The 57,671-nt window shown below is 71.5% G+C and carries 44 protein-coding genes and 1 tRNA gene (1 of these 45 running past the window's edge); 25 read left to right on the forward strand and 20 right to left on the reverse strand.

Annotated elements, in window-relative coordinates; translation table 11 throughout:
- The 6 genes from ABZS69_RS36640 to ABZS69_RS36665 all read left to right on the forward strand — a co-directional run.
- Positions 1-27 carry the 3' end of an acyltransferase gene (locus ABZS69_RS36640; RefSeq protein WP_355380130.1) on the forward strand. It extends 1,059 nt beyond the left edge of the window, so 27 of the gene's 1,086 nt are visible here — the last part of the coding sequence; its start codon lies beyond the left edge, outside the window; it ends in the stop codon at positions 25-27.
- A gap of 70 nt (positions 28-97) precedes the next feature.
- The gene (locus ABZS69_RS36645; protein WP_355380132.1) at positions 98-913 is read left to right on the forward strand and encodes an SAM-dependent methyltransferase; all 816 of its coding nucleotides are present in this window, start codon (positions 98-100) and stop codon (positions 911-913) included.
- Between the two features lie 264 nt (positions 914-1,177).
- Positions 1,178-2,041 carry an EamA family transporter gene (locus ABZS69_RS36650; protein ID WP_355380134.1) on the forward strand — a complete coding sequence of 288 codons (864 nt, stop codon included), beginning with the start codon at positions 1,178-1,180 and terminating at the stop codon, positions 2,039-2,041.
- 187 nt (positions 2,042-2,228) lie between these two features.
- Positions 2,229-4,379, forward strand: a complete 2,151-nt coding sequence (secA2, locus tag ABZS69_RS36655; protein WP_355380136.1) for an accessory Sec system translocase SecA2 — start codon at positions 2,229-2,231, stop codon at positions 4,377-4,379.
- A gap of 59 nt (positions 4,380-4,438) precedes the next feature.
- Positions 4,439-4,813: a VOC family protein gene (locus ABZS69_RS36660; RefSeq protein ID WP_355380138.1), complete on the forward strand. Its 375-nt coding sequence runs from the start codon at positions 4,439-4,441 to the stop codon at positions 4,811-4,813.
- Positions 4,814-5,716: 903 nt separating this feature from the next.
- Positions 5,717-6,601, forward strand: a complete 885-nt coding sequence (locus ABZS69_RS36665; protein ID WP_355380140.1) for a DMT family transporter — start codon at positions 5,717-5,719, stop codon at positions 6,599-6,601.
- 273 nt (positions 6,602-6,874) lie between these two features.
- Here the strand turns inward: ABZS69_RS36665 and ABZS69_RS36670 are convergent, their stop codons facing one another.
- Positions 6,875-8,221 carry an FAD-dependent monooxygenase gene (locus tag ABZS69_RS36670; protein WP_355380142.1) on the reverse strand — a complete coding sequence of 449 codons (1,347 nt, stop codon included), beginning with the start codon at positions 8,219-8,221 and terminating at the stop codon, positions 6,875-6,877.
- Positions 8,222-8,309: 88 nt separating this feature from the next.
- Here ABZS69_RS36670 and ABZS69_RS36675 point away from each other — a divergent pair, with 88 nt between their 5' ends.
- Positions 8,310-8,864 carry a TetR family transcriptional regulator C-terminal domain-containing protein gene (locus tag ABZS69_RS36675; protein ID WP_355380144.1) on the forward strand — a complete coding sequence of 185 codons (555 nt, stop codon included), beginning with the start codon at positions 8,310-8,312 and terminating at the stop codon, positions 8,862-8,864.
- A 476-nt stretch (positions 8,865-9,340) separates the two neighbouring features.
- Here the strand turns inward: ABZS69_RS36675 and ABZS69_RS36680 are convergent, their stop codons facing one another.
- Together ABZS69_RS36680 and ABZS69_RS36685 are read right to left on the reverse strand one after the other, a co-directional pair.
- On the reverse strand, positions 9,341-12,190 hold the full coding sequence (locus tag ABZS69_RS36680; RefSeq protein WP_355380145.1) for a hypothetical protein: 2,850 nt from the start codon (positions 12,188-12,190) through the stop codon (positions 9,341-9,343).
- A gap of 7 nt (positions 12,191-12,197) precedes the next feature.
- On the reverse strand, positions 12,198-12,773 hold the full coding sequence (locus tag ABZS69_RS36685; protein ID WP_355380147.1) for a GNAT family protein: 576 nt from the start codon (positions 12,771-12,773) through the stop codon (positions 12,198-12,200).
- 109 nt (positions 12,774-12,882) lie between these two features.
- Between ABZS69_RS36685 and ABZS69_RS36690 the strand changes: the two genes are divergently transcribed.
- Genes ABZS69_RS36690 through ABZS69_RS36700 form a run of 3 tightly spaced genes read left to right on the forward strand, consistent with a single transcriptional unit; the run spans position 12,883 to position 16,306 of the window.
- A complete protein-coding gene (locus ABZS69_RS36690) occupies positions 12,883-14,085 on the forward strand; it encodes an acyl-CoA dehydrogenase family protein (protein WP_355380149.1) in 1,203 nt (400 codons plus the stop codon).
- Positions 14,082-15,245 carry an acyl-CoA dehydrogenase family protein gene (locus ABZS69_RS36695; protein ID WP_355380151.1) on the forward strand — a complete coding sequence of 388 codons (1,164 nt, stop codon included), beginning with the start codon at positions 14,082-14,084 and terminating at the stop codon, positions 15,243-15,245. Before ABZS69_RS36690 ends, ABZS69_RS36695 begins: the two co-directional genes overlap by 4 nt.
- Positions 15,242-16,306, forward strand: a complete 1,065-nt coding sequence (locus ABZS69_RS36700; protein WP_355380153.1) for an acyl-CoA dehydrogenase family protein — start codon at positions 15,242-15,244, stop codon at positions 16,304-16,306. Before ABZS69_RS36695 ends, ABZS69_RS36700 begins: the two co-directional genes overlap by 4 nt.
- On the opposite strand, the gene ABZS69_RS36705 is transcribed toward ABZS69_RS36700, so the two are convergent.
- Positions 16,277-16,867, reverse strand: a complete 591-nt coding sequence (locus tag ABZS69_RS36705) for a TetR/AcrR family transcriptional regulator (RefSeq protein ID WP_355380155.1) — start codon at positions 16,865-16,867, stop codon at positions 16,277-16,279. The genes ABZS69_RS36700 and ABZS69_RS36705 overlap by 30 nt on opposite strands.
- A 183-nt stretch (positions 16,868-17,050) precedes the next feature.
- Between ABZS69_RS36705 and ABZS69_RS36710 the strand changes: the two genes are divergently transcribed.
- Entirely contained in the window at positions 17,051-17,818 is a 768-nt protein-coding gene (locus tag ABZS69_RS36710; protein ID WP_355380157.1) for a nuclease-related domain-containing protein, read from the forward strand.
- Positions 17,819-17,822: 4 nt separating this feature from the next.
- Here ABZS69_RS36710 and ABZS69_RS36715 read toward each other — a convergent pair whose 3' ends face one another.
- Positions 17,823-19,178, reverse strand: coding sequence for a VWA domain-containing protein (locus tag ABZS69_RS36715; RefSeq protein WP_355380159.1), 1,356 nt, complete (start codon positions 19,176-19,178; stop codon positions 17,823-17,825).
- Positions 19,162-20,010 carry a MoxR family ATPase gene (locus tag ABZS69_RS36720; RefSeq protein WP_355380161.1) on the reverse strand — a complete coding sequence of 283 codons (849 nt, stop codon included), beginning with the start codon at positions 20,008-20,010 and terminating at the stop codon, positions 19,162-19,164. Before ABZS69_RS36720 ends, ABZS69_RS36715 begins: the two co-directional genes overlap by 17 nt.
- 117 nt (positions 20,011-20,127) lie before the next feature.
- Between ABZS69_RS36720 and ABZS69_RS36725 the strand changes: the two genes are divergently transcribed.
- Positions 20,128-20,201: transfer RNA gene (locus ABZS69_RS36725), tRNA-Lys, on the forward strand.
- A 46-nt stretch (positions 20,202-20,247) separates the two neighbouring features.
- On the opposite strand, the gene ABZS69_RS36730 is transcribed toward ABZS69_RS36725, so the two are convergent.
- Genes ABZS69_RS36730 through ABZS69_RS36750 form a run of 5 tightly spaced genes read right to left on the reverse strand, consistent with a single transcriptional unit; the run spans position 20,248 to position 27,038 of the window.
- Positions 20,248-21,384 (reverse strand): ROK family protein, encoded by a 1,137-nt coding sequence (locus ABZS69_RS36730; protein ID WP_355380164.1) that lies wholly within the window; start codon positions 21,382-21,384, stop codon positions 20,248-20,250.
- Positions 21,385-21,418: 34 nt separating this feature from the next.
- The gene (locus ABZS69_RS36735) at positions 21,419-23,866 is read right to left on the reverse strand and encodes a glycoside hydrolase family 3 C-terminal domain-containing protein (RefSeq protein ID WP_355380166.1); all 2,448 of its coding nucleotides are present in this window, start codon (positions 23,864-23,866) and stop codon (positions 21,419-21,421) included.
- Positions 23,867-23,896: 30 nt separating this feature from the next.
- Positions 23,897-24,799: a carbohydrate ABC transporter permease gene (locus tag ABZS69_RS36740; protein WP_355380168.1), complete on the reverse strand. Its 903-nt coding sequence runs from the start codon at positions 24,797-24,799 to the stop codon at positions 23,897-23,899.
- 5 nt (positions 24,800-24,804) lie between these two features.
- Positions 24,805-25,725, reverse strand: a complete 921-nt coding sequence (locus ABZS69_RS36745; protein ID WP_355380170.1) for a sugar ABC transporter permease — start codon at positions 25,723-25,725, stop codon at positions 24,805-24,807.
- A 23-nt stretch (positions 25,726-25,748) separates the two neighbouring features.
- The gene (locus ABZS69_RS36750) at positions 25,749-27,038 is read right to left on the reverse strand and encodes an extracellular solute-binding protein (protein WP_355380172.1); all 1,290 of its coding nucleotides are present in this window, start codon (positions 27,036-27,038) and stop codon (positions 25,749-25,751) included.
- A gap of 191 nt (positions 27,039-27,229) precedes the next feature.
- Between ABZS69_RS36750 and ABZS69_RS36755 the strand changes: the two genes are divergently transcribed.
- From ABZS69_RS36755 to ABZS69_RS36815, 13 genes are all read left to right on the forward strand, one after another.
- On the forward strand, positions 27,230-27,847 hold the full coding sequence (locus ABZS69_RS36755; protein ID WP_355380174.1) for a cupin domain-containing protein: 618 nt from the start codon (positions 27,230-27,232) through the stop codon (positions 27,845-27,847).
- 65 nt (positions 27,848-27,912) lie between these two features.
- Positions 27,913-28,722 carry a cupin domain-containing protein gene (locus ABZS69_RS36760; RefSeq protein WP_355380176.1) on the forward strand — a complete coding sequence of 270 codons (810 nt, stop codon included), beginning with the start codon at positions 27,913-27,915 and terminating at the stop codon, positions 28,720-28,722.
- Entirely contained in the window at positions 28,719-29,582 is an 864-nt protein-coding gene (locus ABZS69_RS36765) for a nitrilase-related carbon-nitrogen hydrolase (protein WP_355380178.1), read from the forward strand. Before ABZS69_RS36760 ends, ABZS69_RS36765 begins: the two co-directional genes overlap by 4 nt.
- Positions 29,579-30,448, forward strand: coding sequence for a xanthine dehydrogenase family protein subunit M (locus tag ABZS69_RS36770; protein WP_355380180.1), 870 nt, complete (start codon positions 29,579-29,581; stop codon positions 30,446-30,448). The genes ABZS69_RS36765 and ABZS69_RS36770 overlap by 4 nt, the downstream gene beginning before the upstream one ends.
- The gene (locus ABZS69_RS36775) at positions 30,445-32,850 is read left to right on the forward strand and encodes a xanthine dehydrogenase family protein molybdopterin-binding subunit (RefSeq protein ID WP_355380182.1); all 2,406 of its coding nucleotides are present in this window, start codon (positions 30,445-30,447) and stop codon (positions 32,848-32,850) included. The genes ABZS69_RS36770 and ABZS69_RS36775 overlap by 4 nt, the downstream gene beginning before the upstream one ends.
- Positions 32,847-33,338: a (2Fe-2S)-binding protein gene (locus ABZS69_RS36780; protein WP_355380184.1), complete on the forward strand. Its 492-nt coding sequence runs from the start codon at positions 32,847-32,849 to the stop codon at positions 33,336-33,338. The genes ABZS69_RS36775 and ABZS69_RS36780 overlap by 4 nt, the downstream gene beginning before the upstream one ends.
- Positions 33,335-35,668, forward strand: coding sequence for a xanthine dehydrogenase family protein molybdopterin-binding subunit (locus tag ABZS69_RS36785; protein WP_355380186.1), 2,334 nt, complete (start codon positions 33,335-33,337; stop codon positions 35,666-35,668). Before ABZS69_RS36780 ends, ABZS69_RS36785 begins: the two co-directional genes overlap by 4 nt.
- Positions 35,669-35,733: 65 nt before the next feature.
- Entirely contained in the window at positions 35,734-36,567 is an 834-nt protein-coding gene (locus ABZS69_RS36790; RefSeq protein ID WP_355380188.1) for a cyclase family protein, read from the forward strand.
- A gap of 73 nt (positions 36,568-36,640) precedes the next feature.
- Positions 36,641-37,333, forward strand: coding sequence for an SRPBCC family protein (locus ABZS69_RS36795; RefSeq protein ID WP_355380190.1), 693 nt, complete (start codon positions 36,641-36,643; stop codon positions 37,331-37,333).
- Complete coding sequence (locus tag ABZS69_RS36800) at positions 37,330-37,911, forward strand: carboxymuconolactone decarboxylase family protein (protein WP_355380192.1); 582 nt, start codon at positions 37,330-37,332, stop codon at positions 37,909-37,911. The genes ABZS69_RS36795 and ABZS69_RS36800 overlap by 4 nt, the downstream gene beginning before the upstream one ends.
- Positions 37,912-37,950: 39 nt before the next feature.
- Complete coding sequence (locus ABZS69_RS36805) at positions 37,951-38,550, forward strand: cupin domain-containing protein (RefSeq protein ID WP_355380194.1); 600 nt, start codon at positions 37,951-37,953, stop codon at positions 38,548-38,550.
- Between the two features lie 206 nt (positions 38,551-38,756).
- The gene (locus ABZS69_RS36810; protein WP_355380197.1) at positions 38,757-40,136 is read left to right on the forward strand and encodes a solute carrier family 23 protein; all 1,380 of its coding nucleotides are present in this window, start codon (positions 38,757-38,759) and stop codon (positions 40,134-40,136) included.
- 9 nt (positions 40,137-40,145) lie between these two features.
- A complete protein-coding gene (locus tag ABZS69_RS36815) occupies positions 40,146-40,874 on the forward strand; it encodes an isochorismatase family cysteine hydrolase (protein ID WP_355380199.1) in 729 nt (242 codons plus the stop codon).
- A gap of 38 nt (positions 40,875-40,912) precedes the next feature.
- On the opposite strand, the gene ABZS69_RS36820 is transcribed toward ABZS69_RS36815, so the two are convergent.
- From ABZS69_RS36820 to ABZS69_RS36860, 9 genes are all read right to left on the reverse strand, one after another.
- Positions 40,913-41,497 (reverse strand): phospholipase, encoded by a 585-nt coding sequence (locus ABZS69_RS36820; RefSeq protein ID WP_355380201.1) that lies wholly within the window; start codon positions 41,495-41,497, stop codon positions 40,913-40,915.
- A 175-nt stretch (positions 41,498-41,672) separates the two neighbouring features.
- Entirely contained in the window at positions 41,673-43,991 is a 2,319-nt protein-coding gene (locus tag ABZS69_RS36825; RefSeq protein WP_355380203.1) for a right-handed parallel beta-helix repeat-containing protein, read from the reverse strand.
- Between the two features lie 134 nt (positions 43,992-44,125).
- On the reverse strand, positions 44,126-44,662 hold the full coding sequence (locus ABZS69_RS36830) for a hypothetical protein (protein WP_355380205.1): 537 nt from the start codon (positions 44,660-44,662) through the stop codon (positions 44,126-44,128).
- Positions 44,655-45,179 carry a hypothetical protein gene (locus tag ABZS69_RS36835; protein ID WP_355380207.1) on the reverse strand — a complete coding sequence of 175 codons (525 nt, stop codon included), beginning with the start codon at positions 45,177-45,179 and terminating at the stop codon, positions 44,655-44,657. The genes ABZS69_RS36830 and ABZS69_RS36835 overlap by 8 nt, the downstream gene beginning before the upstream one ends.
- Before the next feature lie 49 nt (positions 45,180-45,228).
- Complete coding sequence (locus ABZS69_RS36840) at positions 45,229-55,518, reverse strand: hypothetical protein (protein WP_355380209.1); 10,290 nt, start codon at positions 55,516-55,518, stop codon at positions 45,229-45,231.
- Between the two features lie 10 nt (positions 55,519-55,528).
- On the reverse strand, positions 55,529-55,873 hold the full coding sequence (locus tag ABZS69_RS36845) for a hypothetical protein (protein ID WP_355380211.1): 345 nt from the start codon (positions 55,871-55,873) through the stop codon (positions 55,529-55,531).
- Positions 55,870-56,274, reverse strand: a complete 405-nt coding sequence (locus tag ABZS69_RS36850) for a YbaB/EbfC family nucleoid-associated protein (RefSeq protein WP_355380213.1) — start codon at positions 56,272-56,274, stop codon at positions 55,870-55,872. The genes ABZS69_RS36845 and ABZS69_RS36850 overlap by 4 nt, the downstream gene beginning before the upstream one ends.
- A gap of 102 nt (positions 56,275-56,376) precedes the next feature.
- Entirely contained in the window at positions 56,377-56,781 is a 405-nt protein-coding gene (locus ABZS69_RS36855; protein ID WP_355380216.1) for a hypothetical protein, read from the reverse strand.
- Positions 56,778-57,671, reverse strand: a complete 894-nt coding sequence (locus ABZS69_RS36860; protein ID WP_355380218.1) for an SseB family protein — start codon at positions 57,669-57,671, stop codon at positions 56,778-56,780. Before ABZS69_RS36860 ends, ABZS69_RS36855 begins: the two co-directional genes overlap by 4 nt.

Genomic DNA, 57,671 nt, shown 5'->3' on the forward strand with positions numbered 1-57,671 from the left:
ATCGTCGCGGGGCGTCCGGTAATCTGACGCGTTCTTCCCGTTAAGCCGCCAACTGCGACTACGATCCGGGTCAAAGCAGGCAAAGGGGGCGGCAGGTTTGGGTCACAGCGGAGAGTACGAGTGGGCTCCTCCCGGAGTCGACCCGTCACAGCCCAGCGTGGCCCGTGTGCACGACGCGCTGCTCGGCGGCATGGAGAACTTCGCCGCCGACCGCTCGGTGGCCCGCAAGCTGAGGGACACCGTGCCCGAGGTGGTGGACCTCGTCTGGTGCAACCGCGCCTTCATCGGCAGGGTCGTGGACTACCTGATCCGCGAGGCCGGGATCAGGCAGATCATCGACCTGGGCGCCGGACTGCCCACGGTGGAGAACACGCACGAGGTGGCCCACTTCGCCGACCCCAGGACCAGGGTGGTGTACGTCGACAACGACCCCATGGTCGAGCCGCACGCCCGCGCCATCCTGAACGGCAACCCGTACGCCGACGCCATCACCGCCGACGTCCGCGACGTGGACGGCGTGCTCGGCCACCCGTCGGTGCGCCGCCTGATCGACCCGGCCCAGCCCACGGCGATCCTGATCATCGGCGTCCTGCACCTGCTGCCGGACCAGGACGACCCGCACGAGCTGGTCCGGCGGTACATGTCGGCGATGCCGAGCGGCAGCCACCTCGCCGCCTCCAACATGATGTCCTCGACCAACCCCCAGGCCCAGGCCCTGGAGGCCATGCTCCACGTCACCATGGGCACCGGGTACTTCCGCGACCGGGACGTGATCGCGGCGTACTTCGACGGGCTCGTGCTGGTGGAGCCCGGGGTGGTGCACTTCCCCGAATGGCACCCGGACGAGCGCCTCCCCGGCCCGCTGGCCACCTGGGAACAACTCCTGCTGGGTGGCGTAGCCCGCAAACCCTAGCCCCGCCTGTCCCACCCCACCCCTTTAACGGCTGCCCCCTCAACGACCGCCCCCTCAACGACCGCGCCTTCAAAGGACAGCGGCCGAAGTGCGGCGGGTCACCTGCGCGCTAAAGTGACCGGGTGCATCGACGTTTGATCTGCTCCCCGCCCCCCGCCCTCTAGCGGGCGGCATTCCCTGAGATTCCGGGTCTGACCGATCCGGGGGTGGTTGCTGCCCGCACACCGGGCCCATTCCAACCACTCCATCCGGAGCACTCCTGTCATGACCCATGTCTCCGCCCGGCGGGGCGCCTTCTACGTGTCCGTGGCCGCGACCGCCTGGGGCACGGGCGGCGCCGCCGGTTCGCTGCTCTTCGAGTCCGGCGGCCTCGGCCCCGTCGGCGTCTCCCTGTGGCGCTACCTCCTCGGTGCCGCCTTCCTCCTCGTCCTCACCCGCAGGCCCGCCGTGCTCAACGGGCGGGTCCTGCTGATCGGCGCCGGAATGGCCGTCTACCAGGCCGCGTACTTCGGCGCGATCGCCCACTCCGGCGTGGCGATCGCGACCGTGGTGACCATGGGCGCCACCCCCGTCTTCACCGCCCTGGGCAGCCGTTTCCTGCTCCGTGAGCCACTCGGTCGCGTCGCGCTCGCTGCCCTCGTCACCTCCCTGGCCGGGCTCGTCCTGCTCACCGGCGAGACCGCGCTGCGGTCCCAGACGTCCTCCATCGCGGGCATCGGCCTCGCCCTGCTCTCGGCCGCCGGATACGCCGGGGTCACGATCCTCTCCCGGCGGAACGGGGACGACGACGCGCAGGGCGTGGCGATCGGCGGGTTCGTGGTCGGGGCGATGTGCCTGGCGCCGTTCGCGCTGGTGGAAGGGGTGGTGCCGAACGTGAGCCTGTCATCCGTCGCGCTGCTGCTCTATCTGGGCGCGGTGCCGACCGCGCTCGCGTACGGCCTGTTCTTCCGCGCCCTGACCGCGCTGCGCGCCACCACGGTGTCGATCATCTCGCTCGCCGAGGCGGTGGGTGCGGCGCTGCTCGGTGTGGCGCTGTTCGGGGAGCAGCTCACACCTCTCGCCTGGTCGGGGTGCGCGTTGCTGCTGGCCGCCGTCACAGTCCTCGCCGTACGGGCTGAATCCGGGTGACTCGGGCAGAAGAGATGTGGCGGGAGAGCGCCCCGGATGAGCTAATGTCCGGTACGGCGGCGCTAGCCGTAACGTCGCTCCGCTCCCCTCCCTTGTAAGAGGGAACGGTGTCGGCGAAGCGTGCGTTGGAGGAACTGTGGCCTCAATAAAGGGAATTCTCAGGAACCTCCTGGATCGTCCAGGCGGGGTGCCCCTGAGCCCTTATCAGAAGATTGTCAAGGCAGCGGAAGACCGCGCCGAGCGGCTGGGGAAGCTCGACGAGCTGCCCGAGCCGAAGATGGACGATCTGGCCGAGTTCTGTGCCGTCGCGCGCGAGGCCGCCGACAGGACGCTGGGCCTGCGCCCGTACGACGTGCAGTTGCTCGGCACGCTTGCCCTCCTCGACGGGAAGGTCGCCGAGATGGCCACCGGCGAGGGCAAGACGTTGTCCGGCGCCATGGCGGCGGCGGGTTACGCGTTGCAGGGCAAGCATGTTCACGTGATCTCGGTCAACGACTATCTGGCCAGGCGTGACGCCGAGTGGATGGGGCCGTTCTACGAGGCGCTCGGCGTCACCGTGGGCTGGATCGGCCAGAACTCCACGCCGGAGGAGCGGCGCGAGGCGTACGCGAAGGACGTCACGTACGGGCCCGTCAGCGAGATCGGGTTCGACGTGCTGCGCGACCGGCTCCGCACGGAGGCCGGCGAGATCATCGTGCCCGCGCCCGAGGTCGCCCTGATCGACGAGGCCGACTCCGTGCTGGTCGACGAGGCCCGCGTGCCGCTCGTGATGGCCGGGTCCACCGACCCCGGCAACGCGGTGCCGGAGATGGCGGCGCTGGTCCGGCAGCTCGTACGCGGCTACCACTACGAGATGGACGAGCAGGCTCGCAACGTCTACCTCACCCCCAAGGGCGCCGACAGCGTCGAGAACCTTCTCGGCGTCGAGCTCTACGACGAGCACGAGCCCGGCACGCTCATCGAGCTCAACCTGGCCCTGCACGCCCACGTGCTGCTCGCCCGCGACGTCGACTACATCGTGCGCGACGGCAAGGTTCAGCTGATCAACCCCTCGCGCGGCCGGGTGGCGCTGCTCCAGCGCTGGCCCGACGGCCTGCAGGCGGCCGTCGAGGCCAAGGAGGCGCTGCCGCCGAGCGAGAAGGGCGAGATCCTCGACTCGATCACCGTTCAGGGCCTGATCCGCCGCTACCCGGAGATCTGCGGCATGACGGGCACGGCGGTGGCGGTCAGCGAGCAGCTCGGCGAGTTCTACGGCCTCAAGGTCGCGGTCATCCCGCCCAACCGCCCCTGCGTGCGCGAGGACGAACCCGACCGCATCTACCCGACCGTCCCCGACAAGGACGCCGCCCTGGTGGAGGAGATCCAGGAGATCCACGCCACGGGCCGGCCGATCCTCATCGGCACGCTTGACGTCGCCGAGTCGGAGAACCTCGCCAAGCTCCTCCAGCGCCGCGACATGGAGCCGGTCGTGCTCAACGCCAAGAACGACGCGGAAGAGGCCGCGATCATCGCCAAGGCGGGGGAGCGCGACGCCATCACCGTCTCCACCCAGATGGCCGGGCGCGGCACCGACATCCGCCTCGGGGAGGGCGTCGCCGAGCTGGGCGGCCTGTACGTGATCGGCTCGGGCCGTCACGCCAGCAGCCGCCTCGACGACCAGCTCCGGGGGCGCGCCGGCCGCCAGGGCGACCCGGGCGGCTCGGTCTTCTTCGTCAGCACGCAGGACGACCTGATCACGCAGTTCGTCTCGGACGAGCGACCGCCCGCCGCCGACGCCGACGGCATCGTCCGTCACCGGCGCGGCGCGTACCTCGTCGGCCACGCCCAGCGCGTCGCCGAGGGCGTCAACCTGGAGATCCACCGCAACACGTGGCGCTACACCCGCCTCCTGGAGCACCAGCGCGAGCTCATCCTGGAGTGGCGCGACAAGGTCCTGCACGGCGACTCCGCCTCCAAGGCCCTGTCCACGGCCGACCCCGAACGCTGGGAGGCCCTGCCCGAGGACACCAGGGACGAGACCGCCCGCCAGATCGTCCTGCACGCCATCGACCGCTGCTGGACCGAGCACCTGGCGTTCCTGACGGACCTCCGCGAGGGCATCCACCTGCGGGCGCTGGGCCGGATGAGCCCCATCGACGAGTTCCACCGGGAGGCGGTGGCGGAGTACAAGTCGCTGCTGGCGGAGGTGGAACGGCGCTCGCTGGAGTCCTTCGAGGCCCCCGAGCCGGACCTGAAGCGGCCGACGGCCACGTGGACGTACCTGGTGCAGGACAACCCGTTCGGCACGGAGTGGGACCGCATCCTCAAGCGCGTCACGGCCGCCACCCGGCGCGGCTAGTTTGCTTCCGCTCGCCGTACCTGACAGAAGGTGACAGGTACGGCTGGAACGCTGGATTCATGACGATGAAGGCGAAGCTCCTGGCGGTCACCCTCGACTGCGCGGAGCCCAAGAAGCTTGCCGAGTTCTACCACGAGATCACCGGATGGGAGATCCAGTACGCGGAGGACGAGTACGCGGCCGTGGGGAACGGCACCACCAGCATCTACTTCGGCCGGATCCCCGACCGCAAGCCGGTGACGTGGCCGAGCTCGGACAAGCAGTTCCACCTGGACTTCCGGGTGCCGGACGTGGAGAAGGCGGCGGAGGAGTATGTCGCGCTGGGAGCCACCAAGCCGGAGTTCCAGCCGGGGGTCACGGAGGACGGCGTCCGCTGGCTCGTCCTCCAGGACCCAGCCGGCCACCTGTTCTGCGTCTGCCCCGACCGCTCCTGACCCCGACCGCTCCTGACCCCGACCGCTCCTGACCCCGACCGCTCCTGACCTCGGCCGTTCGTGGCCTCGGTCCGCTCCCGACCACCGCAGCCGCTTCCCGACCGCTCCGACTGCTCCCGACCACCCTGACCATTCCTGACCTTCCCGACCGCACATGGGCACCCCGACCGCTCATGGGCACCCTGGTCGCGCGACGGCACTCTGCCGCCGCGCGACCCAAGCACCCCGGAGACGACCTGCCCGGCCATGACGGCGCGTTCTGAGCATGGCGGCCTGCCAGGCGTAACGACCCTCTCGCCATGACGCCCCCTCACCCCGACGTCCGGCGAAGCTCGCCGTTCGTCCTGCCCGGCCGCCACCACCCTGCCCGGCCGCCACCACCCTGCCCGGCACGGCCACTGCCCGGCACGGCCAGCACTTGGCACGGCCCTGCTCGCCCCTCTTGCGCCACTTCGAGCCCGCCGCCTTGATCCCGCCACCGTGCGCCATCACCACCTTCCTGGACGGGAACGTGCCGCCTGAAGGCCACCTTGTGATGCCACCGCCCGTAGGGAGGCATGGCCGCGAGGCGGCACTAGCACCAGCACCGCCACGGACACGGGCACCCACCACCTTGGGATGCCACCACCTTGGGATGCCACCACCTCGGGATGCCACCACCTCGGGATGCCGCGACCACGGGCGTCAATGCATCCCACCCGGAAGCCAACCCACCAACGGGGCGGCGAGGCCGACCGCCCGGCCCGCGAGGCGCCACAAACGTGCAACCTCAGGTCACATATATGTCCAGGCCAGGACAATCTCTGCCCGAACGATCCACCAAAAGTATGATTCGCTAGCTTTGGTTCCCTCATAAGCTAGAGCAATGCTCTTGGAAGGATCCATGCCCCTGCGCAGGCGCCGATGACCTGGCTCGGCCTGATAATCGCCCTGGCAGGAGCGCTTGGATATGCGCTCGGCGCGGCCCTGCAACAGTACGAGGCAGTGGCCGAGGGTGCCTCGCTCAGGCTGGTCAGGCGTCCTCGCTGGTGGATCGGCGGCGTCATCGGCTTCACAGGCGCCTGCTTGCACGCCGTGGCGCTGAGCTTCGCCCCGTTGATCGCCGTCCAGCCGATCAGCGTCGCCACGCTGGTGTTCGCCGTGCCCTTGGCCGCGTTCATGTACGGGCGCAAGCCGTACCGAGCGGAGATCTTCGGTTCGATCGCGGTGGCCGTGGGCCTGCTCTGGCTCATGCTCCTGGTGCCATCGCACAACGTGACGCCCAGACTGAGCGACGTCGCCGCGCTCGTGTTCCTGGCCGTGGTCGGCGTGATCGTCCTGGTGACACAGCTGATCGCGACGCGCGTGCACGGGCCGAGCAGGGCGTTGCTGCTGTCCGTGGGCGCGGGTGTGGTGACGGCGAGCGTGTCGACGTTCGTCCGGGTCGTCGGGGGCGGCATGCAGGGGGACTGGGGCCGGCTGGTGCACTGGTTCACTCTCGCTGTGCCGGTGCTGCTGGTCTGCGCGGTGGTGCTGTTGCAGCGCTCGTACGCGGTCGGCTACTTCGGCATCGCGTACGCCGGCGTACAGGTCATCGACCCCATCACCTCGGTCCTCGCCGGCGTGATCCTCCTCGGCGAACCCCTGCCGGCCAGCCCCTCCACCGCCATCCCCGCCATCCTGGCCAGCGCGCTCACCATCGGCGGCACGATCACCCTGGGCCGCCTCGCCCCCGACCACTCCCGCCCCACCTCAACGCAGCCGAACCCGTCCCCGCAGCCCGTCTCCGCAACCTCCAAGGCCAACTGACCTCCCCGGCCACAACACCCCCCAGGCCGCCCAACTCGCTCCCGCCTTTCAGCTACGGCGATCTCCGGGTCAGCCAGGTTGCGCCTCGCCCTCAGTCACGGTGGTTACGGGCCAGGTAGTTCGCTCCCGCCCTCCAGCTATGGCGGCCTCCGGGTTGGCCAGGTTGCGCCTCGCCTCCACGGGATGGTCGCCAGGCCAGGCAGTTCGTCCCTGCCCTCAGCTGCGGCGATCTCCGGGCCGACCAGTTCGTCCCCGCCTTCCAAAGGCCGGGCGTTACGCGTGAGGGGTTGGGCCGTGCTCACCGCTCCCAGATGCCGTCGGAGGTTGCCAGCCAAGGAGATCGTCCATGGACCGCAGCATCAGGTCCGGACTCAGCCTGGCCGCCAGTGACATCCCGAAGTCCCGCGCCCACACCGCCACCGGATTGCGGAGCTGGGTCACCTTGCAGATGGACATCGACCGACGAACTACCTCCGTCGTGCGCTCCAGGCGGGCGGCGGTGTAGGCGGCGAGGTCGATCCCGCTGCCGCTGCGGGTACCGTTGCCGCCGTCGGTGCTGTTGCCGCCGCGGCCGCCCTTGCTGCCATCGGTGCCTGTGCCGGTGCCGTGCCCAGCGCCGTTGCCACCGCCACCGCCACCGCCGCCACCGCCGCCGCCACCGCCACCGCCACCGCCACCGCCACCGCCGCCGCCGCGGCTGGTGTCGGTGACGTGGGCGAGGGTGACTGCGTCCTCGATTGCCTGGCAGGCCCCCTGGCCGAGGTTCGGGGTCATCGCGTGTGCGGCGTCGCCCACCAGCGCCACCTTCCCCCTGTGGTACGCGGGCAGCGGGGTGCGGAGGTGGTGGATGTCGTTTCGGATGATCTTCGCGGGATCGGCCGCCCGCAGCAGGGTGGGAATCGGCTCGTGCCAGTCCCCGAACCTCCGCCTCAGCTCCTCCAACTCGTCCCCGAGCACGGTCCCCGCAGGTAGCACGTCGGTCGCGTACACGTACACGATGTCGTCGGCTACCGGGGTGATGCCGAACACGAGCCCCCTGCCCCAGGTCTCCGAGCCCGAGATCGTGAGATTCCCCCGTGGGATGAGGCCGCGCCAGGCCGTCACCCCTGCGTACGTCGGACCGGGGTGCTCAGGGAAGAGCGCCTGCCGGGTCTTCGAGTGGATGCCGTCGGCGGCCACGATCAGGTCGGCCGCAAGATCGCCGTCATCCGTACGCACCACGCCGCCCTCGGCGTCCACCCCGGTGACCGTGGTGCCCAGCCGCAACCGGTCGGCCCCCAGCGCATCCACGAGCACGTCCATCAACGTCGCCCGCAGCATGACCACCGCCGAATCCCCGTAACGGGTGTCGGCGGCTTCCGTCGTGGTGTGCACGAGCCAGCGCCCGTCCCGCCGCCGTATCCCCGCTTGTCCCTGCAACCTGGAGAGCTTGCGGACGGGATCGCCGAGGTCGAGCGTGTCGAGCGCTTTGAGGGCGTTGGCCGCGATGGCGAGCCCCGAGCCGACGGGATCGATTTTCGCGGTCCGCTCCAGCACGGTCACGTCCCATCCTCGGCGGCTTAACGCGATCCCGCTGGTCAACCCGCCGATCCCGCCACCGATCACCACAGCTCTGGGCATCTCATGCTCCATCGTCGTCACTACGCCTGTAGTTTCACCATACTACGCCTGTAGTTCGGGGCGTACTACCGCTGTAGTATCGGGTTCCGTGAAGCGCTCAGAGATCGTCGCGGACACGGCGATCACCTTGCTGGCCGAACGGGGTATGCGCGGCCTCACTCACCGGGCCGTCGACGAGGCTGCCGGCCTGCCCCCCGGTTCCACGTCCAACCTGGCCCGCACCCGCGCTGCCTTGCTGGAGTTGACGCTGTCCAGGCTGACGGAGCTGGAGATGCGGGCTTTGGCCCTGGCGTACGAGAGCGACTCGTTCGAACTGTCGGACCTGCCGGGTGTCATGGCGGAGGCGCTGCACATCCAGTTGATGGATCGGCGGCGCACGTTGGCCCGCTACGAGCTGGCCCTGGAGGCGACTCGGCGGCCGGAGCTGCGCAAGATCTACGACGAGGCCGGCCGGGGTTTCCGTGACCCCGCCGTCGCGCTGTTGACCGCTCTGGGCTCACGGGACCCGGTGCGACATGCGCGTCAGTTGGTGGCGTTCGGAGAGGGCCTGATGTTCGACGCCATTGCGGGCGCGGGCGCCACACCCACCCTGGACGAGCTCATCGAGGCCATGCGCGACCTCCTTGCCGGCATGCTTCGCTGAGCCGGCATGCTTCGCTGACTCCCCCAGGGATCCTTACGTCCCTGGGCTTGGGGCGTGGGAGATGGGGGAGTCTCGGCCGTCGCCGGTGGGCGGGACTGGCTGGGTTTCGGTGGTTGGTAGTGACTGGGATGTCGGCAGCCAGCGGTGGCTAGGCTCTCGATGGGCAATGGCGGTTGGGGGTTGCGATGGGCGGTGGTGGCTGGGGTTGCGGTGGGTGGAGATGGCTGGGGTCGCGGGGTTCGGCGGTGGGTGGGGTTGGGACGGTCGGTGGTGGCTGGGGTTGGGATGGGCGATGACGGCTGGGCTTTCGTTGGGCGGCGGTGGTTGAGGTTGGGACGGTCGGCGGTGGTTGCGGTTGGGACGGTTGGTGGTGGGTGGGGGCTGCGAGGGGTGGTGGTGGCTGGGTTCGGCGGTTAGCTGGGCTTTGGGGTATCGCTTGGTTTGGGGGCTTGGGTAAGCCGCGGCGGCCTGGGTGGTCAGCAGGTGTTGCGGTGCGGTAGTTCGGGCAGGTGCTGGGACCACTCCTGCGGGGAGAGGGCGCCGTAGTGGGAGCAGATGTACGCTGCGTGATCCCGAGGTGTGGGCCCGTGTTCCAGCTCGATGGTCAGGACGGTTCCGCGTCCTGCCAGGACCCGCACGCTTCGTCCGTCGCCGGTGAACGTGGCCTGGACCGCTCGGTCGACGCCGGTTGTGGGCACTGCCCGGTCGGCCACCGGCGCGCCGTTGCCGTCGTGGACCCGCCAGACCCGGACTCGGTCGCTGTCTGTGCTGACGAGCAGCTGTCCGTCCGGGCTGAAGCGCAGATGGCCTGGCGAGGGGCGCAGCCGGGTGGATCGTGTGGGTACTCCGTCGAGGTCGTAGATCTGGATGCCGTTCTCCTCGGCGATCGCCACTCGCTCGCCGTCGGGGGCGAACGTTGTGTACTCCCATGGCATCCGGTCCAGCCACGGTGCGGGTGAGGGTTTTTGCCACGGTATTGGTGGTGGCCGCCGCAATGGTGAGGATGCGGACTCCGGGGATGGGGTGAGGGGCTGTTCCGGATCCGGTGCGCGCATTGCCTGATCCTCGCCTCGTGCGTGTGATGGCCGGGGGGCTGGCGTCTGGGGTGGTGGTGAGTTCGGTGGGCGGGGTGGTTGGGGGGTGCGGTGGCGGATTTCTGAGCGTTTGCCGGCGAAGACCAGGGCCACCCGATCCCCAGGGCCCACCACCGCGTACTCGCCCGCGAACGTGGCCCGTCGGGCCCTCAAGTCCCACGCCCAGCGCTCGCCCGACAGCCGGGCCGCCGCGAACAGCAGGCCGCCGCCCGGGCTGAACCATGCTGATTGTTCTCCGGGGGCGCCCAGGCCTCGGCCGAAGGGGGGTCCGATGCCGTTGCCGGAGGCGGTGTCCCAGAGGTAGGAACGGTCGACGCCGACGAGGGCCAGCGTGTGGCCGTCGGGGGACCAGGCCATGGCGCGTACGCTCTGGACCGGGCCGGCTGTTTGGGTGAGTTGGCGGCGGGTGGGGATGTCGTACACCCGCAGGGTTCCCTCGTTGAGCGCGGCCAGGCGGGAGCCGTCGTCGCTGATGGCGTGGAGGGAGCGTGGGCCCGCGTACGGGTCGGCGAACACGTCCACCGCCGAGTCCGCCGACGTCAGCGCCCGCCGCGCCTCGGGGATCGGCGCCAGACGCCACGCGGCGAGGCTCAGCTTGCGGGCCGTCACCGGGTCCGCGAGCCGCAGCGCCTCCGCCCGCGATGCCGCCACCTTCGCCATCGCCTGGTCCAGCCGTCCGTCGGCCGCGCCCCGCTGCCACAGGGCGAGCAGCACCACCACCGACAGCACCCCCGCCATGACCGTCCAGCGTCTGCGCGATCTCCTGCGTACCCTGGAGAGCCCCGCGTCGAGGAACGTCTGCTCTCCCGCGCTCAGCGTCACCCGCCTTCGGCCGCTGGCCGCCCATGCGAGCGCTCTGTCCAGCGGCTCCCCTCGGAACAGCGCCGCTTCCCGCCGTCCGCTCGCCTCCCACCGCCGTGTCGCCCGTGCCAGCTCCCTGTGTACGGCGAGTCCGTCGCGCTCGCCGTCCAGCCACTCGTGCAGCCGTGGCCAGGCTCGTAGGAGCGCCGCGTACGTGATCGCCAGCGAGTTGCTCCCGGCCAGGGGCGGCTCCTCGCCGTCGTGTGGTTCTGGTGGTGGGTCGTGGGTGAGGAGGCCCTCTTTTCCGTACGCCTCCAGCACCCCGTCGATCGAGGTCACCTCGTCGGTGGCGCGGCCGGCGACCAGGTCGGCTCTGGGGGTGGTGACGACGGTGTCGGAGCCGTCGGAGTCCAGGCCCACCAGGCGGAGGAAGACGTCCGGCACCAGGTCCTGTTCGGCCGGGCTGAGCTGCGCGTACACGGCCTCGGCGCGGGCGCCCAACGGCGGGTCGGAGACGGGCTCGGGGGGTAGCAGGCGGCCCTGCTGGGACTGCGGGGCGTCGAGGAGGGAGAGCAGGAGCTGGCGGGCGCTCGGGCGGCGTTCGGGATCTCGCTGCAGGGCGGCGGCCACCAGCCCGCGTAACGGGCGGTCCAGCCGTTCGCCGTGGCCTAATCGCTCGTCCGAACCGTAGGCGGCGAAGATCAGCAGCCGGCCCCAGGCGTGCACATCCCAGGCCGGCCCCCAAGGTTCCACCGCACTCGGCTGTCCGAAGGCGGCGTTCGGGGTGGGTTCGTGGAGGTGGTCTGGGGTCGCTATGTGGGCGTGCGGAGTGGGGTCCCGAGGGTCCCGAGGGTCCCGAGGGTCCCTGACCGGCGGTGTGTGGGTGGGGTCCCGAGGGGCCGTGTCTGGTGTCGGGGTGGGAGACCGCGAGGGAGTGTCTGGTTTGTGGGGGTTTGTGTCGGGGGTTGGGGGTGGTGGGTGGCCGGGGCTCCAGCCGAGGCCGACCAGGCGGGGGCCTTCGGCGCCCAGGATGACCTTGTCGGGGGTGAGGGAGCCGTGGGTCGCGCCCGCCTCGTGGGCCGCCGCCAGTGCCGTGGCGACGGCCGTGGCCAGGCGGTAGAGGGCGTCGCCCGTGTACGGGCCGTGCCGGTCCACGACCTGCCGCAGCGTGGGGCCGGGGACGTACTCGCTGACCAGGTAGGGCGGCGAGCCGTCCAGGCAGGCCTCCGTCAGCCTGGCGACCGATAGCGATCGCACGCGCCCGGCGGCCGAGGCGGCGGTGGCGAGCCTGGCGCGGGCCTCGGCGTCCGGCAGGCAGGGCACCCCCAGCGCATGGCGTATGCCCGACTCGTCGTAGGCCTCGCGGACGATGACGTGTCCGCCGCCGTCGAGCCGGGCGCCGAGCCAGTAGCTCCCCAGCCGATCAGTCATACACCCCTTAACGGTCCAAGCGGGCCCGGTGCTGCGGCCACTCCTCTTCGAGGATGCCGAAATAGACCGTGTCGCGCCAGGTGCCGTCGGCCCGCTTGCGGTGCCGTCGCAGCGTGCCCTCGTGCACCCCGCCGATGCGCTTGATGGCGTTCTGCGATCGGAGGTTGAGGTGGTCGGTCTTGAGCAGGACGCGGTTGTAGCCGAGCCCGAAGGCGTGGTCGATGAGCAGGAGCTTGCAGGCGGTGTTCACGGCCGTGCGCCACACCGACCGGCCGTACCACGTCCAGCCGATCTCGACGCTCTCGTCGAAGCCGGGCACGTCGCAGTACGTGGTCCAGCCCACGGCCCGGCCGCTCTCCTCGGGCACCACCGCGAAGGGGACGTGGTTGTCGTCGGACATCAGGCCGAGGGCGACCTTCCCCAGCTCCTCCTCGGAACGCGGCGCGGTCGCGGGCAGCCAGCGCCAGACCTCCTCGTCACCGCCGGAGGCGGCGAACAGGTCGGGAACGTGGTCGAGGGTGAGTGGTTCGAGCCGGACGACGCCGTTCTCGAGCACCACGGGGGCGGGCAGCTTCGCGGTCATGGCAGGTAACTCTAGGGCTGCCCGTGAAGTCCTGATTATGGCCACCTGCACCTCTTTGTGGGGAACCACCTGTCGACACTCATACCGGCCGGTCGGTACGCTCGCTGGCATGGACTTCGCCTTTGACAGTGTCACCGAGGACCTGCGCGAACGACTGCTCCACTTCATGGAGGAATGCGTCTATCCCGCCGAGCCCGCCTTCGAGGAGCAGGCCGCCACCAGCGGCTGGAGCCCGCCGCCGCTCATGGAGGACCTGAAGGACGAGGCCAGGAAGCGCGGCCTGTGGAATCTGTTCCTCCCGGGCGAGCACGGCGCCGGACTGACGAACCTCCAGTACGCGCCGCTGGCGGAGATCATGGGCAGGAGTCCCACCATCGCCCCGACGGCCACCAACTGCGCCGCCCCCGACACGGGGAACATGGAGGTCCTGTCCATGTTCGGCAGCGAGTGGCAGCGCAAGGAGTGGCTGCAGCCGCTGCTCGACGGGGAGATCCGCTCCGCGTTCGCGATGACCGAGCCCGACGTGGCCTCCTCGGACGCCACGAACATCGCCACCTCCATCGCACGGGACGGCGGCGAGTACGTCATCAACGGCCGCAAGTGGTTCATCTCCGGCGCGATGAACCCCAACTGCAAGATCTTCATCGTCATGGGCAAGACGAACCCGGACGCGCCCAAGCACCGCCAGCAGAGCATGATCCTGGTGCCCCGCGACACCCCCGGGCTGCACGTCAAGCGCGGCATGCACGTATTCGGCTACACCGACGCCGACCACGGCGGCCACGCCGAGGTCGTGTTCGAGGACGTACGCGTGCCCGTCGAGAACCTGATCGGCGAGGAGGGCGGCGGCTTCGCCATCGCCCAGGCCCGGCTCGGCCCCGGCCGCATCCACCACTGCATGCGCCTGATCGGCATGGCCGAGCGCGCCGTCGAGCTCATGTGCAGGCGGGCGCTGGCCAGGACGACGTTCGGCAAGCCCGTCGCCCAGCAGGGCGTGGTCCAGGACTGGATCGCCGAGTCCCGGATCAGGATCGAGCAGTTGCGCCTGCTCGTGCTCAAGACCGCCTGGCTCATGGACACGGTGGGCAACCAGGGCGCGCACACCGAGATCCAGGCCATCAAGATCTCCACCCCGCTCGCCGTGGAGTGGATCCTGGACAAGGCCGTCCAGGTGCACGGCGCGGGCGGCGTCTCGCAGGACTTCCCGCTGGCGGGGCTCTGGGCGGGCGCCCGGTCGCTGCGCCTGGCGGACGGCCCCGACGAGGTGCACAAGCGGTCCCTGGCCTATCGCGAGCTGAAGAGGTACATGTGAACGAGGCGGAGATCAAGGAGCGGGTCGCGGCGTTCCTCGCGGAGCACGACCCGGAGGGGGACCGGCTGGAGTTCCTGCGGGCGCGGTTCGACGCGGGGCTGGCCTGGGTGTGGTTCCCCGAAGGGCTCGGCGGGCTGGGCGCGTCACGGGAGCTGCAGCAGGTCGTGGAGCGGGAGCTGGCCGGTACGCCGCAGCTCAACGTCGGCGTCCAGGGCATCGGCCTGGGGATGGCGGCGCCGACGATCCTGACGTTCGGGACGGAGGAGCAGAAACGCCGCTTCCTCCGGCCGCTGTGGACCGGCGAGGAGATCTGGTGCCAGCTCTTCAGCGAGCCCGGCGCCGGATCCGACCTGGCCACGCTCGGGACCCGCGCCATCAGGGACGGGGACGAATGGGTCGTCGACGGACAGAAGGTCTGGACGTCCGGCGCCCATCACGCCAGGTGGGCCATCCTCGTCACCCGTACCGATCCGGACGTGCCGAAACACCGCGGCATGACGTACTTCATCTGCGACATGCACGCGCCGGGCGTCGAGGTGCGGCCGCTGCGGCAGATCACCGGTGAGGCCGAGTTCAACGAGGTGTTCCTGACCGGCGTGCGGCTCCCCGACGACCTGCGGCTCGGCGAGGTCGGCGACGGCTGGCGGGTCGCGCAGACCACGCTGATGAACGAGCGCGTGGCCATCGGCGGCGCTCCCGTGCGGCGCGGCGGCGGCATGGTCGGCGTCGTGGTCGACTCCTGGCGCGCCCACCCCGAGCTGCGCAGCCACGAGCTGCACCAGCGGCTGCTGTCGCTCTGGGTGGAGTCGGAGGTCACCCGCCTGTCCGGGGTACGGCTGCGCGAGCAGCTCGCCGCCGGCCAGCCGGGGCCGGAGGGGTCCGGCATGAAGCTGTCGTTCGCCAAGCTCAACCAGGCGCTGTCCGGCTTCGAGGTGGAGTTCGGGCGCGACCTGGGCTACGACGACTGGACCTTCCGCCGCTCCGAGGACGTCGACTTCTACGGTCGCGGCCCCGGCTACCGCTACCTGCGGGCCAAGGGCAACTCGATCGAGGGCGGCACGTCCGAGATCCTGCGCAACATCATCTCCGAACGGGTGCTCGGCCTGCCCTCAGAGCCCCGCGTCGACAAGGACGTGCCCTGGAAGGACCTGCCGCGATGAGCGACCCGATGACGCTGCTCTACTCCGAGGTCGAGGAGGAGCTGCGGACCGCGGTGCGCGGGCTGCTCGCCGACCGCTGCCCGCCCGCCGCCGTGCTCAAGCGGATCGAGTCCGACCCCTACGACCTGGACCTGTGGAAGACGCTGGCGGGCGAGATCGGGGTGGCCGGGCTGCTCATCCCCGAGCAGTACGGCGGCGCCGGGGCGTCGGCCAGCGAGGCGGCCGTCGTGCTGGAGGAGCTGGGCAGGGGAGTGGCGCCGGTGCCGTTCTTCACCAGCTCGGTGCTGGCCACCCGCGCGCTGCTGCCGACCGGCCCAGGGGGCGGCGGCGCCCTGCTGGCGGAGCTGGCCGAGGGCAGGAAGACCGCCGCCCTCGTCGTGCCGTTCGCGGCCTCCCCGTACCGGCCGGGCGCGACCGTGCGGCTCGAGGACGGGCGGCTGACCGGGACGGTCGCGGGGGTGGCCGGGGCCGACGTGGCCGACGTGCTGCTGGTGCCCGTCGAGGGCAGGCTGCACGCCGTGGAAGCGGGTGCGGTCGTCAGGGTCGTGCCGTCGCTCGACCAGACCAGGCCCGTCGCGACCGTCACCTTCGACGGGACCGAGGCCAGGGACGTGGGGGAGTGCGACCTGGCCGACGTGCTGCGGTTCGGGGCGGGGCTGCTGGCGTCCGAGCAGCTCGGGGTGGCCGAGTGGTGCCTCGACACGACGCTCGCCTACGTCAGGGAGCGCCACCAGTTCGCCCGGCCGATCGGCTCCTTCCAGTCGATCAAGCACCGGCTGGCCGACCTGTGGCTGGACGTCGTACGGGCCAGGGCCGCCGCCAGGAGCGCCGCGACCGACGGCTCGGGGGTCGCCGTGGCCGTGGCCCAGTCGTGGAACGCGGGCGTGGCCGTGCACGCGGCCGAAGAGGCCCTGCAGCTCCACGGAGGGATCGGGATGACGTGGGAGCACCCCGTACATCTCTATCTCAAGCGCGCCAAGGCCTCGGAGATCGCGCTGGGCACGCCCGGCGACCACCGCGCGGCGCTGGCCTCACTCGTCGACGTGCCCGGCCCCGAGTGAGGTGAGCAGCAGGTCGGCGAAGTGCCTGCCCACCTGGGCGCCGGTCAGCGGCCCGTCCACGTGGAACCACGAGCCCAGGTGGTGCACCGAGCCGAAGAAGTAGTCGACGACCAGCTCCGCCGGGACCCGGTCGCTGAAGACGCCCTCGCGCTGGCCCTCGGCCACGAGGTCGCGGAAGCGCTCGTGGTAGCGGCGGCGCTCGGCGCGCACGCTCTTCTGCGTCTCCGGGGCGAGCAGGTGCATCGATCTGAAGAAGATCTTGGAGTCGTCGAGGTTCGCGGCCGTGGTCTCCACGACGTCGGCCGCGGCCCGGTAGAGGCGCCGCCGCACGTCGCCGGGGCCGGCGGCGATCCGCGTCAGCCGCTCCATCTGCATGCGCAGCACCCGGGCGTAGATCTCGTGCAGCAGGTCGTCCTTGGAGTCGAAGTAGTGGTACATGGCGCCCTTGGTGACGCCGGCCGCCATGACGATCTCCTGGACGGAGGTGCCTTCGAAGCCGCGCTCGGCGAACAGGCGGGTCGCCTCGGCGAGCAGTCGCTGTCTGACCGGTTCCTCTTTCACATGTCCCCCTTTGTCACCTGCTTTAGCATACCGACTGGTCGGTCGAGGTCATTTGCTGGTCTTGCGGGTACTATTTGCGTCACCTTAGGCTCGCCTTGGTTAGGGAGCGGGTATCCCTTGACTGGCGAGGGATCTTCGGCGTGGCAGATCCTGCAAATCACATCTAGTTTGGGGGAGATTGCCGTGCCTGGTGGCTCTATCTACGTGCAGCCAGACGAGAAGTACACAGGGTCTTCTCCGCAGTGGTGGTACGAGAAGTTCTGGCGTGAGGACGCCGGCAACCGGCGCAAGTCCCGGTACGTCAAGGCCGCCGTGGGGTTCGTGGTCGGGGTCGCGCTGGCCCTCAGGTTCGACCTCGGCGGCACCGCGCCGCTGGTCGGCATCCTCCTGGCCGGGCTCGTGGCGGCCGGTGACTGGCTGCTCGACTGGCGTTCCTTCCACGCGACGGCCGTCTGGCGCGGCGCCCGGAAGGGAGAGGCGATCACCGGGAAGCTGCTGCGCAGGTCCCTGGCCCGCCGCGGCTACAGCGTGCTCGACGGCCGCGCCATCCGCGGCCAGGCGTCGATCGACCACCTGGTGATCGGCCCGGGCGGCGTGTGGCTCATCGACAACGAGTCCTGGAGCCCCGACACCGAGATCGCCTGCTACGCCGGCCGGCTGTTCTTCGGCGAGAAGTACGGCACCAAGACGGCCAAACCGCTGGTGGAGGCCTCCGAGGCGTTCGCCGAGCTGCTGAGCCGCGAGACGCGCGTCCCGGTGACGATCACGCCGTTGCTCGCCGTCCACTGCGGGCTGCTGCCCAAGGGCGGCGTCGTGGTCGCCGAGGGGCTGACGCTGCTCAAGCCGCGGCTGGTGGCCAAGCTGATCAAGTCGGCCGAGCACGTCGTACTCAACGCCGAGCAGATCGAGCTGCTGACCCGCACCGCGGCCAGGGAACTGCACCGCGCCTGAGGCTTCAGGCCAGCGTCTCGATGAAGGCGGTGAGCTGGGCGACGTTGCGGCACTCGTGCATGGGCACGACCGTGCCGTACTCGCTCGCGATCGAGTCTCCCGTGTCCCACTGCGCCGTGGGCTCGGGATTGAGCCAGTACGCGTGCCGCGACCGGCCCACGAGCGACCTGAGCACGTCGAGGGCGGGCGGCTGGTAGTTGGAGCGGGCGTCGCCCAGGATCAGCAGCGAGGTCTTGGGCCCGACGGCGTCGCCGTAACGCTCGGCGAAGCGCTCCAGCGAGTGCCCGTAGTTGGTACGCCCGAAGCGCACCATGTCGGCCTCGCTCGTCAGCCTGGTCACGGCTTCGACCACGTCGGCGCCCGGCACGAAGAACCTGGTGATCTCGTCCACCGTGTCCACGAACCCGAAAGCCCGCACCTTGGTGAACTGCTCCCTCAGCGCGTACGTGAGCAGCAGCGTGAAGTGGGCGAACGACGAGACCGAGTCGCTGGTGTCGCAGAGGATGACCAGCTCGGGCTTGTGCGGCCGCGGCGGCCTGAAGTGCGTGGTCAGCGGCACGCCGCCGCTCTGCAGCGAGGCCCGCATGGTCCTGCGGAAGTCGAGGCGGCCGCGCCGGCCCCTGCGCTGCTTGATCGTCAGGCGCGTGGCCAGCCGCCTGGCCAGCGGGTAGACCTCGCGGCGCAGCCTGGCCAGATCCGCCTTGGTGATGCGGAGGAAGTCGATCTGGTCGAGCGGAGGGCGGACGGCGGAGCGGGCGATGCGCTCGATCCCCGAGTCCTCGGCGATGCGGCGGCGCACGTCGGTGGCCACGGCCTCCTCGAAGCGCCGGGTGTTGTCGTAGACCGTCCTGCGGACGTTCTTCTCGGCCAGGCCGCCGCGCTCCTGGCCCTGGAGGACGTTCTGGAGGATGCGGGCCATCAGCGTCTCGGGGGACAGGGCGCGCATGACACTGTAGGAGAACCAGCTCTGCCGCCCGGGGGTCGCGGCCGGCTGATGGCCGAAGCGCCCCACCATGGCCTGGGCGAACTCGCGCAGCTCCTGGTCGGTGCCGCCGGTCAGCAGCCGGGCGAGGTGGTCGCGCAGCTCGTCGACCGGGGCCGCCCCCAGGTCGATCGGCCGCTCGGCGTGCACGCCGGACGTCGAGGCCGGGAACCACAGGTCGAACAGCACGTCGAACCCCGGCCGGTAGGCGGGCTTCTTGACCAGCGTCGCCGCGTAGGCGGCCCGCAGCGACTCCCGCTCGCTCAGCTCGATCACCCGCAGCGCGTGTGCGGCGTCCAGCCCCTCGGCCACCGACACCGGGATCCCGGCCTCGCGCAGCGCCCGCACGAACCCGACATGTCTATCGATCAGCGACATCCGGCAGCCCCAGCTCCTTGACCGCTCGCGCCTGGTCGGAGGCGTGCTTGAGCACCACGCCCAGCGTGCCCGCCACGGTGGCCTCGTCGAGGTCGTCGCGCCCGAGCGCCAGCAGCGTGTTGGCCCAGTCGACGGTCTCGGCCACCGACGGCGCCTTCTTCAGCTCCAGCGCCCGCAGCGTGGCCACCGTCCTGGCCAGCCGCTCGGCCAGGTCGGCCCGGATGCCCGGCACCTGGCTGAGCACGATGTCCCGCTCCCGCTCGGGCGTGGGGTATCCGAGATGCAGGTAGAGGCAGCGCCGCTTGAGCGCCTCCGACAGCTCGCGGGTGGCGTTGGAGGTCAGCACCACGTACGGCCGGCGCGTGGCGGCGATCGTGCCCAGCTCGGGGATCGTGATCTGGAAGTCGGACAGCAGCTCCAGCAGCAGCCCCTCGACCTCGACGTCGGCCTTGTCGGTCTCGTCGATGAGCAGCACGGTGGGGCCGGCGGCCCTGATCGCCTTCAGCAGCGGCCGCTCCAGCAGGAACTCCTCGGAGAAGATGTCGTCGTCCGCGCTGGTGGCCTGGATCCTGAGCAGCTGCTTCTTGTAGTTCCACTCGTACAGGGCCCTGGCCTCGTCGAGCCCCTCGTAACACTGCAGCCTGATCAGCTCGGCGCCGGTCGCCATCGCCACGGCCTTGGCGAGCTGCGTCTTGCCCACGCCCGCGGGGCCTTCGACCAGCAGCGGCTTGCCCAGCGCCGCGGCCAGGAACACCGAGGTGGAGATGGCGTCGTCGGAGAGGTAATCCACGGCGGTGAGCCGCTCCGTCACATCGGTGGGAGAGTCGAACATCGATGATCCTGTCTGCCGGAGCCCGGGGCCGAACTTTATTCTAGCCCGATGGTCCGGCAGGCCCGCCTGTTACCGATTCGACCAGGATGCGGATCACCGGTATATTCCTCTCTGCAAGCGCCGCTAGCTCAGTTGGTTAGAGCAGCTGACTCTTAATCAGCGGGTCCGGGGTTCGAGTCCCTGGCGGCGCACAGCCCAGGTGAAACCGTCTAGCTTGCTAGGCGGTTTTTCCTGTTTTCAGGGGCGGATCGGGGCGGTGGCGGCGCAGTCGAAGAGGTCGAGGGCGGCGCGGACGGTGCCGCGCAGAGCCGCCGAGGCGCCCAGGGCCGAGCGCCGTACGTCCACGAACGCGGGGATGTCGGTGAGGAACTTGTCGACCGTGGAGACGAGCAGGTCACCGAACGCCGAGGTCAGCGAGCCGCCCAGGACGATGTGCCGCGGCGCCAGCGTCCAGGCGAGGGCGGACAGGGCGCGGGCGAGGATCGCGGCGAAGCGGTCCACCTCGGCCAGGGCGGCGGCGTCGCCGGCCCGGGCCCGCGCCAGGATCTTCGTCGCCTCGGCGCGGCGGGAGTCCGGCTGCAGCCGGCCGAGCCCGATCAGCGGGGAGGTCATCAGGTCGTCGAGACCGAGTGCCTTGGCCCAGAAGATCTCACCCGCGGCTCCGTCGACGCCCCGGTAGAGCTTGCCGTCCGCGACGATGCCCATGCCGTTGTAGCGGCCTTCGAGCATCAGCCACAGCACGTGGTCGGCGTCGGGCGTCGCGCCCTCCCACAGCTCGGCCAGCACCGCGAGCTTGGCGTCGTTCTCGACGTGGATCGGGCAGGGGAACGTCTCGGCGAAGACCTCGCCGAGACGTACGCCCTTCCAGCCGCGCATCGACAGGTCGGCGGCCATCGCGCCCGCGTCATCGACGTTGCCCGGGGTCGCCACGCCGACCGCGCCGATCTGGTCGTGGCGCAGCCCGGCCGCGTCCAGGGCGCGGCGGACCGCCTCGTGTGCGAGCCGCAGCCGTTCGTCGCGGTCCGGCTCGCCGGCGACCGGTAGTTCGGCGTCGGCCAGCACCGCGCCCCGCAGGTCGGCGACGGCCACCGAGCAGCGGTCGTGCGCGATGTCGATGCCGGCCACCGCCCCGGCGTCGGCGCGGAAGGCGAACTGGCGGGCCGGGCGGCCCCGGCCGTTGGCGGACGGCTCCGGCGGCAGGGTGCGGATCCAGCCCGTCTCCTCCAGCTCGGTCAGGATCAGCTCCACGGTGCGCCGGGACAGCCCGGTCACCGCGGTGAGCTCCGCGAGGGTGGCGGCTGAGCGATCGTAGAGCGCGCCGAGCACCGTCCCGGCGTTCGCCAGGCGCATGCCCTTCAGATCGAGCCCGGTCATCCGCGTCCTTCCGTTGCGCACGCGAGGCCGCCGATCAGGCCACGCGCACGGTCGTCGTCAGGCGCCGGTCGGCGCTGGAGAAGCCGGCCGTGAGCGCGAACTCGCCCGGCTCATACTGCCAGCCCGAGTCCCAGTGGGCGAACGCCCGGATCGGGACGACGACGTCGACGACGGCGCTCTCCCCTGCCTCCAGCAGCACGGAGGCGAAACCGGCGAGCCAGATCGCCGGCCGGTCCACGGCACTGCCGGCGCGTTCGGCGTACACCTGGACGACCTGCTTGCCGGCCCGGCCGCCGGTGTTGGTGACGCCGACCCGCACCGTGACCGTCTCGTCCGACGCGGGGGAGAGGGCGGCGGGGGCCAGGATGCGGTCCAGGGACCAGGTGGTGTAGCCCAGGCCGTGGCCGAACGGGTACCCCGGGGTACGGCCCAGCCGCAGCCAGTTGCGGTAGCCGACGTGCACGCCCTCGTGGTAGTCCACTCGCCCGTCGACGGGCTCGATCGCGAGGATCGGCACGTCGCCTTCGGCCGCGGGCCAGGTGCTGGGCAGGCGGCCCCCGGGTTCGGCGCGACCGGTGAGCAGGTCGCCGACGGCGTGGCCCATCTCCTGCCCGCCGAACCAGACCTGGAGCACGGCTCCCACCTCGCCGGCCCAGGGCAGCAGCATCGGGGCGCCGCAGTTGACGATCGCGACCGTGGCCGGGTTGGCCGCGGCGAGGGCCGTGACCAGGTCGTCCTGGCGGCCGGGGAGGGTCAGCGTGCGCCGGTCCTCGCCCTCGGCCTCCAGCTCCTTGTTGCTGCCGACGACGACCACGACCAGGTCCGCCTCGTCCGCGGCGGTGACCGCGTCCGCGATGAGCCGGTCGTCGTCCAGATCCGGCGGCAGCAGGCCGAAGCGGAAGCCCAGCGCGTTCCGCAGGCCCTCGGCGCCGCGCCGCGGCGCGTGCGTCAGGCGCAGCTCGACGGGCTCGCCCGCGACGGCCTCGATCTCGAAGGCGCGCACCGGGGCGGCCAGCAGGGCGGCGCCGAGATCGGTGCCGACGGGCTCGATCTCCTCGTCGAAGACCACCACGCCGTCGGCCTCCACCCGTACCGCGCCGACGGAGCTGACCCCGAAGCGGATCCGGCCGCTGGTCTCGGGCCGGTAGACGGTGGCGAAGTCCACGGTGGCGGTGTCCTCGATCGGCGCCTCGCCGCCGAACCACACCAGGTTGGTCGAGTGGCGATCCTCGGTGTGGATCACCGTCCCGGCCGCGTCGGTGAAGCGGACGTGGACCCCGTCGCCTCCGGTGACCGGGTTGGCGGTCCGGTTCGGCGGCAGGAAGTCGAGCCCGTTCTCCACCAGCGGCCCGGGACGGTACTCGACCTGCGCGCCGGGGAACGCCGCCCGGACCCCCTCCAGCGGGGTGATCACGTGCGCGGGCACGACGGTGGCGCTGCCGCCGCCCTGGACGAGGGGACGCTGGGCGGTCTGGCCGGTCACCAGGATCCGCCGCACCCGGCCAGGGTCGACCGGCAGGAGGCCCCGGTTCTCCAGCAGCACCGATCCCGCCGCGGCCGCGGAGCGCGCGAAGCCGGTCGGGTCGAGCTGGGGCGCGCTCCGGGGGGCGGCCGGCGCGAAGCCGTCGAGCCGGCCCAGCCGGGCGGCCAGGCCGAGCAGGCGCAGCACCTTGCGGTCCACCACCGTCTCGTCGATCTCGCCCGCCTCGACGGCCTTCACCAGGGCCTCGCCCCATGGCCCGTCGGGTCCTGGCATGACCAGGTCCTGGGAGAAGCGGGCGCTGCGCAGGCTGCGTACGCCGGTCCAGTCGCCGACGACCACCCCGTCGAACCCCCACTCGTCGTTGAGCGGCGTCTCCAGCAGGTCGTTCTCGCTGGCCGTGGCGCCGTTGACGGAGTTGTAGGAGCTCATCACCAGCCAGGCGCCCGCCTGGGTGACCGACTTCTCGAAGGCGGCCAGGTACACCTCTCGCAGGCTCCGCTCGTCGACGCGCACGTCCACGGTGTAGCGGTCGGTCTCGAAGTCGTTGCACAGGTAGTGCTTGGGGGTGGCGCCGACGCCGTGCCGCTGGATGCCCTCGACGTAGGCCGCGGCGAGGTCGCCGGTCAGCACGGGATCCTCGCTGAACGCCTCGAAACTCCGGCCGCCGCCGGGGGTGCGGTGCATGTTGATGGTGGGCCCGAGCACGACGTCCACGCCCTTGCGCCGGGCCTCGCCCGCGAGCACCGCGCCGTACGCCATCGCGAGCTCGCGGTCCCAGGACGCCGCCAGCGCGGTCCCGCAGGGGAGGCTCACCGAGGGGTCGCGTTCGTCCCACGCCTGGCCCCGGATGCCGGACGGGCCGTCGGAGAACACGACCGGGCGCAGGCCGATCCGCTCCAGGCCGTGGGTCGACCAGAAGTCACGGCCGGTCAGGAGCCTGACCTTCTCCTCCAGGGTGAGGCCGGCGCACAGCTCGTGGAGACGGGGGTCTGCGGACATGGGTGAATGGTCACCTTTCATAGGGGCGGACTACTTCATGCCCGTCGTGGAGATGCCCTGGACGAAGTGGCGCTGCAGGGAGAGGAACAGCACGAGGATCGGGAGCACGATCACCGTCGCGCCCGCCAGCAGCAGCCCGTAGTTGACCGAGTTGGCGCCCGCCGAGATCAGCGCGATCGCCACGGGGAGCGTGTACATGTCCTCGGTCTGGGCCGCGACGAGCGGCCAGAGGAACTCGTTCCAGGAGGACAGGAACTGCAGGATCGCCACGGTCGCCAGCGCCGGCGCGGACAGCGGCAGCACGATCGTGAAGAAGATCCGGAATTCGCCGGCCCCGTCGAGCCGGGCGGCCTCGATCAGCGAGTCGGGGATGTCGCGGATGAACTGGCGCATGATGAAGACCCCGAGCGGGGTCGCCAGGAACGGCAGGATGAGCGCGCCGTAGGTGTTGGCCAGCCCCATCCTCGTGATGAGCACGAACAGCGGGATGAACGTGACCACGGTCGGCACCATGAGCATCGTCATCACCAGCGCGAACAGCACCCGCCTGCCGGGGAAGTCGAGCTTGGTCAGCGCGTAGCCGAGCATCGAGCAGAACAGCAGGTTCCCCAGGACGACGGCCACCGCGACGACCGCGCTGTTGCCGAAGTACCGGGTGAAGTCGACCCGGGTGAACAGGTCGTGGAAGTTCTGCAGGGTGCCGTTCACCGGCAGGATGGCGATCTCGCGGGAGAGGATCTCACTCTGCGGCTTGAACGCGCCGCTCACCATCCACACGAACGGAAGCAAGGTGGCGGCGAGAGCGACCGTCAGCGGAATGTAGAGATACCAGCGGTTCGGCGCCGCGGACCGGCGGGCCCCGGCTCGCGGGCGGTCCCGCTCGTCCGCCCGCTCCTCGCCACGCGCGGTCGTGGTGACGGTGGTCTGCTGCAACGGTCTCAGTCCTTCGGGCGGAGCAGGCGGAACTGGACGAGCGTCACCAGGGCGATGGCGATCGCGAGGACGTAGCTCGCGGCGGAGGCGTAGCCGTAGTTGCCGTAGCCGAACTCGTTGTAGGTGAAGTAGGTGATCGAGAGCGTGCTGTCCAACGGCCCTCCGCCGGTCATCACGAACGCCTCCTCGAAGAACTGGAAGTAGTAGACGCTGATCAGCACGCAGCCGAGCAGGATCGTGGGGCGCATCAGCGGAAGGGTGAGCTTGCGGAAGCGCTGGAAGGCGCCGGCGCCGTCCACGCGGGCGGCCTCGTACACCTCGGCCGGTACGCCCTGCAGCCCGGCCAGGAAGACGATCATCAGCGTGCCCATGTTGCGCCACATCGCCATGAGGATGAGCGAGGGCATCGCGAAGCTGGTGTCGTGCAGCCAGTCGGGCCCGCTGATGCCGACGGCGGCGAGGCCCTGGTTCAGCAGTCCGCCCGGTTCGAGGATGTACTTCCAGACCACGGCGATGGCGACGATGCTGGTCACGACCGGGGTGTAGAAGCCGACCCGGAACAGCGTGCGGAAGCGGGTGATGCCGTTGTTCAGCGCCATCGCGATCAGCAGGGAGACGACCACGGTGAGCGGCACGCCCACGCCGACGAAGTAGGCGGTGTTCACGACCGCCCGCAGGAACTTGGCGTCGGAGAACAGCTCGGCGAAGTTGGCCAGGCCGACGACGTCGACGGAGAACGGATTGCGCAGGTCGCGGCCCGTCATGTCGGTGAAGCTCATGCCGAGCGAGGCGACCAGCGGCCCGACCATGAACAGCGCGAACAACACGCTGAACGGCAGCGCGAACAGCCAGGCGGCCAGCGCCCGGCGCCGCCGCCACCCCGGCAGGGGCGGCGGGGCGGCGGGCGCCTTGGCGGTGGGGCTCATCAGGGACGATCTCCTTCGGGCCGTCACTTCAGGCCGACGGCGGACATGTCCTTCTGCAGTCCCGCCGCCGCGTCCTGCGGGGTGATCGTCCCCCTGGCCAGCCGCTCGCCGTACCCGTCGATGATCGCCGACAGCTCGGCCCAGGTCGGGACCGTGGGCGGGTTGGCGGTGGCCTTCAACTGGTCGCGGAAGACCGCGACGGCCGGGTCGTCGTTCAGCCCCGCGACCTGCCACGCCTCGGTGACCGCGGGCAGGTCGGCGGTGAGCCGGCTGAACTCGGCGGCCTGTTCCGGCGTGGAGAGGAACCGGATGAACTTCCAGGCTCCGTCGGCGTTCTTGGCGTCGCGGAAGACGGCCAGTTGCCCGCCGCTGAGCCAGCTGATGCCGCCGCCGGGGCCCGCGGGCACCGTGGTGAGGCCGATCTTCTTGTCGAACTCGGCGCCCAGCAGCTTCTTCAGCGGCCCGATCAACCAGGAGCCGTTGACCACGGACCCGATCTCCCCCTTGGCCAGGCGCTCCTCGACCGACCCCCACGGCTCGTAGGTGCCGGTCTCGCTGGCCACGCCCTTCTTGATCAGGGACTGGTACGTGGTCAGGCCCTCGACCACCTGGGGCGCGTTCATGGTGAACCCGCCCTGCGCGGGGTCGGTGAGGGCTCCGCCGGCCTGCCAGATGTAGGGCACGAGCACCTGGTGGGTGAACCCCGCCTCCCCGGTCGGCAGCAGCAGCCCCTCCTTGGCGCCGTTCTCCTGCAGCGCCGCCGCGAACGAGGTGAGCTCGGCCCAGGAGCGGGGCGCCCGCACGCCCGCCTTCTCGGCGAGGTCCTTGCGGTAGAAGAGGGTCCTGGTGTCGACGTAGAGCGGCACGGCGTAGCTCTTGCCCCCGATCTTCGTCGCCGCCATCGCGTTCGCGTCGAAGGCGGCCTCGTCGAGCAGGCCCTGGGGCACCGGGGCGAAGCCCTGCGCGGCGACGAACGCGGCGAGCGTCTCCGGGTTGAGCAGGGTCGCGTCGGGCGTCTGCCCTGAGGCGATCGCGGTTGAGATCTTGGTGGGGGCGTCGTCCCAGGGAACCGCGGTCACGGTCACGCGGGCCTGGGGGTTCGCCTTCTGGAACGCCTTGGCGATCTCCGGCATCAGCTCGCCCTCGGTACCCATGGCCCAGATCGTGATGTCGCCGGTGGCGGGGGAGTCGTTGACGGCGGAGACGTCCGCCGGCGCTTCGGTGGTGCCGGCGGCGTCGCGGCCGCACCCGGTGAGAGTGAAGGTGACGGCGGTCGCGATCGCCAGGCCGCGGACCCACTTCTTAGCGGTCATGTGCGTGGTCCTTCGGGAGAATCCGGAGGTGGCGGGGGTAGGGCAGCCTCCCCGGCGGGCTGCGTGTCAGCCACTATGGGGCTCGCGGACCGATTTATGCAACAGTCCCGCGTTAAATGGCCATGAATCAGTTACAGTGTTGATGAAATCGTGAGTGCCCCGACGTCCCCATCCACCGATCGGAGAGAGCCATGACCCCAGCGGACGCCACCGGCATCGAGAAGGCGGCCGCGAGCGTGGCCGCCCAGCAGAACGCCGACGAGGCCATGGCGCAGATCGGCGCCCGGATCCGCATGCTGCGCTCCGGTCAGGGTCTGACGCTCAAGGAGGTCGCCGAGCGCACCGGGATCAGCATCTCGATGCTCAGCATGCTCGAACGCGGAGTCTCCAGCGCGTCGGTGGGAACACTGGTCTCTGTGGCCTCAGCTCTGGGCTCGCACATGTACGAGCTGTTCGACTGGCCCGGCTCGGAGCCGGGCTCGCCCGTGACCCGGCTGGCCGAGCAGGCCGTCGTGCGCACCAGCGAGGGCACGACCCGTCGCGTGGCCCACCACGACAGGAAGGCCGGGCTCGAGATGGCCGTCAACGAGTACGCCCCCGGCGGCACCAGCGGTCCGCGTGCCACCCATCACGGCGGCAGGGAGTTCGGCGTCGTGATCTCGGGCTCGCTCACCGTGGAGCTCGGCGGCGAGGTCCACGTGCTCGGCACCGGTGACGTGATCGCCTACTCCTCGGCCCGCCCGCACCGGATCGTCAACTCCGGCGAGACCCCGGCCGTCGCGGTCTGGCTCAACCTCGATCCGGCCTGAGGATGGAAAATTATAATGTCCCTGGAACAATTTCAATGAGATTGAATGCTAGGGTGACCGCCGTGATGGACACTCCTCGAACGTCAACGGGCCTGCGCGTCGTCTCTCCCGGCCACTGGGGCCCCGACCTCGGCCTGGTCCGCGGCGGCTCATGGCGGGAGATCGTGGGCGCCGGCATCGACGCCCGCTGCCGCGGCCTCTACGCCGTGGACATCGACCCGGGCGGATCGACCGCGCTGCTCAGCCACCCCGGTGAAGCCGTCTACTACGTCCTGGAAGGCACGGTCTCGGTCACCGAGCGGCTCGCCGGCCGGACCGCGGACCACGAGCTCGGCGCGGGCGCGATGGTGCACGTCCGGCCGCGGGCCACGTACACGATCGCCTCGCGGGAGGGGGCGCGCCTGGTCGGCGGCCCCAGCCCCGTGGACCCCGGCCTGGGCGGCGCGCCGCACGTTCCCGGCGAGACCGCCGGAGTGAGCGTCCACCACCGCGACCGGCCCGGCCTGCTGGTCCCGTTCATCTCGGCCGACGCCCGCCTGGTCGTCTGGCTCGGCGCCGGAGCGGTCACCGCGAACATGAACTACGTCGTCCTCCAGCCGGGGGAGCGCAACAAGGAGCACGTGCACGCCGAGTCCGAGGACACCATCCACATCCTCGAAGGACACGGCACCGCCGAGAACGTGACCACGGGGGAGAGCTTCCCCTTCGGCCCCGGCGACACCGTCCACATCGAGATCGGCATCTGGCACGCGCTGGCCGCCGACCGTGGCGAACGGGTCGTCAGCGTCGGCGGTCCCTGCCCGGCCGACACCGACATGTTGCGCGCGGCCGGCGTGGACGTCGACGCCCTCACCTCTCCCCGTACCGGCCGATGACCTCCCCCGCCACGACGAGGGTCGCGCTGGAGCAGCTCGACGTGATCGCCGGCCGGCCGGCCGGCAACCGGGCCCTGGCCGTGCTCAGGGCCCGCGCGGCCTTCGAGGCCGGCGCCGGGATCGTCGTGCTGCCGGAACTGGCCATCAGCGGGTACGTCGTCGACCCCCTCCTGGCCCGCTCGGTGGCCGAGCCGCTGGACGGGCCGAGCCTGGCGGCGCTCGGCGAGGTCGCCGCGGCGTACGACGGCCTGGTCGTGTACGGCTTCAGCGAGATCGACGGCGCGAACCTGTACAACAGCGTCGTCGCGGCCGGGCCGTCCGGTCCGATCCTGCACTACCGCAAGCTGCACCTGTTCGACCGCGAGAAGGACGTGTTCACCCCCGGCGACCTGGGCCTTCCCGTCGCGGAGACGCCGCACGGGGTGATCGGCCTGTGCATCTGCTACGACCTGCGCTTCGTGGAGGTCATGCGGCTGCTGTCGCTCCAGGGCGCCGACCTGGTGATCGCGCCGGCGGCGTGGGTGGGCGGCTTCGACAGGACCGTGCCCGCGGCCGGCGCGACCCGCCACGTCGACTCCGTGCTCGCCCAGGCGAACCTGGACCAGGTGGCCGTCGTCGCCGTCTCCCAGGTGGCGGGCGCCTCGCACGGCGGGCCGGCCACGCTCGGGGGCTCGATCGCCTGCGACGCGTACGGGGAACTGCTGGCCGGGCCGCTCTCGCGCACGGCCGCCGACTCGGCCATGGCGGAGATCGACCTCGCGGCCGTGCGCGCCGCCCAGATCCGCGGTGCGGCGATCCACCCGAGAACCGATCGCCGCACCGACGTCTATTCCCTGCACCACCGAGGGGAGAGCTGGTGAAACCGAGCCCGTTCGAGTACGTCCGGCCCGGCAACCTGGAGGAGGCGCTCGCGGTCCTGGCCAGGGACCCGGACGACAGCAAGATCCTCGCCGGCGGCCAGAGCCTGGTCCCGATGATGAACTTCCGCCTCGCCAGGCCGGCCCGCCTCGTGGACATCAATCGCGTTCCCGGCCTCTCCGGCATCCAGGAGGCCGGCGGTCGCGTGGTGGTCTCCACCCTGACCCGCCATCTGGCGCTGCAGGAGACCGACCTGCCGGGCGCGCTCGGCCACCTGCTGCGCCGCGCCGCCTCCCACGTGGGACACCTGCCGATCCGCACCCGCGGCACCTTCGGCGGCTCGCTCGCGCACTGCGACGCCGCCTCGGAGTGGTGCCTGGTGGCCCGCCTGCTGGACGCCGAGATGACCGTGCGCAGCCAGGCCCGCGGCACCAGGACCATCGCCGCCGCCGACTTCTTCCAGGCCGTCTTCACCACCGCGATGGAGCCCGACGAGATCCTGGTGTCCGTCTCGCTGCCCGCGCTCGGCGAGGGCTACACGGCCGGCATCGCCGAGTTCGCCCGCAGGGCGGGGGACTTCGCGATCGTCGCGGCCACCGCGGCCGTGCGGGTCGAGGACGGCTCCGTCACCGACGCCAGGGTCTGCCTCGGCGGCGTCGCCGAGGTGCCCTTCCGCAGCGCCGCCGCCGAACGCACGCTGCTCGGTCAGCCGTGGTCGCCCGAGCTGGTCACCGCCGCCGCGGAGGCGGCCGCCACCGAGGCCGACCCGCCGAGCGACGCGCACGGGGACGCGGCGTACCGGCGCGACCTGGTACGCGCCCTGCTCCCCCGAGCCCTCGGCCGACCGGCGACGGGGGCCGCGCGGTGAGCGGGGCCGAGCCGCCGACCTGGACCGGCCGGTCGCTGCCGCGCCTGGAGGACCCGGCGATCGTGCGCGGCTGGGGCCGGTACGTCGCCGACATCGCCGCCGCCGACCGCGGCTGCCTGCACGCGCGCTTCGTGCGCAGCCCGCACGCGGCGGGCCGGCTGATCTCGGTCACCGCCCCCGAAGGCGTCACCCTGTTCACCGCCGCCGACCTCGTCGGCGTACGGCCCATCCACGCCGTACTGAACCGTCCCGACTTCGTCGCGGTGGACACCCCGATCCTGGCCGCGGACGTGGTCCGGTTCGTCGGCGAGCCCGTGGGCCTGGTCCTCGCGGCCTCCGAGGCCGAGGCCGAGGACGCGCTGGAGCTCGTCGAGATCGAGATCGAGCCGCTGCCCCCGGTGCTGTCCGCCGCCCAGGCCACCGCCCCCGGCGCGCCGCTGGTGCACGACGCGGCCTTCCCCGGCGACCCCAACACGGTCGTCGACGGACGCCTGCGCACCGACGGCTTCGACGAGGCGTTCGCCAGGGCCGACCGGATCGTCACCGTCCAGGTCGGCTCGGCCCGGCAGAGCGCGATGCCGCTGGAGGCCCGTGCCGCGCACGTCTCCTACGACCGCGGCAGCGGCCGCTCCACCCTGCACGCGACCGTGCAGATGCCGCACGTCACCCGGACCGGCATCGCCGACGCGCTGGGGATGCGCGAGGACGACCTGCGCGTCGTCGCCCCGGACGTCGGGGGAGCCTTCGGCGCCAAGATGTGCCTCGCGCGCGAGGACGTCGCACTGGTGTGGGCCTCGCGCACGTTGCGCCGCGACATCGCCTGGATCGAGACCCGCGAGGAGAACTTCCTGGCCGCCTGGCACAGCCGGGAGCAGGTGTACGACGTGCAGGGCGCCTTCAGCGCCGAGGGCGAGCTGCTGGCCCTGCGCGGGGACCTGGTCTGCGACGTCGGCGCGTACTCCTGCTACCCGGTGACGTGGGGCGTGGAGCCGCTGATGGCGATGGCCGAGCTGCCCGGGGCGTACCGGGTGCCGGAGTACGCCGTGCGCTCGCGCGGCGTACTCACCAACAAGTGCCCCATCGCGCCCTACCGGGGCGTCTCCCGGCCGATCCAGGTGCTGGCCATGGAGCGGCTGATGGACGTGGCGGCCGGGGAGCTGGGGCTCGACCCGGTCGCGATCCGCGAGGCCAACCTGATCCGCGAGTTCCCGCACCGCTCGCCCAGCGGGCTGGTCCTGGACGAGGCGTCCCACCTGGAGACCCTGCGGGCCGCCGTCGAGCTCGCGGGCATCGAGGACTTCCGCGCCCGGCAGGCCGCCGCCCGTGCGGAGGGCCGCTACCTGGGGCTCGGCATCTCCTGCTTCGCAGAGCGCACCGGGTACGGCACCCCCGCCTTCGCCGCGCGGTCCCGCCCGTTCCGGCTGGGTGCGCGGGCGGCGGAGGTGATCACGCCCGGTTACGAGCGGGTCGTGCTCACCATGGACCCCTCGGCCTCGGTCACGCTGCGCATCGGCGCCTCCCCGCACGGGCAGGGCCTGAAGACCACGCTGGCCCAGGTGGTCTGCGACGAGCTGGGGCTGGCGCCCGGCGCGGTCCGGGTGATCGCCTCCGACACCGACGCCACGCCGTACGGCTGGGGCAGCTTCGCCAGCCGGGCGATGGTGATCGCCGGCGGGGCGGCGCTGCTGGCGGCGCAGAGCCTCGCGGCGCGGCTGCGCACGCTCGCCGCCGACCGGATCGGCGCCCTGCCGGACGACATCGACCTGGCCGGCGGCCAGGCCCGGCGGCGCGACACCGGCGAGAGCGTGCCACTGGCCGCGCTGGCCCGCGACACCTACCACAACGCCCAGCTCATTCCGGACAAGGGCGAGCCGGCGCTGGAGGCGGTGGGCCTCTACGACCCGTCCGGGACCTTCGCCAACGCCTGCCACATCGCCGAGGTCGAGGTCGACCCGCTGACCGGACAGGTGCGCGTCACCCGCTTCCTCGTCGCCGAGGACGCCGGGCGGCTGATCAACCCGGCCGTCGTCGACGGGCAGATCCACGGTGGCATCGCCCAGGGCCTGGCGAACGCGCTGTACGAGGAGCTGATCTACGACGAGCGCGGCGTGCTCGTCACGACGTCCCTCATGGACTACCTGCCGCCGACGATCGCCGAGACGCCCGCCATCGAGATCGTGCACCTGGAGACCATTTCTCCCGCGTCGGTCACCGGAGCCAAGGGCGTCGGCGAGGGCGGCACGATCGGCGCGCCGGCCGCCATCGCCAACGCCATCAGCGACGCGCTGGCGCCGTTCGGCGTCGGGGTGTTCCACCTGCCGGCCACGCCGCACCGCATCAGGACCGCCATCCGCGACGCATCGCCTCGACCGCGCGATCGCGAGAAAGGGACCGCCTCATGAGCTCCCGGGTTCCCCTCCGCCTCTACGTCAACGGCGACAGGCACGACATCGAGGTCGAGCCGCGGCGCACCCTCGCCGACGCCCTGCGCGAGGACTGCGGCCTCACCGGCACCCACCTGGGCTGCGAGCACGGCGTCTGCGGCGCGTGCACGGTGCTGGTCGACGGCCAGCCCGTGCGCTCGTGCCTGATGTTCGCCGTGCAGGCGGAGGACGCCTCGGTGCGCACCGTCGAGGGGCTGGCCCCGGACGACGACCGCATGCACCCCGTCCAGCAGGCGTTCTGGGAGAACCACGGGCTGCAGTGCGGATTCTGCACGCCCGGGTTCCTGGTCCTGGCGGCCGGTCACCTGGAGACCCATCCGGACGCCGGCGAGGAGGAGCTGCGCGAGGTGCTCTCCTCCAACCTGTGCCGCTGCACCGGCTACCAGAACATCCTGAAGGCCACGATGTGCGCGGCGCGCGCCATGCGCAAGGAGCTGGACGCGTGATCGGCGACCGGGCCCTGCGCATCGAGGACCCGGTGCTGCTGCGCGGCGCCGGCCGTTTCGCCGCGGACACCTCGCACCCCGGCGAGCTGCACATGCGCGTCGTGCGCTCGCCCGTGGCGCACGGCCGGATCGTCTCGGTCGACGTCTCGCGGGCCCTGCTGCTGGAGGGGGTCGTGGCCGCGTGGACGTACGCCGACGTCGCGGACCTGCCGGCGATCGGTTTCCGCCTGACCCCGATGGACGACCTGCTGCCCTACCGGCAGCCGGTGCTCGCGCGTCGCGTGGTGCGCTACGCCGGGGAGCCCGTCGCCGTCGTCTTCGCGACCTCCGCCTACGTCGCCGAAGACGGCGCCGAGCTGGTCGAACTCGACATCGAGCCGCTGCCCCCGCATCTCGACCCCGGCGACGCCGCGGTCCCGTGGGTGGACGCGGATCAGGCCACCTGGGCGGCCGGGCTGGGCCGCGAGCTGCCCGAGCAGGACTCCGAGGCCACCGCCTTCACCGTCGAGTACGGCGACGTCGACCGCGCGTTCGCCGACGCGGGCGGGAGCGGCCACCGGATCGTCGAGCTGGAGGCCAGGATCGGCCGGCACACCGGCGTCCCCCTGGAGTGCCGCGGGCTGGTCGCCCGCTACGACGAGGCCGAGCAGCAGCTCGTCGCGGACGGCGCGGCCAAGGTCCCGTTCTGGAACCGGGACGCCATCGCCGCCATGTGCGGCCTGCCGCCCGCGCGGGTGCTCCTGCGCGAGACGCACGTCGGCGGCGGGTTCGGGCCGCGCGGCGAGCTGTATCCCGAGGACGTCCTCGTCTGCCTCGCCGCCGTCCGGCTGCGCCGGCCGGTCAAGTGGATCGAGGACCGCCAGGAGCACCTGGTCGCCACCAACCATTCACGCGACCAGCGCCATCGGTTGCGGGCGCTGGTCCGCGCCGACGGCCTGATCGAGGCGCTGGACGCGGACTTCGTGCTGGACCAGGGCGCCTACGTGCGCACGCACGGCGCGACCGTCGCGTCGCTGACCGCCTCGATGTTGCCCGGGCCCTACCTCGTCCCGAACTTCCGGGTGCGCGCCCACATCCGGCTCACGCACAAGACCCCCGCCGGCACCTACCGCTCTCCCGGCCGGTACGAGGGCACCTTCGCCCGCGAGCGGCTCATCGACAAGATCGCGCACGAGCTGGGCATCGACGCCGCCGAGCTCCGCAGGCGCAACTTCATCCCCGCCGCGCAGATGCCCTACCGGCGGCCCGTGCAGGCGATGGGCACCCAGCTGGTGCACGACTCCGGCGACTACGCGCTGCTGCAGGAGAAGGTCTGGGCCGCCTTCGACGTCGAGGGCGTCAGGAAGCGGGTCGCGGAGCGGCGCGCCGCCGGGGAGGCGGTCGGATTCGGCTACGGCTTCTTCGTGGAGAAGAGCGGCCTGGGCCCGTACGAGGGCGCGCACGTCTCGGTGGACGTCAGCGGCGCGGTCACCGTCACCTGCGGCGCCTCGTCGGTCGGGCAGGGCGTGGACACCGTGCTCGCACAGATCGCCGCCGGGGTGCTCGGCGTGCCGCATGACCGCATCCGCGTGGTGCGCGGCCGTACCGACCGGTTCGGGCATGGCCGGGGCGCCTTCGCCACCCGGCTGTCCGTGATGGCCGGCTCGGCCGTCGCCGACGCCGCCGAAGCGCTGGCCGCCAAGGCCAGACGGGTCGCCGCCCGCTCCTTCGGCGTCGGCGCCGAGGAGGTCGAACTGGCGGGCGGCGCCGTCACCGTCATCGGCGAGCCCGCCAGGACGCTCACGCTGGGCGAGGTCGCGCGCCTGCTGGAGCCGGCCGGGGCCGCGGAGCTGGACGAACAGCCGGGCCTCGGCGCGGACGGAGGCTTCCGCACCGACCACATGACCTACCCCTACGGCCTGCACGCGGCCGTCGTCCGCGTCGACCGGGGCACCGGCCAGCCGGTCGTCGAGCGCTTCATCGTCGGCTACGACGTCGGCCGCGCGCTGAACCCCACGCTGGTCGAGGGGCAGATCGCCGGTGGCGCGGCCCAGGGCATCGGCGGCGCGCTGTACGAGGAGTTCCGGTACGCCGAGGACGGCACCCCGCTGTGCACGACGTTCATGGACTACCTGATCCCCACCGTCCTGGAGATCCCGCCGATCGAGACCCTGGTGACCGAGGACGCCCCCAGCCCGCTGAACCCGCTGGGAGTCAAGGGCGCCGGCGAGGGCGGCACGACCGCCGCCGCCGCGGCCATCGCCTCCGCCGTCGAGGACGCCCTGCAACTCCCGAACGCCATCGCCGCGGTCCCCATCACGCCCGCGCTGTTGCGCCGGCTGCTGGCGTAGGCCGTTTCGCCGTATCGACCTTTTTCAACAGCATCGAAACAACATCAATGAAAGTGAGTTCGCGCATGCGGATCGTCGACCTGACCCACCCCTGGGGCATCCACACGCCCGGCTGGGTCGGCTACCCGGGCAGCAAGATGTACTACACCCAGAACCTGCAGACCAACCAGATCGTCTCCCAGCGCATCGAGACCTCCCTGCACAGCGGCACCCACCTCGACGGCCCGATGCACGGCACCGACGGCGGGCTCGACATGGCCTCGCTGCCGCTGACCAAGCTGATCCACGCGGGTGCGATCGTGGACGTCTCCGACGCCGTGGGCGACTGGGAGCTCATCGAGCCGGAGCACATCACCTCCAAGGTCGAGGTGAAGAAGGGCGACGTCCTGATCATCCACACCGGCTTCATCGACTACTACCAGGGCATGCCCAAGCAGGACCTCGTCCGCTACTTCACCATGCACCCCGGTGGCAGCGCCCGCCTGGCCGAGTGGATGGCGGACATGGAGATCGCCTGGTGGGGCATCGACGCGGGCTCCGGCGACCACCCCATGAACACCACCATCCGCAACATGCGCCCCGACCTGCTGAAGAAGTTCGAGGAGCATGTTGGGATGAGCTACCAGGAGTTCTTCGGGGAGTACACCTACACCCACCACATGTCCGGCCGCGAGATCACCTCCGACATCTTCCCGATGCACCACCTGGCCTTCCAGGACGGGTGCATCCACGCCGAGAACGTCGGCGGCGACCTGAAGACCGTGCTCAACCGGCGCGCGATCATCGGCGCGTTCCCCTGGAAGATCGAGGGAGGCGAGGCGTGCCCGTGCCGCATCATGGCCTTCTTCGACTGCGGCCCGGACGACGTCATCGAGGGCCTCGGCGGCGTCATCGGCTGAGCCCTCGGGGGGCGGTGTCACGGCACCGCCCCCCGTGACCACCACCGCACACCACCCACGAAAGGCCACAGCGATGCTGTTGCAGAACGAGTTCGAGATCGACGCGGGGCTCGACGACGCCTGGGCCCTCCTCACCGACCTGGAGAGGATCGCGCCCTGCATGCCCGGGGCGGCCCTTGACGGCCACGACGGCGACGCATACTCCGGCAGCGTGAAGGTCAAGGTCGGCCCGATCGGCGCCCACTTCACCGGCACCGCCCGCTTCACCCACAGGGACGACGCCGCGCGCTCCGCCGTCATCTCCGCCAGCGGCAAGGACCCCAGGGGGCAGGCCACCGCCGCCGCCCGGATCCACGCGCGGCTGGAGCCGGTCACGCCCGCCCGTACCAGGGTGCTCATCGACACGGAGCTGGACATCTCCGGACGGATGGCGCAGTTCGGCCGCGGTGCCATCGCCGACGTCAGCAACCGCCTGATCGGCCAGTTCGTGGCCAACCTGGGCGCCGAGCTGGTCTCCCGAGGAGCGCCCGCGCCGCAACCTGCCGCCCGCCCCGCGCCCACGCCCACGCCCACGCCCACGCCCACGCCCACGCCCGCCCCCGCGCCCGTGCCCGCGTCGGCCCCGGAGAGGGAGGCGGACCTGGACATGCTGGGGCTGGTCGTACCGATGATCAAAGAGCGGTACGGCCAGGCGATCGCCGGTGCGCTCGGCGGGGCGCTGCTGGGCTTCCTGCTGAGCTGGCTCGCCTTCGGGCGCAAGAAGTGAGCCCGCGGCTGCCGCGGCTGACGCCGGACCGGCTCGACGAGGCGCAGCGCGTCCTCTACGACGCCATCGCGGGCGGCGAGCGCGCCAAGGGCCCGCAGCACTTCCCGCTCGCGGCGCAGGACGGCGCGCTCAACGGCCCCTTCGGGGTGATGCTGCACGCGCCGGACGTGGGCGCGGCGCTGCAGGAGCTCGGTACGGCCATCCGGTTCCGTACCGACCTGCCGCCCCGGATCCGCGAGATCGCGATCCTGCAGGTAGCGCACGCCCTCGGCAGCGAATTCGAGTGGTGGGCCCACGAGCGGGTCGCCCGCGCGGTCGGCCTCACCGACGCGGAGATCATGGAACTCTCGCTGGGCTGCTTCCGCGGCGAGGACCCCGTCGAGGCCGCCGCCGCCGGCTTCGTCGCGACCCTGCTGCACTCGGGCACGGTGAGCGACCAGGAGTTCGCCGCGGCGGCACGCCTGCTCAGCAGCAGGCAACTGATCGATCTGACCGTGCTGGTCGGCTACTACCGCACCCTGGCCCAGCTCATGACGGTCTTCGCGGTCGGCGTGCCCGCCGCCGAGCCCGGCACGTGAAAGCGGTGGAGAGGGACGAGTCCTATGGGAAGATAGAACGTGTCCAGGCAGACTCCCGACCCGGTCCGGTCCTCATCGATCGTTGACGACACCGAGCAGATGGTCCGGCGGGCCGGCAGCCAGATCCGCAGGTTGCGGGTCGAGCGGGGCCTGAAGCTGAAAGACGTCGCCGAGATGACCGGCGTCAGCGTGTCGATGTTGAGCATGCTGGAGCGAGGGGTCGCGGGCGCGTCCATCGGCACGCTGGTCGCAGTGTCGTCGGCGCTCGGGATCCACATGTCCGACCTCTTCGACGGCACCACGGAAGCCGTCTCCCCGGTGCGCCGCTTCGCCGACCAGGTCCAGGTGGAGACCGCCCAGGGCGTGCTGCGCCGCATCGCGCACTACAGCAAGCGGCTCGGGCTCGAAATGGCGGTGAACGAGTACGCGCCGGGCACCTCCAGCGCGGGCGCGGCGGTGCACCACTCCGGCACCGAGTTCGGCGTCGTCATCGCCGGCACGCTGACCGTCGAGCTCGAGGGCGTCCCCCACGTGCTGGCGACCGGCGACGCGATCAGCTTCGAGTCGGCGATCCCGCACCTGTTCCGCAACGAGGGCGACGAGGTCGCGACAGCGGTCTGGGTCAACCTCGGCAGCTGAGTTTCCAAGCGATCTTCAACCAGATTGAAATCGATCGCTGTTCACGAGCACTTTCCTTGCCAGTTTCAACGCTGCTGTAACATTTCCGTCTTCCGTGGCCGGTCGGCGCGTGATAGGACTTCAGTAGAACTGAAATGGATGCAACCACATCGTCGCGGATGTGAGGTGTCCAGGGGTTCTCCACCTCCCACGGATTGGTGACCACCATGAACCAGGCCCCGCCTTCGCCCCTGGCCATCGGCATCGAGCAACGCCTGTCGGCCCCCAGGACCGGGCTGTTCGGCCTCCAGCACCTCCTCGCCCTCACCGGGATCTGGATCTTCCCGGTGCTCATCGGCCAGTCGCTCAAGCTGTCGCAGGTGCAGGTCGGCTACATCATTCAGGGATGTTTCCTGATGACGGGGATCATCACCGTCCTGCAATCGAGCCGGCTGCTGAAGCTGCCCATCGTCCAGGGGCCCACCGCCGGGTTCTTCGTCGCCCTCAGCGCGGCCGGCGCCACCTTCGGCCTCGGCACCGCCTTCGGGTCGATGATGGTGGCCGGGCTGATCTGCATGGTGCTCAGCATCCCGATCAGACGCTTCGGGCTGTTCGGCCACATCTCCAAGCTCTCGTCGTCGCCCATCGTCTTCGGGACCCTGTTCGTCATCATCGGCGCGCAACTGGCCAGCATCGGGCTCAGCGGCTGGTTCGGGACGCCGGGCAGCTCCGGCTACGGGGCGCCCAGCTTCTGGATCAGTCTCTTCACCGTCCTGACGGTGCTCGGCTGCCTGATCTTCGGCGGCGATTCCGTGGTACGCCGCGCGGCCATCGTCTGGGGCATCGCCGCCGGGACGCTGGCCGCGGCGGTCGCCGGGCTGTGGGCGCCGTCCGGGCCCGGCAGCGTTCCCCTCGTCCATGCTCCGACCCTGCTGCCCTTCGGGTTCGGCGTCGAATGGTCCGTCGTCGTCGTGATGCTGCTCGCCTTCTTCCAGGCCGGCGCGGAGTCCGCGGGCATGTACAGCCTGGTCGGCGGCTGGGGCGGGCAGCAGGTCGACCTGGGCCGCACCAACAGGGGGCTGTTCACCGAGTTCCTCGGCACGACGGTGGGCTCGCTCTTCGGCGGCATCGGCACGACGTCCTACCCGGAGAACGCCGGGATCGTCCGGGTCACCGGCGTCGGCAGCCGCTTCGTCACGGCCACGGCCGGCGTCGCGGCCATCGTGCTGGCGTTCATCCCGGGCGTCAGCCTGTTCATCGCGGGGCTGCCGTCGCCGGTGCTGTCGGCCGCCTCCACGATCCTGTTCGGGATCATCGCCATGAGCGGCGTGCAACTGCTGTCCACGGTCGACTGGGACGATCTCAACCTGGCCGTCGCGGCCCCGGCGTTCATCATCGCCCTCGGGCTGCAGTTCCTGCCCGCGGACGTCACCGCCGGGATACCGCCGGGCCTCGCCGCCGTCGTAGGCAGCCCCATGATGCTCGGGATCGTCATGCTGGTGGTGCTCCATCTGATCGTCAACGTCGGCATCCGGCCGCTGCTCGACCGCCGGCGGGACACCCGCGCCGCCGGGCCGGCCGCGACGACCGCGCCGGCCGCCAGGTAGGGTCCCGGGATGTCGGAGAACCTGCCCGGAGACGGGATCGCGCCGCCTCACCACTACGTCTACGAGGAGCGCAGGCCGCTGCCCGGCGACGGCCGTTACCAGGACTTCGTTGCGCCGGCCAGGACCGCGGTCATCTCCATCGACATGCACGAAGGGCATCTGTCGGAGTCGCCGGAGTGCCCGTGCCCGGCCCCCCGGGGCCGGCAGATCGTTTCCGGCATCGACGCCTTCCACCGCGGGGCGCGGGCGGCCGGCATCCCGGTCATCCACGTACGCTCCGAGCTGCGCGCCTCCGGCGTCGACGACGTCGGGGGCGTCCCGAGCGCCTGGCGGACCACCTTCCCCGAATGGGTCGGCGAGATCCCCAACGCGGCGGAGCACGCGCTCGCCGGCAGCCGGTGGACCGCGTTCGCCACCGAGGTCGATCCCCGGGACGAGATCGTCACGGGCAAGAAGCGGCTGTCCGCCTTCTACCCGACCGATCTGGACTTCCTGCTCCGGCAGCTGGGCGTCACCGCCGTCGCGCTGAACGGGATCATGGCCGACTGCTGTGTGCTCAACACCGCGTTCGACGCGTCCAACCTCGGCTATCGGGTCATCGTCGCCCGTGACCTCGTGCGCGGCACGGACGAGGCACTCGAACGCGCCGCGCTCAGCATGATGTCGCTCCACCTGGCCCTGGTCATGGACGCCGGCGACCTCCTCGCCGCGTGGGCCGCGGCCGACCGGGCAGGATGACGCGGGGCGGGGACACGACGTCCCCGCCCCGCTCTGTCTCAGGAGCCGATGCTCTCAGAGCTCTCGACAGCCTCGGAGCTCTCGACGCCTTCGGTGCCCTCCGCGTTCTGGGCGCTGAGCTGCGCCTGCTTCTGCACCTCCTGGATCTGCTCCTTGGTGACGTTGAGGTTCCCGAACTCCTTGACCGCCTGGTAGTATGTCCAGGCCAGGCCGTTGCAGGTGGACTTGGAGACGCCCGAGTACTTGGCGCACACCTGCTTCATGTCGTAGTAGAACGAGTCATCGATGCGCGACTTGTTCGCCGGGAACTGGCTCACGTCCTTGTAGTTGCGGTAGCCGAAGTCGTGCCGGCGGCACGGCATCCGGAAATCGAAGCCGAGCGGCTGGTCCGGGCTGCTCGAGCACAGGTCGGTCGACCAGTCGAAGGCGTAGTCGGCCCAGGCGGCCTGGTTCTCCCAGGCGGCTCGCCAGGACGAGGCGCTGGCGGCCGTGGGCTGGGAGAAACCGGAAAGTGCGGCGAGCTTCTGTTCCAGGGTCACCGCGTGGGCGGGCAACGCGAAGCCGAGCACGGTGATCACAGAAAGGGCGAAAGCGGCGAGTACTGTGCGGGATCGTCTGACCATGAGGGCCTGCTCCTATGGGCGGGGGGTCGGATGCACGTCCTCACGATGACCCGAAACCGCCGTGATGCGCAGAAGCAGATCTTGCCAATTCCGAAAGAAGGGTTCGCCGAGTCTCGATCTTTACAACGCGTCGCCTTTCTGTCAGTCGTGGAGTCAGTGAGAGGCCCGCGAGCCGTCAAGCTGGCCCGATGCCCTCCAGGGTGAAACCCGCGTTCCACTCCCGCACCCACTTCCGGCCGAACCCCTCGGCCGAGTTCAGCGGCGTGGCGGCCGCGTCGAACTTCCCCGTGGCGGGGTCGAAGGCGAGCTCGGCGGCGGTGTCCTTCTTGACGTGGTACGAGTCGAAGTCCGGGTTGAAGGTCTTGTTGCTCAGGCCGCCGGCGTCGTCCGTGTAGGCGAAGCCGCCCGACGCGATGCTCACCGACCGGGTCAGCACGTTGTGGGAGGGCACGTACACGGAGTCCGGGTCGCGCCAGACGTACTCCTCCGTGCACTCGGTGGTGCCGACGGCGGCGCAGATCCGGCCGGTCGAGTCCGCCGGGACGTACCAGGACCGGATGTTCGGGTACTGCCGGCCGTAGTGCCGGTACCACTTCTCGACGTTCTCGCGCGTGTTGGTGAAGCCGGTGCCGTCGCCCGCCTTCAGCATGTCGTTGAAGCGCTCGACCACGACCTTGGAGTTGGGCACCGGGAGCCGCCCGCCGCTCTCGTGGTAGAGCTTGTCGTGCCCGACGTACGTCACGTCCTTGAACACGTTGTCTGCCGCGACGTTGCTGTGCCCCGACTGGTAGAACAGGCCGTGCTGGGCCGTGTCGAAGAAGTTGTGGTGGATCACCATCCCCGACATGCCGTCGTCCATGTAGACGGCCTGGTTGCCCTTCGGCCCGACGTTCCTGAAGAGGTTGTAGGAGATCACGTTGTTCAGGTACGTGTAGTCGCGGCCCGCGTAGATCACCCCCTGGTCCGAGGCGTGCGTCACGAGGTTCTCGAACCTGTTGTGACTGATCTCCATGTCGTTGCCCATGATCTGGATGGCCATGTGCGGCGCGTCGTGGACGTTGTTGTACCTGAAGGTGTTGCCGACGCCGTACATGTAGCCCGCCGGGGTGTAGGTGGCGAGCTTGGAGAAGTCGTAGATCTCGTTGTGCTCCACGACGTGGTCGCCGCGCTCCAGCGAGTCGCGGTCGCCGCCGGCCGTGAACACCCCGCCGCCGCCCAGGTCGTGCAGCCTGCTGTTGACCACGCGGTTGCGGTGCCCGCCCCGGCTCGTGCGGTACTCGGCGACGGCCGTGATCGCGTCGCTGGCCTCGCCGATGGCGATCGCGTCCATGCTGACGTTGAGGATCTCCAGGCCGTCGACGGTGCACGACTCCGCGTCGAGCAGGCGCACGCCGGTGCCGGTCGTGCCGTTGAGCCGCAGCCCCTTGAGCGTCACCCCCTTCACGTTCTCCAGCGTGAAGAACGGGGCGTCGAAGGAGGTCAGGCTGATCCGCTTGCCCTCCACCGTCCCGCCGGGCGGGTAGTAGTAGAGGACGTCGCCGCCGTTCCAGCGGTCGATGTAGTACTCGCCCTCGGTGTCCAGCTCGCTCAGCAGGTTCTGGCCCACGAACGACGTCCACTTGTCCGTGGCGGCGTACATCGTGGGGTAGCGGCTCCTGAGCTCGTCGCCGTCGACGGAGTCGACGCGTACGCGGTCGTTGGCGTAGTTGTTGCCGAAGTAGCCGGACAGCCAGCCGTCGGTCTCGTACCTCGTGTTGTCGGGGGTCCCGGCGGGCGGGGCCCACGTGGCGGAGCGCTCCTTGAGCGTGGGGTCGACGGTCGTGTAGACGGGGCCGGGCAGCTTCAGCAGGTCCTCGTAGGGCAGGGTGGTGCCGTCCGCGGTCTTGTCCGAGAAGTAGTCGCGGGCGCCCTTCGGCGCCTCCTTGACCGTGAGGTCGGCGCGGTCCAGCTTCTCGCCGCCGTTCGGGTACTGCGCCAGCGTCTGCGCGACGTCGTCGGTGATCAGTTCGGGCGCGTACGGCTGCGGCTTCCAGTTGAACCCGTTCTTGTCGATCCGCCCGGCGGGGATGCCCTCGGCGCCCAGGTCGTAGGCATAGACGCTGCCGGACACCGAGTCCCGGACCCGCGACCTCGACGACCACTTGGCCTCGCCCGCAGGGAGGTCGCTCAGCCTGCGGAACCTCTCCGGCGCGAGCGTGGTGACCCCGGCGAACTCCACCCGCTCGCCCGGATAGGCGGCGTACGTGACATAGGAGTTGGCCGGTCCGTCGAGCTGGATGGTTCTGGACGTCTGGTAGACGCCGCCCCTGATGCGGACGACGCCGGGGGCGCGGGCGCTCGTCCGGCCCGCCAGCGCGTCGCGGGCCTGCTCGACGGTCGCGAACGGGTCCTGCCGGGTGCCGTGGGCCCCGGCCCTGCCGTCCAATGACACGTACACGGTGAGTGGGGCGGCCGCCGCCGGGGCTTCCGTCGCGGCGATCGCCGGTAAGGCCACGATCAGGACAGTCAGTGCACTTCTGATCAACAGAGACCTCAATCGATAAAATATGACAGTTTTCGAGACCGTAACTCCATCGCGGCGCGAAATCAATCGTTTGACCAACCCCCGCTCCCCATGGCGGGCCGGGGTCAGCGGTCGTGCAGGCGGTGGAAGTCGTCCAGGCTGCGGCGGTAGAAGGCGAGGTCGCCCTCCAGCTTCTGCCTGGTGACCCGATGGGGCTCCGACTCCCGCAACGCCCTGCCCATCTCGCTCCAGAAGGCGTCAGGGGGCAGCTCGGCGGCATCGGCGGGGAAGAACTTCAGCGCCTCGGCCACGGCGTCGGCGGCGAAGAGCCAGTCGGCCTCGACCTTGCCGTACGCCTCGGGGTCCGAGGGGTCCGCGGCGAAGAACAGCGCGCCCTGCAGCGCCCTGCTCGCGTAGGTGGCGGCGATGAGCACCCACTGGCCGGGGTCGATCAGCTCGGACAGGCCGGAGCCGAAGGTCAGCTCCGCCTGCCTGGCCACGTCCTCGGCCTCCTGGGGGACCAGCACCTCCGTGCCGCCGAGCCGCACCACCCAGCTGTCCTCGTCCTGCTCGACCGCCGCCCGGTGCGACCCGCCGCCGGCCACCAGGTCGAAGTAGACGTACGCCTCCACGAGGGAACGGGCGAGACCGCGCTCAGGCATGCCGGCCCGCGAGGTCCTGGTAGGTGTCCCTGACGATGAGCAGCCGGTCGAGCCGGAACCTGCCGGGGTCGGTCGCCCGCATCTGCTCCCCGCGCTCGGACCAGAACCCGTCCTCGGGCACCGTGTCGGCGCCGGGCGGCACGAACTTGACGACCTCCTCGACCGCTGCGGTCGCCACCCGCAGCGTGCGCAGGGCCTCGGCCTGATCGTCCACCGGCACGTTGCCCGCGCTCAGGTCGGCCACCCACAACCACTCGCCCGCGTCGAGCAGCTCGGACGGCTCCGCCCCGCCGAACGTCGGATAGCCGGTGGGCAGCACGGGGCGCTCCGGCAGGCCGAACAGGTATTCCCGGGGTGTCCCGCACTCCCCGCACACGCCGGAATAGCGGTTGACCAGCCCTTCCTCGACGCTGACCAGCCCGCTGTGCCAGGTCGTGTCCACCGACCCGCAGGCGCACGGGTGCAGATCGAGGTAGAGATGCGCCTCATCCCTCGTCCGCGCCACCGCGAATGCCATAACCGTCCTCTCCTCGGAAGTCCCATCATGCCGGAACGCGCGATCCCGTTCACACCGCGATCGTGCGTACCTCGCCCTGGACCGGCTGCACGCGCAGGCCGCACTCGCACGGCCCGTCCGCGGGACACCGGCAACCCTCCTCTTCCGGCGGGAACTCGCCGGTCGTGTTGGCCAGCGCGCGTAGCCGGTCCAGGTACGCGGGCCAGTCCCGGGGCCGCGCGCCGTTCTTCAGCGTGGTGAGCTCGGCGGCCAGCGCCGGCGGGACGAGCCGCCACACCTGGGGGCGGACGTCGGCCAGCAGGTCGTGGAGCACGCCGAGCCGGGCCGGCCGCTGGCGGGCGGTGGCCGCCCGCGCCTGGCGCACGGCCTCGTACAGCTCGGCCAGGGCCGCGTGGTCGGCGGCGGCCGTCGCGCCCAGCGTACGGGCGACCGCGGCGGCGGCCGTCGCGGCGGCGGCCCGCTCGTTCGCGCCGATCGTGAGGCGGCCGTCCACCTGGACGGTCAGCAGGCCCGGCTCCGGGGCGCCGGCCGGCCGTACCTCGACGGGGATGGGCGGGCGGCCGGGGAGCACGATGTCCAGCAGGCCCGAGCCGTGGTCGTGGACCCGGGCGCCCATGAGGGCCGCGCCGCGCTCGACGGCCCTGGCCGCGGCCATCTCCGGCAACGTCGCATGCCCGCGGATCGCCGTGACGTCGGCGGGGGAGAGCTCGCCCGCCCGCGCCAGCGCCAGCAACCGGGGCGCCGCCCCGGGCTGGCCGGGCGCCAGGCCCGCCCGCGCCGCCTCGGCACGCAGCGCCACCTCGGCCGTGCCGCTCAACCCGCCTTCGACGGCCGCGCGGGCCAGCCCGCGCAGCCGCGCGAGCGTCGCGGCGTCGGCCACCCCGAGCACCTGTCCCGGTGCCGTCGGCCCCGGCCCGAGCGTCCGGCCCGCCGGGCGGCCGTCCAGCGCGGCCGCGTGCGCGGCGACCTGCTCGGCCACCCCGACGAGCCCGCGGCCGCCTCCGTCGGTGGGAACCCGGAGCTCCAGCCGTCCCGGTGCGTGCGACTCGACCGTCACCTCCGTGGCGCCCGGCGCGGCGTCGGCCAGCGCCAGCGTGAAGGTCCCGCTCCGCGTGGACACGGTGAACTCGCCCGCGCGCCCCGCCGGAGCCACCGCGGGAACGCCGGCGACCTGCGCCAGCCGGCCGAGCCCGGCCGCCGTCGTGTCCAGCCCCGCGGTTCCCCCGCTGAGCAGCCTCGCGAGCCTGCCCTGGGGCTGCGGGGCGGCCGGCGCGCGCGGGCCCGTTCCCCACGGTGGTGCGGGCGGGGCGTGGCCGCGGCGTTCGAGGTCGGCCGCGATCGCGTCTATCGCGTCGGCCAGGTTCGAGCGCGTGGCCTGGTCGGAGGTCGCGTGCCACCTGCGCGACAGGTGGGCGTGCTCGTTCAGGCGGGGGAGCAGGCAGTAGTCGGTGCCCTCGGCCTGGTGCTCCGACAGGGACGTCCTGATCACGCCCTGCGCCGCGCCCGACGCCGCGGCGATCGTCTCCTGCGCGACGTGCGAGAGCTCGTGCACCAGGACCGACGACACGGCGTCCGGGTGCACGCGCGGCCAGACGCGCATGATGTGCGGGTCGTCCGCGGTGCCCGCGTGCAGCTCGGTGGCGGCGGTGTTGCCCGCGCCAGGGTCCTCGATCAGCACGCGGACGTGCTGGTCGGGCGCGGTGGGAACCTGGACGGTCACCGTGTCGCCGCGCCAGGTGAGGCTCGTGGCGGCGCCGCCCAGGTCGCCGACGGTGACGTCCTGGCCCCGCAGCTCGCCCACGGTCAGGTCGGGGACCCCGTCGGGCCGGCCCGACCTGCTGAAGGGCGTGCCCTCGATCGCGGGGGAGGACATGGCACCGGGCATCAACCCCTGGGCGACGCTTCCGCCCGTCGTCGGGTTCATCTCCTCCCGGTCGGCGGGCCACACCGACTTGTCGACGTCGGCGAGGAGGATGCCCCTTGAGAACAGCTCGACCCTGACCTGGTGGACGAACGTGCCGGGCTCCCCGGAGTTCATGAAGACGTCGCGCAGGTCGATGCCCGCCTGGTCGGCGGCGTCCAGGACCGGGGGCGGAAGGGTGGCGAACGCCTCGGCGAACCCGCCGTCGGGGGTCTCGCTGTAGATCGTGCCGTCGGGGGCGGCCCGGTACCGGTGGAGCCCGTCCGCCTCCCGGATCGCGACCCGGGCCACCATGCCGAGCTCGCGGGCGGCCAGGCGGGCGTCCTGCAGGAGCTGGATCAGCCCGGTGCGGCCCGTGCCGGCGACGAACGCGAACGTCGCCCATCCGGGATCGACCGTAGGCGTGATCCGGACATTCGACTCCACCCGGCGGCGCAGCTCCGCGATCTCCTCCTCGAAGAGCGTCACGTCGACCTCGCCGCTGGTGGCGCTCGTCATGTGGATGGGATCGCCGACGGGACGCACGTTGCCGTCCCGCAGCCGCGCCACGTGCTGGAAGGTGAGGTCGTAGTCCACCCGGAGCCGGACGACGTACGCCTTGCCCTGCTCGAACTTGCTGCGCTCGCGGCGCGCGCCGTGATGGTCCGACACGCTCTCGGACGCCTGCTCGCCGGCCCGCACACCGCCGTTGAGGCCGGTCTCGGCGTCCGACATGCCGGCGCTCTCGCCGACGGGCAGCACGCGGCTGCGGGACACCGTCACGTTCTGGGCGTCGGCCGCCCTGTCGACCTCGCCCTTCTCCGCGTCGAACGGCCCGGCGACGATGGTGAAGTCCGACAGGCGGGCGTGGATCGTGGCCTGCGCGCCCTGGTCCTTGAACTTCTGCCTGGCCAGCGGGATGACGAGGCCGGCGGGCCCGGCCATCCGCTCGAACCCGGTCAGCAGGGCGTCGGGGGACAGCCGCTTGACCAGCTCGGCCCGGCGCTCCGCGACCGTGGCGGCACCCAGCATCTTCGCGAACTGCGCGATGACGACGTCGAAGAGGAGGGGCTTGTCGGCGTGCTCGCGCACCCTGTCCGGGAAGAAACCGGGACGCAGCTCGACCAGCCGGGGGTCGAGCGTGAGGGTGACCGGCCCCGGATCCTCGGCGGCGGGCCGGATCATGCCGGTCGGGATGCGCCGTACGAGCACGGCGCGGTATTTGACCGCGGGCGCGACGCGGAGAATGCGCCGGAGCGCGTCCGCGGCCCGGCGGGCCGCGGAGCGGAGCCTGCCCGCGCGCACCGGCCTGCGCGTGACCTCGATGACCAGCGTCATCTCCTGCTCGACCCGGTTCATGCCGTTGAACATGGCCATCCGCTGCAGCCGTGTCCCCTGCCGGTTGGTGGAGCCCGAGTACGAGCGGCCCCGGTCCGTCGACACGCCGACGCCGTGGCCGTCGCCGTTGTTCGCGCTGCTCTGATCCAGCCCCGCAGAGTAGGAGCCGTTGTACGACTCGGAGTGCGACAGGTCGGTGTAGCGGTAGCGCTGCCTGATGACACCGGCCTGCGAGGTGTGTGTGAGGAACCGGGCCAGGCGGGAGTCCCCCGGGTTCTTGGGCACCAGCCGGGCCGTGACCGTCACCTCCTCGGCCTGCGCGGTCTGCGCGCCGACCTGGACGTGGTAGCTCTTCTCGTAGCCCTGTCTCGACCACATGTCGTTGACGTGGATCGTCACGGCGTCGTTGGAGAAGTCGACGCTCAGCTCGTCGACCAGGGTCGGGCTCCCGTCCACGGCCTCGGGGTAGGCGGCGCGCACGGCGTCCAGCGCCGCCTGCATCGTGTCGACGGTATTGCCCTGCTCGTCGATCAGGGTGAACGATTCCACCGTGCCCAGGCCCACCGTCCCGTCGTACGGCGGCGCCAGCACGACGTCCCTGGAGCGGTCGAGCAGGTCCGCCGCCTCGCTCAGCGTCTGGTCGAGCTGCTGCTCCTCGTTCCCCTGATGGGCCGTGGTGGCCGCCGGGCCGAGGCCCGTCAGCTCCTGGATCTTCTGCAGCAGGGCCTGGGGGGTGTGCCGCGCGGCATACCCCACGTCCTCGCCGGCGGCGCGCGCGCTGGCGAGGTCAACGAGGTAGCGCTGGACCAGGGGTACGGCGACGCTCTGGTCGAGCTTCATGCTGCCGTTGAGGAACCGCTCGATGGCGTCGCCCACCACGGGGCCCGGCAGCGGGAGGTCGCCGTCGGCGTACATCACCAGCGCGTCGTCCTCGGAGAGCATGAACAGCGCGGTGCCCTGTGCCGTGGCCGTGCCGTTCTCGCCGACCGGGATCCGGCCCGCCAGCGGCACCGCGTGCGCCGCGCTCGCCGAGCCGGTGACCGTGAGGTCCACGGGGGCCCGCAGCAGGATCTGGCGGCCGAAGTCGATCGAGAGCCCCTCGTCGCCCCAGATGTCGAGCTCCGAGGTGGAGACGGAGGTGCCTCCCGACCGGGAGGGCAGCGAGAGGGAGCCGCCGTCGCTCGACGTGCCGCCGTCGTCGAGGTCGGAGACGCTCGTCGAGGCGCCCACGGAGTGACCTGACGACCCGCCCCAGGACACGCCGGCGCTGCCGAGCCCGAAGAGGATCTCGCCCTTCACGTGGTCGACGACGCCCAGCACCTCCACGTCGCCGACCTCGCCCGCCACCGTCATGGACGACTGGGTGGGCGTCCCCTGGGGGCGGACGGCGAGGCCGGTGGTGAGCAGCCTCATCAGCATCCTGGGGTGCGAGACGATGTTGCGCACGCCCAGGACCGCCTGGAACATCTGGTACGCCACCGAGTCCTTGCGCATGCTCTCCGGCTGCACCTGCTGCGCGGCGGCATGCAGGCTGCCGTGCGCGTCCCAGTGGAGGAGCTTCGCCCTGGACAGCACCTTGTTCGACACCTTGCCGATGGGCGCGGGCGCCGAGCCGTTCTCCTCGGGGAGGAGGTCCGCCGCGAACAGCAGCCTGGCCGTGCCCTTCCCGGACGCCAGGGTGGTCGTCTCCTCATTGTGCACGAGATCGACCTTCAGCTCGTGTCCCACGGAGAAGATCGCGACCGGGCCGGTGCTCTCGTGCAGGCTCACCACGTTGACCGTGCCGCCGGCGCTCGAGCCCACCGAACGGGTGCGGCTGCCGCCGGCGTTGACGCCCACCTCGTGCGACAGCCCGTCGTGTCCCTGGTCGGGGCCGTCGCTCTCGCCGACGGAGGCGCCGCCGCCGTATGTCCTGGACTGGCTGACGGCCCGGGCCGAGGTGTCGGAGCCGATGTCGAGGTTGACCACCGTCTCCGAGTCCGTGTACCCGATGTAGCGGTAGTTCTTGAAGTCCTGCTTCAGCGAAATGTGCAGCATGTGGTGGTCAGGAGCGCCGTTCAGGCCATGGGTCACCAGGTCGACGACGATGCCCTCCTGGGCCAGGGTGTCGTAGGCGGACCTGATCCGGTGCTCGGACAGCTGCTCCATGACCTCCTGCAGGTTGAGGATCTGGGCCGCGCGGGCGAGCGGGTTGGACGCGTACTGCCGGACCCCGTCCACGGTCTTCGGGATGATGCCGGCCTCGGCGAGCTCGTCCATCACCTTCTGCCTGACCTCGGTCAGCCCGTCGATCTCCTGGACGAGGCCGGGGCCGGCGCCCCGCATCTGGCCCGGGCCGTCGCCGAGCCAGCTGGGCAGCTCGGGCTTGCGGCCGGGGGGCGGGCCGGGACGCGGGTCGCCCCGCAGCACCTGGTTGCCGTCCGCGTCGAGCAGCGGCACGCCGTTGTGGTGCACCAGCGCCGCTTGGTCGACGGGCAGGCCGAAGCGGTAGGCGGCCGATTCCCGCATGCTGACCACGGCCGTGCTGCGCATCGGCGGGAGCGTGACGGGCGGCTTGCCGAACTCCTCCACGATGAACGTGGTCTCCAGCGCGAGCCGGTAGCTCTGCTTGGGGCTGGTCTTGCGATGCACGCTCGGGTGGATGGCCTGCTGGTTGGCGGTGGCCGAGTAGGATCGCGACGCCGACCTGGAGCCCCTGACCCGCGGCCCGATGCTGGGCTCGTAGCTGCCGGGTCCGTTGATCTCCTGCAGCGCGGGATGGGTGAGCCCGGCCGAGGCGTTCGCCTCCAGCGACCCGCCGGACGACGCCCCGCCCGGAGTCGCGGCGAAGTCGACGAGCACCTCCTCCTCCCACTCCTCGGCGCTCGCCCCGCCGAGCGGCTCGCTGGGCACCAGCACGACCCGGGTCTCGGCGCGTACCCTCGCGTGCGGCCGGCCGTTCCTGGTGAAGACGCGCTCCAGGTCCCCGTTGACCGCGTCGCGGAGCCGGTGGGGCAGTTCCTCGGTCACGAAGGTCCGCAGCTGGTCATGGGGGACGGCGCCGACCTGGTCGTACTGCCCGCCCAGGGTCGCCGCGATCGTGCCCAGCGCCTCCTCCAGGCCGGTCATGCTGGTGACGACGTGGTTGGGGAGCTTGGGGTCGCGCTTGGCGTCGTCGATCCAGGCCAGCTTCCGCGGCGCCTGGTCGGTGAAGGAGTGCGAGACCCACAGTCGTTGCCCGGCGGCGTCGCCGGGTGCGCCGGAGTTCACGACGGTGGCGTCCTGCCAGCCGTCCGTCTTGCGCGTGCGGATCTCGACGGTCCACGTCGCGGCGGCGTCGAACAGCAGCGACTCGCTCCGGTTGTCGGAGACGGAGCCGCCCTGCGCGTACATCCCCGCGCCGCCCGTCGCCGACCAGTTGCGGCCGGCCACGACCCCGACGCTGACCCCGAGCATCTCGGTCAGCGTCCTGGCCCACTCGCCCTCCGGCAGCATCTGCGCCAGGACGGCCGTGTTGAAGCCCAGGGGCAGCCCGCCGCTGCCGGACTCGGTGGCGGTGACCGTACGAGCTGCCTGGAAGAACAGGCCCACCATGATCTCCGAAGCCTTGACGCCCGGGTCGAGCACTTCGACGAGGTCGGCGAGGGAGAGCCTGACCCGCACCTCCGCCGCCGTGCTGCCGCGGCCCACCCGCAGCACGACGCCGTCGGGGGAGACGAGCTTGTGGAAGTCGGAGCGCAGGGCGCGCTCCAGCTCGTCCGGGCTGAACCGGTGGCCGACCTTGTGGCGTTCCAGGAGGTTGTTGACGGCCTCGGTGAGAGCGGTGTGATGGGCGAGCGAGCTCGCCGGCATGGCCGTGGACAGGCTGTCCTGCTGCGGCAGCGCCTGTGACAGCGCGTCCAGATAGCCCCGGTGGCGCCGCGCGGCCTTGTCCGCCAGCGATCGGGCGATGGAGGCCATGGGGACCTCGCCGGCCTGGGCGGGCCTGCCTGCCAGGCGCATCGCCGACAGCACCTGCTCGTAGGCCTTCCTCGTCTGCTCCGCCCGCGCCAGGGCGGGGGCGTACGCCTGCGCGATCCTGGTGTGCCGGGCCTGCGTGGCGCGGTGCACGCGGTTCTCCTGCCGCGCCTTGCGCGCCCGCTCGAAGCGGCCCTGATCGTGCTGCTTCAGCGCCTTGCGTGCCTCCCGCGTGGCCTGGCGTGCCTTCTTACGGGCCTCTTCGGCGCTCTCCGTCTTCGACCGGATCTGGATCTTGAGCGACTGCTCGGCCTGGACGAGGGCGTCGATGACGGCCTGCACGTCCTCCGCGGTCGCGTTCGCCCCGAGTAAGGGAGGCGCGAGGGACTGCCGGGTGTCCTGGGTGGGCGCCCACGGCGGCACGGGCGGAGTGTGGCCGCGTTCGCGCAGCTCGCGGGCCACACCGTCGATGTCGACGGCGAGGAGCCGCTTCTCCTGGAGTGTCTGGGCCCGGTGCCACTTGTCGGCCAGGTACGCCAGCTCGTTGAGCCGGGCCGGCACGCACGCGTCCTGCTTGGCCTCGGCGTTCCTGCGCGGCAGGATGCCCCGCCGCCTGCCCTCGCCGGCCGATTGCAGGTGCTGCAGGGTGTCGGTGATCTCGTGCAGCCAGACCCTGGGCAGCTGGTCGGTGGCGACGCGCGGGCCGAAGTGGACCAGATGGGCGTCGTCCTCGCTCCGGCCCGTCCTGACCTGGGTCTCGCCCATCAGGTCCGGGGACAGGCCGCCGATGACGGGGCGGAAGTAGTGGGTGCCGTCGGTCTCCGTGTGGACCGCCAGCGTCTGGCCGTCCTGCGACCAGCTGAAGCCCGTCACGCCCTGGTTGAGGAAGTGGCTCGCGAGTAACTCGGCGACCGCGTCGTGCACCTCGTCGAAGCTCACGTCGGGCCCCTGGCGGCCGTTGGGGACGTACCTGGTGCCGGGGACCGGCCTCGACGTGACCGTCCCCGGCTTGCTCGTGTGCGCCGGTGCGGCGGGGCCGTCGTCGGGGACCGGGGCCGGAGCGGGGGCGGCCGGCTCCCCGGCCTGGGCGACCGTCAGCATGGCGGCGGCCTCGGCCTGCAGGTCCGAGAGGTCCGGCACTTCCTCGGCCCGGGTGTCCAGCGCGGAGCGGATGCGGCTCATGGTGGCCGCGGAGATCACGTGCACGCCCGCGGGGGAGACGATGAGGAGCTCGCCCGCCGGGCCGACCACCGCGTCCGGGAAGTTCGTGGTGAGCGCGCCGATCAGCGCCGTACGGGCTCGGACGGCGGCGGGCATGGGCTGGGTGGCCGGGGCCGAGCCGTCGAGGGTGGTGACCGGGTGCCCGGAGCCGTCGGCGGCGGGCCCCGCCGGGCCGGTCGCGGCCTGGGCGTCCGGCACCGCCTGGCCGTCCGGCTGGGCGGGGTTGTTGTCGGGTTGGGCGGGGTTGTTGTCGGGCTGGGCCGGGTCGGCGTCGGGTGCGGCGGAGGCGTCAGGCGTGGTGGTGCCGTCGGGTGTGGCGGAGGCGTCAGGCGTCCCGTTGGGCGTGGCGGAGGCGTCGGGCGTGCCGTCAGGTGTGGTCGTGCCGTCCGGGGTCTGGCCCGTGGGCGAGGGGTGCTCGGCCGTTCCGGAGGCGGCGTCCGGGCCCGGGGCCGCGTCGTCGGCGGGCTGCGGCGTGGTGTCGTCCTCGTCGGGCGCCGCCTGGTCCGCGTCCCTGGAGCCCCGCCTGTTCGAGGCCGGGTCCAGGTCCGGCGTGGCGGGGGCGCGCCGGCCGTCGCCGTTCTGGCCGTTGTCGGCCCTCGGGGTCGACGGCGCGTCGGCCCTCGGGCTCGCCGGAGCGGTCGCCGACCCGCCCGACCGCACGGTGGCGGGCACCACGGGTTCGGGCTGGCGCACGGCTCCGGGCACGCCGGGCTGGGGGCCGCCGTTGGCGGGGCCGCCACCCGACGTGTTCCCGTCCGGCGGGCCCCCGGGTGGATTGCCCCCCGCCGCGCGGGCGGCGTCGGTGTGCGCCGCGAGGTCGTACGCGGAGGCGAGCGAGGTGACCGGGTGGGCCAGCGCGGTGTAGACCTCGGGATTGAACGGGCTGATCGTCCCGGTACGTCCGGCGCCGCCCATGAAGCCGCCCAGCATGGAGTCGGCCGTGAACGGGTTCTGCCACTGGTCGTAGACCACGCCGTTGGCGATGAAGCTGCCGGCCGGGGAGGCGATCGTGTTGGTCGCGCCCGTGGTCAGCGCGCGGCCCGCGAAGCCCGGCACGTGGTTGGTGATGTGGGACATGGGCCCGGCCAGCGCCGTGCCGAACAGCGCGCCGCCGCCCGCGCCGATGATCGAGGCGGCGGACTTGTCCGTGTTCCAGTCCTGCACGGTGCCCAGGTTGAGCTGCTGGTACTGGGCGGCCGCGTCGATGAAGAACTCCTCGCCGATCTCCTCGATGAGCTCCCGCCCGATCGGTGAGGCCAGCAGCCTGGCGATGAGGCCGCGCCCGGTGGCGCCGCTGAGCGCGGTGACCCTGGCCAGCTGCGCAACGCCCAGCTCCCGGCCGCCCAGGGTCATGAGCCTGACCAGGATGCGCGTGATGGCCGCGCGGGCCCCCGCCGCGTACGGCCCGATGATCGCGGTGGAGGAGCCCGCGGTGAAGAAGGCCACGAAGAGGGCGATCGCGATGGCGACGACCGTCACCCAGAAGGCCACGTTGACGGAGAGCTTGGAGTACTGCGTCTCGACGGCGAAGTTGCTGGCCTGCTGCGAGTAGGCCCGCGCGTTCCCGGACACTCCGGCCAGCCCGCCCTCGTGGCCGTACAGGAATTTGGTCCTGGTGATGAAGTTCGCGGTCGCGGGCGAGACCCACCCGGTCAACAGGACGCGCGCGGCCGAGCCGGCGGTCGGCGCGGACTTGATCGAGCCTTCGGCCAGGTTGTCGTACGCCTCCGACAGCTTGGACAGCCCGCTCTCGCTGGCGCCCGGCCAGGTCTGCCCGGCCGACAGCAGCGGGATCAGCCAGTAGACGACCCAGTCGGGCAGCTTTTCGGTCTCCCACGCGGGGAGGACGTCGCTGTGGATGCGGACCGCGGGCTGCTGGGCGGCCTGGCCGCCGCCGTTCTGGCTGCCTGAGCCGTGGACGCCGGTATCGGCGTTGACCGTCACGTGTCGGGCCTCAGATTTCCCGCACCAGCCCGGCCGCGAGGTCGTGCTTGATGTCGAGATCCGTCTTCAGCGTGTTGTCGACGGCCGTACGCACTCTGCACCCCGCGTCGGTGATCTCCCCGGCCAGCTGGGTGCACTGGCTGAGCATCTGGTTCGGGCCGTCGTTGCGGAAGTGGGCCTGCCTGAACGCCTCCCCCTCGGCGCCCGAACCCCACGGGGCGGCGGCGAGCGCCTCCTGGACCTGGGCGACCAGCTTCGAGGACTCTCTCTCGAGGTCTTCGGCCATCGAGGACCACTCGGAGAGTCCACGGTCCACGGTCGGCTTGACGATCTGCGTGCCGTCCCAGAGCCTCATCGTTCGCCCTCCATCCGCTCGGCCAGCTGGGTCAGAGCGCTTTCGACGTCTCCGTCGAGGTGCGCCTCAAGCTCCCCTCGGGGGATCACCTGTTCGAGGATCTCCGTGACGCGCTCCCTGGCGCTCGCCGCCGCCCGCTGGGCCGTCTCGACGATCGTGTCGGCGAGCTGCCGGGCCTCAGGCCGCCGGTAGATGCGCGGATCCAGGTCGAGCCCGATGAGCTCGCCGCGCGGTCCGACCGTCACCGACACCAGGCCGTCGCGGGACTTCTCGGTGATCTGGACCGCTCTGGCCTGGGCATGCAACTCCATGCCCCCGTCCTGGATCTGCCGGAACATGTCGCGCAGCTCGTCGGCGTATGCCCTCATCGCCGCCGAATCTGGCTGGTCGAACGACTCCATGACACCCCCCTGAAGCCAAGCCACCCACCGGAAATCCTCTTACGAACCTTCCACGTTTCTAGTTAGTTTCCGTCACATGAACACCATGAGACAAGAGTGTGTTCAAAAGTGTTGTTTCCCGACATTTAGTGGTTCGGAATGCTCATGGAGATCCGCGATCTCGGCCCGGGGCACCCAGAGGCGGTACACACCTCGCTCGACGCGCTCCAGCCCGAGCTCCACCGCCGCGGGCGCGGATCCGCCCAGGTATTCGAGCAGCAACCGTCCGTCACGCTCGTCGTGCACGTGGAACCGCTCGCCCCGCCAGGTGCAGACCGTCGTCACGAAGTGCAGGGCCGCGCACTCGGACGCGGGCACCGGGCGCACGTGGCAACCGGGCTCGACCTCCTCGAACCCGTCCGCCGGCTCGGTGCTGCGCAGCCGTATCCACAGCTCCAGGGAGTGCGGCTCGGGGCTGGCCACGTAGTCCGCCCCCTGCCAGCGGGCCCGGTAGAAGTGCCAGCTCATCCCGTTCGCCTCCCGACCAGCAGCCACCGCCTCAGATCGCCGTGGTAGATCGCCCGCCGGTGCTCCGTCCCCCTGGAGGTGAGCTCCCAGATCTCCGAGCCGTGCGGCAGGCCCACGCCGTACACCTTGTACTCGCGGATGACCTGATCCACGTTCGGCACCAGGCCCATCCCCACGAACGGCGGCTCCTCGACCACCCAGCCCGCCACCGCGGCCCTGCCCTCCTCGTCCGTCCCGCCGTAGGGGGTGCGGTAGCCGGCCAGGCCCACGGGGCGCCAGCGCAGGATGTTCAGCGAGCCGTTCTCGGTCAACAGGTCCGGCTGTCCCAGCGCCTCGGCGAGCACGACGGGCGTCGCGATGTGCGAGACGTCCAGGGCGTGATGGCAGTAGCCGGAGACGCGCGGCTCGCCCCCGGTCAGCAGGTCATGGACGTCCGAGGGCGACAGCAGCTTCTGGACCGCCGGCACCCCGGAGCCGGGATCGAGCATGAGGTCCTGGGCCAGCGTGGGCACCGCCAGCCTGGCCACCGTTCCGGGCTCCAGCATGAAGGCGGCCGTCAGCCCCGGATTGATCGCCAGCCCCCATCGCGGGTCCGGCCAGCCGGCCGCCAGCTCGACCGGCGACAGGACCCGGCAGTGCGTGGCCACGCCCCCGGTGGCCAGCCGCATCGCCTCCACGGAGGTGTAGGCGAGCAGCCACGTCCGCTCTTCGGAATCGGTGGCGGTCGCCCACGCCGGAGCCTCGGTCCCGTCCGCCGCGGCGACGGTGATCGGCAGCGCCAGGTCCGCGTCGCGGAGCAGGCTCAGGCACAGCGCGTCCTCCCCGTCCCGGTGCGCCGCCCACAACCGCTCCTCGAACGGCGTGGCCGGTTCGTGATCGCTCGACGTCAT

The organism is Nonomuraea sp. NPDC005650, assembly GCF_040605375.1.
In the GTDB taxonomy this organism is placed as follows: domain Bacteria; phylum Actinomycetota; class Actinomycetes; order Streptosporangiales; family Streptosporangiaceae; genus Nonomuraea.

Bases quoted from the DNA above. Each gene is read 5' to 3' on its own strand.
- ABZS69_RS36650 (WP_355380134.1), top strand. From the start codon at position 1,178: ATGACCCATGTCTCCGCCCGGCGGGGCGCCTTCTACGTGTCCGTGGCC.
- ABZS69_RS36660 (WP_355380138.1), top strand. From the start codon at position 4,439: ATGACGATGAAGGCGAAGCTCCTGGCGGTCACCCTCGACTGCGCGGAG.
- ABZS69_RS36665 (WP_355380140.1), top strand. From the start codon at position 5,717: ATGACCTGGCTCGGCCTGATAATCGCCCTGGCAGGAGCGCTTGGATAT.
- ABZS69_RS36670 (WP_355380142.1), bottom strand. From the start codon at position 8,221: ATGCCCAGAGCTGTGGTGATCGGTGGCGGGATCGGCGGGTTGACCAGC.
- ABZS69_RS36680 (WP_355380145.1), bottom strand. From the start codon at position 12,190: ATGACTGATCGGCTGGGGAGCTACTGGCTCGGCGCCCGGCTCGACGGC.
- ABZS69_RS36685 (WP_355380147.1), bottom strand. From the start codon at position 12,773: ATGACCGCGAAGCTGCCCGCCCCCGTGGTGCTCGAGAACGGCGTCGTC.
- ABZS69_RS36690 (WP_355380149.1), top strand. From the start codon at position 12,883: ATGGACTTCGCCTTTGACAGTGTCACCGAGGACCTGCGCGAACGACTG.
- ABZS69_RS36700 (WP_355380153.1), top strand. From the start codon at position 15,242: ATGAGCGACCCGATGACGCTGCTCTACTCCGAGGTCGAGGAGGAGCTG.
- ABZS69_RS36715 (WP_355380159.1), bottom strand. From the start codon at position 19,178: ATGTCGCTGATCGATAGACATGTCGGGTTCGTGCGGGCGCTGCGCGAG.
- ABZS69_RS36720 (WP_355380161.1), bottom strand. From the start codon at position 20,010: ATGTTCGACTCTCCCACCGATGTGACGGAGCGGCTCACCGCCGTGGAT.
- ABZS69_RS36730 (WP_355380164.1), bottom strand. From the start codon at position 21,384: ATGACCGGGCTCGATCTGAAGGGCATGCGCCTGGCGAACGCCGGGACG.
- ABZS69_RS36735 (WP_355380166.1), bottom strand. From the start codon at position 23,866: ATGTCCGCAGACCCCCGTCTCCACGAGCTGTGCGCCGGCCTCACCCTG.
- ABZS69_RS36745 (WP_355380170.1), bottom strand. From the start codon at position 25,725: ATGAGCCCCACCGCCAAGGCGCCCGCCGCCCCGCCGCCCCTGCCGGGG.
- ABZS69_RS36750 (WP_355380172.1), bottom strand. From the start codon at position 27,038: ATGACCGCTAAGAAGTGGGTCCGCGGCCTGGCGATCGCGACCGCCGTC.
- ABZS69_RS36755 (WP_355380174.1), top strand. From the start codon at position 27,230: ATGACCCCAGCGGACGCCACCGGCATCGAGAAGGCGGCCGCGAGCGTG.
- ABZS69_RS36760 (WP_355380176.1), top strand. From the start codon at position 27,913: ATGGACACTCCTCGAACGTCAACGGGCCTGCGCGTCGTCTCTCCCGGC.
- ABZS69_RS36765 (WP_355380178.1), top strand. From the start codon at position 28,719: ATGACCTCCCCCGCCACGACGAGGGTCGCGCTGGAGCAGCTCGACGTG.
- ABZS69_RS36780 (WP_355380184.1), top strand. From the start codon at position 32,847: ATGAGCTCCCGGGTTCCCCTCCGCCTCTACGTCAACGGCGACAGGCAC.
- ABZS69_RS36790 (WP_355380188.1), top strand. From the start codon at position 35,734: ATGCGGATCGTCGACCTGACCCACCCCTGGGGCATCCACACGCCCGGC.
- ABZS69_RS36795 (WP_355380190.1), top strand. From the start codon at position 36,641: ATGCTGTTGCAGAACGAGTTCGAGATCGACGCGGGGCTCGACGACGCC.
- ABZS69_RS36810 (WP_355380197.1), top strand. From the start codon at position 38,757: ATGAACCAGGCCCCGCCTTCGCCCCTGGCCATCGGCATCGAGCAACGC.
- ABZS69_RS36815 (WP_355380199.1), top strand. From the start codon at position 40,146: ATGTCGGAGAACCTGCCCGGAGACGGGATCGCGCCGCCTCACCACTAC.
- ABZS69_RS36820 (WP_355380201.1), bottom strand. From the start codon at position 41,497: ATGGTCAGACGATCCCGCACAGTACTCGCCGCTTTCGCCCTTTCTGTG.
- ABZS69_RS36830 (WP_355380205.1), bottom strand. From the start codon at position 44,662: ATGCCTGAGCGCGGTCTCGCCCGTTCCCTCGTGGAGGCGTACGTCTAC.
- ABZS69_RS36835 (WP_355380207.1), bottom strand. From the start codon at position 45,179: ATGGCATTCGCGGTGGCGCGGACGAGGGATGAGGCGCATCTCTACCTC.
- ABZS69_RS36845 (WP_355380211.1), bottom strand. From the start codon at position 55,873: ATGAGGCTCTGGGACGGCACGCAGATCGTCAAGCCGACCGTGGACCGT.
- ABZS69_RS36850 (WP_355380213.1), bottom strand. From the start codon at position 56,274: ATGGAGTCGTTCGACCAGCCAGATTCGGCGGCGATGAGGGCATACGCC.
- ABZS69_RS36855 (WP_355380216.1), bottom strand. From the start codon at position 56,781: ATGAGCTGGCACTTCTACCGGGCCCGCTGGCAGGGGGCGGACTACGTG.
- ABZS69_RS36860 (WP_355380218.1), bottom strand. From the start codon at position 57,671: ATGACGTCGAGCGATCACGAACCGGCCACGCCGTTCGAGGAGCGGTTG.